Origin of the sequence: Klebsiella sp. GW_Kp181, assembly GCF_040062315.1 — a bacterium.
Lineage (GTDB): Bacteria > Pseudomonadota > Gammaproteobacteria > Enterobacterales > Enterobacteriaceae > Klebsiella > Klebsiella oxytoca.
This window is the reverse complement of the sequence record NZ_JBEAFR010000002.1, coordinates 230,687-287,807: the sequence shown is the minus strand read 5'-3', so window position 1 is coordinate 287,807 and position 57,121 is coordinate 230,687. Positions and strand designations below refer to the sequence as shown.

The 57,121-nt window shown below is 57.4% G+C and carries 51 protein-coding genes and 1 pseudogene (1 of these 52 only partly in view); 33 read left to right on the top strand and 19 right to left on the bottom strand.

The window, feature by feature from the left end; all coding sequences use genetic code 11:
* The first annotated feature begins 161 nt into the window (after positions 1–161).
* Both ABLV11_RS02900 and ABLV11_RS02895 read left to right on the top strand, forming a co-directional pair.
* On the top strand, positions 162–737 hold the full coding sequence (locus ABLV11_RS02900) for a helix-turn-helix domain-containing protein (RefSeq protein WP_004101846.1): 576 nt from the start codon (positions 162–164) through the stop codon (positions 735–737).
* Positions 738–802: 65 nt separating this feature from the next.
* On the top strand, positions 803–1,840 hold the full coding sequence (locus ABLV11_RS02895) for an NADP-dependent oxidoreductase (protein WP_004112778.1): 1,038 nt from the start codon (positions 803–805) through the stop codon (positions 1,838–1,840).
* A 43-nt stretch (positions 1,841–1,883) separates the two neighbouring features.
* Here the strand turns inward: ABLV11_RS02895 and rihA are convergent, their stop codons facing one another.
* Positions 1,884–2,819, bottom strand: a complete 936-nt coding sequence (gene rihA / locus ABLV11_RS02890; protein ID WP_004101849.1) for a pyrimidine-specific ribonucleoside hydrolase RihA — start codon at positions 2,817–2,819, stop codon at positions 1,884–1,886.
* Positions 2,820–3,112: 293 nt separating this feature from the next.
* Here rihA and ABLV11_RS02885 point away from each other — a divergent pair, with 293 nt between their 5' ends.
* The gene (locus ABLV11_RS02885; protein ID WP_053064858.1) at positions 3,113–3,412 is read left to right on the top strand and encodes a DUF406 domain-containing protein; all 300 of its coding nucleotides are present in this window, start codon (positions 3,113–3,115) and stop codon (positions 3,410–3,412) included.
* Between the two features lie 73 nt (positions 3,413–3,485).
* On the opposite strand, the gene pqqU is transcribed toward ABLV11_RS02885, so the two are convergent.
* A complete protein-coding gene (gene pqqU / locus ABLV11_RS02880) occupies positions 3,486–5,597 on the bottom strand; it encodes a TonB-dependent receptor PqqU (RefSeq protein ID WP_224329679.1) in 2,112 nt (703 codons plus the stop codon).
* Between the two features lie 263 nt (positions 5,598–5,860).
* Here pqqU and ABLV11_RS02875 point away from each other — a divergent pair, with 263 nt between their 5' ends.
* Both ABLV11_RS02875 and ABLV11_RS02870 read left to right on the top strand, forming a co-directional pair.
* A complete protein-coding gene (locus ABLV11_RS02875; protein WP_016807844.1) occupies positions 5,861–6,922 on the top strand; it encodes a YncE family protein in 1,062 nt (353 codons plus the stop codon).
* Between the two features lie 224 nt (positions 6,923–7,146).
* Positions 7,147–7,368: a YgdI/YgdR family lipoprotein gene (locus ABLV11_RS02870; RefSeq protein ID WP_004101857.1), complete on the top strand. Its 222-nt coding sequence runs from the start codon at positions 7,147–7,149 to the stop codon at positions 7,366–7,368.
* 49 nt (positions 7,369–7,417) lie between these two features.
* On the opposite strand, the gene ansP is transcribed toward ABLV11_RS02870, so the two are convergent.
* Positions 7,418–8,875 carry an L-asparagine permease gene (gene ansP, locus ABLV11_RS02865; RefSeq protein ID WP_016807843.1) on the bottom strand — a complete coding sequence of 486 codons (1,458 nt, stop codon included), beginning with the start codon at positions 8,873–8,875 and terminating at the stop codon, positions 7,418–7,420.
* Positions 8,876–9,143: 268 nt separating this feature from the next.
* Between ansP and ABLV11_RS02860 the strand changes: the two genes are divergently transcribed.
* On the top strand, positions 9,144–9,683 hold the full coding sequence (locus ABLV11_RS02860) for an AAA family ATPase (protein WP_023329650.1): 540 nt from the start codon (positions 9,144–9,146) through the stop codon (positions 9,681–9,683).
* A gap of 451 nt (positions 9,684–10,134) precedes the next feature.
* Here the strand turns inward: ABLV11_RS02860 and ABLV11_RS02855 are convergent, their stop codons facing one another.
* Positions 10,135–10,416, bottom strand: a complete 282-nt coding sequence (locus ABLV11_RS02855; protein WP_224329681.1) for a hypothetical protein — start codon at positions 10,414–10,416, stop codon at positions 10,135–10,137.
* A 227-nt stretch (positions 10,417–10,643) separates the two neighbouring features.
* Here ABLV11_RS02855 and ABLV11_RS02850 point away from each other — a divergent pair, with 227 nt between their 5' ends.
* From ABLV11_RS02850 to ABLV11_RS02820, 7 genes and pseudogenes are all read left to right on the top strand, one after another.
* Positions 10,644–11,645, top strand: coding sequence for an MsnO8 family LLM class oxidoreductase (locus ABLV11_RS02850; RefSeq protein WP_224329683.1), 1,002 nt, complete (start codon positions 10,644–10,646; stop codon positions 11,643–11,645).
* Positions 11,642–12,763: an amidohydrolase gene (locus ABLV11_RS02845; RefSeq protein ID WP_142472182.1), complete on the top strand. Its 1,122-nt coding sequence runs from the start codon at positions 11,642–11,644 to the stop codon at positions 12,761–12,763. The genes ABLV11_RS02850 and ABLV11_RS02845 overlap by 4 nt, the downstream gene beginning before the upstream one ends.
* A 30-nt stretch (positions 12,764–12,793) precedes the next feature.
* Positions 12,794–15,067: pseudogene (locus ABLV11_RS02840) on the top strand (NtaA/DmoA family FMN-dependent monooxygenase).
* Positions 15,068–15,078: 11 nt separating this feature from the next.
* Positions 15,079–15,588, top strand: coding sequence for a GNAT family N-acetyltransferase (locus tag ABLV11_RS02835; protein ID WP_016807839.1), 510 nt, complete (start codon positions 15,079–15,081; stop codon positions 15,586–15,588).
* A 9-nt stretch (positions 15,589–15,597) separates the two neighbouring features.
* On the top strand, positions 15,598–16,527 hold the full coding sequence (locus ABLV11_RS02830) for an amino acid ABC transporter permease (RefSeq protein ID WP_004101870.1): 930 nt from the start codon (positions 15,598–15,600) through the stop codon (positions 16,525–16,527).
* Positions 16,511–17,290 carry an amino acid ABC transporter ATP-binding protein gene (locus ABLV11_RS02825; protein ID WP_016807838.1) on the top strand — a complete coding sequence of 260 codons (780 nt, stop codon included), beginning with the start codon at positions 16,511–16,513 and terminating at the stop codon, positions 17,288–17,290. Before ABLV11_RS02830 ends, ABLV11_RS02825 begins: the two co-directional genes overlap by 17 nt.
* The gene (locus ABLV11_RS02820; RefSeq protein WP_032746099.1) at positions 17,287–18,180 is read left to right on the top strand and encodes a transporter substrate-binding domain-containing protein; all 894 of its coding nucleotides are present in this window, start codon (positions 17,287–17,289) and stop codon (positions 18,178–18,180) included. The genes ABLV11_RS02825 and ABLV11_RS02820 overlap by 4 nt, the downstream gene beginning before the upstream one ends.
* A 65-nt stretch (positions 18,181–18,245) precedes the next feature.
* Here ABLV11_RS02820 and ABLV11_RS02815 read toward each other — a convergent pair whose 3' ends face one another.
* Together ABLV11_RS02815 and ABLV11_RS02810 are read right to left on the bottom strand one after the other, a co-directional pair.
* A complete protein-coding gene (locus ABLV11_RS02815; RefSeq protein ID WP_004101876.1) occupies positions 18,246–19,556 on the bottom strand; it encodes an MFS transporter in 1,311 nt (436 codons plus the stop codon).
* A 218-nt stretch (positions 19,557–19,774) separates the two neighbouring features.
* Positions 19,775–20,971 (bottom strand): L-talarate/galactarate dehydratase, encoded by a 1,197-nt coding sequence (locus ABLV11_RS02810; protein ID WP_134882726.1) that lies wholly within the window; start codon positions 20,969–20,971, stop codon positions 19,775–19,777.
* A gap of 304 nt (positions 20,972–21,275) precedes the next feature.
* Between ABLV11_RS02810 and ABLV11_RS02805 the strand changes: the two genes are divergently transcribed.
* The 6 genes from ABLV11_RS02805 to ABLV11_RS02780 all read left to right on the top strand — a co-directional run bounded on the left by ABLV11_RS02805 (position 21,276) and on the right by ABLV11_RS02780 (position 24,802).
* Positions 21,276–22,280: a LacI family DNA-binding transcriptional regulator gene (locus ABLV11_RS02805; protein WP_134882725.1), complete on the top strand. Its 1,005-nt coding sequence runs from the start codon at positions 21,276–21,278 to the stop codon at positions 22,278–22,280.
* Between the two features lie 125 nt (positions 22,281–22,405).
* Entirely contained in the window at positions 22,406–23,023 is a 618-nt protein-coding gene (locus ABLV11_RS02800) for a glutathione S-transferase family protein (RefSeq protein ID WP_064396074.1), read from the top strand.
* Between the two features lie 69 nt (positions 23,024–23,092).
* Entirely contained in the window at positions 23,093–23,320 is a 228-nt protein-coding gene (gene pptA, locus ABLV11_RS02795; RefSeq protein WP_004101884.1) for a tautomerase PptA, read from the top strand.
* A gap of 268 nt (positions 23,321–23,588) precedes the next feature.
* Positions 23,589–23,906 (top strand): type II toxin-antitoxin system RelE/ParE family toxin, encoded by a 318-nt coding sequence (locus ABLV11_RS02790; RefSeq protein ID WP_014229262.1) that lies wholly within the window; start codon positions 23,589–23,591, stop codon positions 23,904–23,906.
* A 75-nt stretch (positions 23,907–23,981) separates the two neighbouring features.
* The gene (nadS, locus tag ABLV11_RS02785) at positions 23,982–24,278 is read left to right on the top strand and encodes a NadS family protein (RefSeq protein WP_004138143.1); all 297 of its coding nucleotides are present in this window, start codon (positions 23,982–23,984) and stop codon (positions 24,276–24,278) included.
* Positions 24,279–24,355: 77 nt separating this feature from the next.
* Positions 24,356–24,802 (top strand): hypothetical protein, encoded by a 447-nt coding sequence (locus tag ABLV11_RS02780; RefSeq protein WP_064372056.1) that lies wholly within the window; start codon positions 24,356–24,358, stop codon positions 24,800–24,802.
* A gap of 40 nt (positions 24,803–24,842) precedes the next feature.
* Here ABLV11_RS02780 and ABLV11_RS02775 read toward each other — a convergent pair whose 3' ends face one another.
* From ABLV11_RS02775 to ABLV11_RS02765, 3 genes are read right to left on the bottom strand one after another with little or no spacing between them, the layout of a single operon-like run.
* Positions 24,843–26,447, bottom strand: coding sequence for a carbohydrate porin (locus ABLV11_RS02775; protein ID WP_004101886.1), 1,605 nt, complete (start codon positions 26,445–26,447; stop codon positions 24,843–24,845).
* 43 nt (positions 26,448–26,490) lie between these two features.
* Positions 26,491–27,873 (bottom strand): glycoside-pentoside-hexuronide (GPH):cation symporter, encoded by a 1,383-nt coding sequence (locus ABLV11_RS02770; protein ID WP_064370565.1) that lies wholly within the window; start codon positions 27,871–27,873, stop codon positions 26,491–26,493.
* Between the two features lie 26 nt (positions 27,874–27,899).
* The gene (locus ABLV11_RS02765) at positions 27,900–29,471 is read right to left on the bottom strand and encodes a sugar hydrolase (RefSeq protein ID WP_265784628.1); all 1,572 of its coding nucleotides are present in this window, start codon (positions 29,469–29,471) and stop codon (positions 27,900–27,902) included.
* Between the two features lie 203 nt (positions 29,472–29,674).
* On the opposite strand from ABLV11_RS02765, the gene ABLV11_RS02760 reads away from it, so the two are divergent.
* Positions 29,675–30,499 carry a helix-turn-helix domain-containing protein gene (locus ABLV11_RS02760; protein WP_004101892.1) on the top strand — a complete coding sequence of 275 codons (825 nt, stop codon included), beginning with the start codon at positions 29,675–29,677 and terminating at the stop codon, positions 30,497–30,499.
* Positions 30,500–30,656: 157 nt separating this feature from the next.
* Here the strand turns inward: ABLV11_RS02760 and ABLV11_RS02755 are convergent, their stop codons facing one another.
* A complete protein-coding gene (locus ABLV11_RS02755) occupies positions 30,657–31,238 on the bottom strand; it encodes a flavin reductase family protein (RefSeq protein WP_004112829.1) in 582 nt (193 codons plus the stop codon).
* A 213-nt stretch (positions 31,239–31,451) separates the two neighbouring features.
* Here ABLV11_RS02755 and ABLV11_RS02750 point away from each other — a divergent pair, with 213 nt between their 5' ends.
* The 4 genes from ABLV11_RS02750 (at position 31,452) to nhoA (ending at position 35,975) form a co-directional block, all read left to right on the top strand.
* Complete coding sequence (locus tag ABLV11_RS02750) at positions 31,452–32,153, top strand: ABC transporter ATP-binding protein (protein WP_134882723.1); 702 nt, start codon at positions 31,452–31,454, stop codon at positions 32,151–32,153.
* Positions 32,150–33,118 (top strand): ABC transporter substrate-binding protein, encoded by a 969-nt coding sequence (locus ABLV11_RS02745; RefSeq protein ID WP_064344670.1) that lies wholly within the window; start codon positions 32,150–32,152, stop codon positions 33,116–33,118. The genes ABLV11_RS02750 and ABLV11_RS02745 overlap by 4 nt, the downstream gene beginning before the upstream one ends.
* 279 nt (positions 33,119–33,397) lie before the next feature.
* Complete coding sequence (locus ABLV11_RS02740) at positions 33,398–35,053, top strand: iron ABC transporter permease (RefSeq protein ID WP_348855164.1); 1,656 nt, start codon at positions 33,398–33,400, stop codon at positions 35,051–35,053.
* A 76-nt stretch (positions 35,054–35,129) separates the two neighbouring features.
* On the top strand, positions 35,130–35,975 hold the full coding sequence (gene nhoA, locus ABLV11_RS02735) for an N-hydroxyarylamine O-acetyltransferase (protein WP_004112839.1): 846 nt from the start codon (positions 35,130–35,132) through the stop codon (positions 35,973–35,975).
* 240 nt (positions 35,976–36,215) lie between these two features.
* Here the strand turns inward: nhoA and ABLV11_RS02730 are convergent, their stop codons facing one another.
* From ABLV11_RS02730 to ABLV11_RS02700, 7 genes are all read right to left on the bottom strand, one after another.
* Positions 36,216–36,563, bottom strand: coding sequence for a hypothetical protein (locus tag ABLV11_RS02730; RefSeq protein WP_004101900.1), 348 nt, complete (start codon positions 36,561–36,563; stop codon positions 36,216–36,218).
* Between the two features lie 369 nt (positions 36,564–36,932).
* Complete coding sequence (narI, locus tag ABLV11_RS02725; RefSeq protein WP_004101901.1) at positions 36,933–37,613, bottom strand: respiratory nitrate reductase subunit gamma; 681 nt, start codon at positions 37,611–37,613, stop codon at positions 36,933–36,935.
* Entirely contained in the window at positions 37,610–38,305 is a 696-nt protein-coding gene (gene narW / locus ABLV11_RS02720) for a nitrate reductase molybdenum cofactor assembly chaperone (RefSeq protein WP_348855163.1), read from the bottom strand. The genes narI and narW overlap by 4 nt, the downstream gene beginning before the upstream one ends.
* Positions 38,305–39,849 (bottom strand): nitrate reductase subunit beta, encoded by a 1,545-nt coding sequence (gene narH / locus ABLV11_RS02715; protein WP_004101903.1) that lies wholly within the window; start codon positions 39,847–39,849, stop codon positions 38,305–38,307. The genes narW and narH overlap by 1 nt, the downstream gene beginning before the upstream one ends.
* Positions 39,846–43,586, bottom strand: a complete 3,741-nt coding sequence (locus tag ABLV11_RS02710; RefSeq protein ID WP_348855162.1) for a nitrate reductase subunit alpha — start codon at positions 43,584–43,586, stop codon at positions 39,846–39,848. The genes narH and ABLV11_RS02710 overlap by 4 nt, the downstream gene beginning before the upstream one ends.
* Positions 43,587–43,680: 94 nt before the next feature.
* Positions 43,681–45,069: a NarK family nitrate/nitrite MFS transporter gene (locus tag ABLV11_RS02705; protein WP_023329658.1), complete on the bottom strand. Its 1,389-nt coding sequence runs from the start codon at positions 45,067–45,069 to the stop codon at positions 43,681–43,683.
* A 190-nt stretch (positions 45,070–45,259) separates the two neighbouring features.
* Positions 45,260–45,835, bottom strand: a complete 576-nt coding sequence (locus ABLV11_RS02700; RefSeq protein ID WP_004101906.1) for a TetR family transcriptional regulator — start codon at positions 45,833–45,835, stop codon at positions 45,260–45,262.
* A 121-nt stretch (positions 45,836–45,956) separates the two neighbouring features.
* Between ABLV11_RS02700 and ABLV11_RS02695 the strand changes: the two genes are divergently transcribed.
* Positions 45,957–47,447 (top strand): MFS transporter, encoded by a 1,491-nt coding sequence (locus ABLV11_RS02695; protein ID WP_004112851.1) that lies wholly within the window; start codon positions 45,957–45,959, stop codon positions 47,445–47,447.
* Positions 47,448–47,450: 3 nt separating this feature from the next.
* Here ABLV11_RS02695 and ABLV11_RS02690 read toward each other — a convergent pair whose 3' ends face one another.
* The gene (locus tag ABLV11_RS02690) at positions 47,451–48,338 is read right to left on the bottom strand and encodes an IclR family transcriptional regulator C-terminal domain-containing protein (protein WP_348855161.1); all 888 of its coding nucleotides are present in this window, start codon (positions 48,336–48,338) and stop codon (positions 47,451–47,453) included.
* Between the two features lie 121 nt (positions 48,339–48,459).
* Between ABLV11_RS02690 and ABLV11_RS02685 the strand changes: the two genes are divergently transcribed.
* From ABLV11_RS02685 to benD, 7 genes are all read left to right on the top strand, one after another.
* Entirely contained in the window at positions 48,460–49,626 is a 1,167-nt protein-coding gene (locus tag ABLV11_RS02685; protein WP_181879911.1) for a muconate cycloisomerase family protein, read from the top strand.
* Positions 49,627–49,638: 12 nt separating this feature from the next.
* Positions 49,639–49,929: a muconolactone Delta-isomerase gene (gene catC / locus ABLV11_RS02680; protein WP_348855159.1), complete on the top strand. Its 291-nt coding sequence runs from the start codon at positions 49,639–49,641 to the stop codon at positions 49,927–49,929.
* Between the two features lie 69 nt (positions 49,930–49,998).
* Positions 49,999–50,925: a catechol 1,2-dioxygenase gene (gene catA, locus ABLV11_RS02675; protein ID WP_004112858.1), complete on the top strand. Its 927-nt coding sequence runs from the start codon at positions 49,999–50,001 to the stop codon at positions 50,923–50,925.
* A 104-nt stretch (positions 50,926–51,029) separates the two neighbouring features.
* Positions 51,030–52,412, top strand: a complete 1,383-nt coding sequence (locus tag ABLV11_RS02670) for a Rieske 2Fe-2S domain-containing protein (protein ID WP_348855158.1) — start codon at positions 51,030–51,032, stop codon at positions 52,410–52,412.
* Positions 52,412–52,897, top strand: a complete 486-nt coding sequence (benB, locus tag ABLV11_RS02665) for a benzoate 1,2-dioxygenase small subunit (RefSeq protein WP_348855157.1) — start codon at positions 52,412–52,414, stop codon at positions 52,895–52,897. Before ABLV11_RS02670 ends, benB begins: the two co-directional genes overlap by 1 nt.
* Before the next feature lie 9 nt (positions 52,898–52,906).
* A complete protein-coding gene (benC, locus tag ABLV11_RS02660; protein ID WP_224329695.1) occupies positions 52,907–53,923 on the top strand; it encodes a benzoate 1,2-dioxygenase electron transfer component BenC in 1,017 nt (338 codons plus the stop codon).
* 9 nt (positions 53,924–53,932) lie between these two features.
* Positions 53,933–54,706: a benzoate diol dehydrogenase BenD gene (gene benD / locus ABLV11_RS02655; RefSeq protein ID WP_004101916.1), complete on the top strand. Its 774-nt coding sequence runs from the start codon at positions 53,933–53,935 to the stop codon at positions 54,704–54,706.
* On the opposite strand, the gene yddG is transcribed toward benD, so the two are convergent.
* Positions 54,703–55,581, bottom strand: coding sequence for an aromatic amino acid DMT transporter YddG (gene yddG, locus ABLV11_RS02650; RefSeq protein ID WP_064372073.1), 879 nt, complete (start codon positions 55,579–55,581; stop codon positions 54,703–54,705). The two genes, benD and yddG, sit on opposite strands and share 4 nt — an antisense overlap.
* Before the next feature lie 226 nt (positions 55,582–55,807).
* Between yddG and fdnG the strand changes: the two genes are divergently transcribed.
* A protein-coding gene (gene fdnG, locus ABLV11_RS02645; protein ID WP_348855156.1) for a formate dehydrogenase-N subunit alpha crosses the window boundary here: on the top strand, positions 55,808–57,121 show its 5' end (the start). It continues 1,734 nt past the right edge of the window; only the first 1,314 of its 3,048 coding nucleotides appear in the window; the start codon lies at positions 55,808–55,810; the stop codon falls past the right edge of the window.

The following is a 57,121-nucleotide window of genomic DNA, read 5'->3' as shown; positions in this document are numbered from 1 at the left end:
GGCGTTTTCTTTTCATTTATTGCCTTAAAGGATGTAAGTTTAATTATCCCCTGATTTCTCCAGATTGCCCGGCGTAATATCACGTCGGGCCTTTTCCTCGGAATAAGCGGCCATTTTCGGCTGGTTGTGCAAACAGACGCCCTACACTATAGTGTCACGCTATGAACACTATAGAAGACAACCTGAACCAGCGCATCAGCGCACGCATCCGTATTGAGCGGGAATCTCGCGGCTGGTCGCTGAGCGAACTGGCGGATCGGGCGGGCGCGTCCCGGGCGATGATCCACAAGATCGAGCGCGGCGAAAGCAGCCCGACGGCCTCTATGCTTGGGCGGCTTTCCGGCGCTTTTGGCATCAGTATGTCGACGCTGATCGCCCGCGCCGAGATGCAGGAAGGCAAGCTGCTGCGGTTGGCTAATCAGCCGGTGTGGCACGACCCGCAGAGCCACTATCTGCGTCGTCACGTGTCGCCGCGTAGCGATTTGCCTATCGATCTGGTGCAGGTAGAGCTGCCCGGGGGCAGCGATATTCCGATGCCGGCGGCTTCTTATGCTCTGGCGCGACAGCTTATCTGGCTGCAGCAGGGCGAGCTGGTGTTTATCGAAGGCACTACGCGCCACGAAATGCAGGCGGGGGATTGTCTGGAGCTCGGGCCGCCTAACGACTGCCGCTTCATTAATGAAACCACGCAGCCCTGCGTCTATCTGGTCGTCCGGCTCAATCAATCTGCCTCATAATGTCAATGCGCGCTGACGGGAAAGCAGCTAGCCTCAATACAGACTTGTCAAAAGAGGAGTTTGTTATGGCTTTTAATCCGCAACGCCACCGCCGCTGGCTGCTGGCATCCCGTCCGCACGGCGAGCCGACCGGGGAGAACTTCCGCCTGGAAGAGGGTGAGGTCGCTTCTCCTGGGCCGGGGCAGCTGCTGCTGCGCACCGTCTTTCTGTCATTAGATCCCTATATGCGCGGGCGGATGAGCGACGCGCCTTCCTACTCGCCGCCGGTCGCCATTGGCGCGGTGATGGTGGGCGGCACCGTAAGCCGCGTTGTAACGTCGAACCATGCTGATTATCAGCCCGGCGATTGGGTGCTGGGCTACGGCGGCTGGCAGGATTATGAGATTTCCGATGGCAGCGGGTTGGTGAAGCTGGGCGATAACCCGGAACACCCCTCCTGGGCGCTGGGTATCCTCGGTATGCCGGGCTTTACCGCCTACATGGGACTGCTCGATATCGGCCAGCCAAAAGCGGGCGAGACGCTGGTGGTGGCCGCCGCCACCGGGCCGGTCGGCGCCACGGTCGGCCAGATAGCGAAGCTGAAAGGATGCCGTACGGTAGGCATTGCGGGCGGCAGCGAGAAGTGCCGCTATGCGGTAGAGACGCTGGGTTTCGACGTCTGTATCGATCACCGCGCGCCCGATTTTGCCGTTAAGCTGTTAGAAGCGTGCCCGCAGGGCATCGATATCTACTATGAGAACGTCGGCGGCAAAGTATTCGATGAAGTGCTGCCGCTGTTGAACACATCGGCCCGCGTGCCGGTCTGCGGCCTGGTCAGCGGTTACAACGCTACCGCGCTGCCCGCTGGCCCGGATCGTTTACCGCTGCTGATGGCGACGATCCTCAAAAAACGCATTCGGATGCAGGGCTTTATCATCGGCCAGGATTACGGTCACCGGATTGCGGAGTTCCAGCAGGAGATGGGGCGCTGGGTGCAGGCAGGGAAAATCAAATACCGCGAGCAGGTCGTTGACGGCCTGGAGAACGCGCCGCAGGCGCTCATCGGCCTGCTGAAGGGTGAGAACTTCGGTAAGGTCGTGGTTCGCGTCTCTCCTGACGAGTAATCATGTACCCGGCAGGCTTCGCGCCTGCCGGATAGTTTGACCATCAGGCGTAAAACGCCAGCCGCTCGGCCAGCAGATCGACAAAGGCCCGGCGATCGATGTCGAGCATCACCGTCGTATTTGGCGTCTTGCCGGTCAGGTTGTAGAAATCGACCACCGTCATTCCCTGCGTATATTTCCCCTGCGTTTCCACGCCGACCCAGCGTTCAACGGTGGTAAACATCTCCGGCTTCAGCAGCCAGGCAATGGTGCAAGGATCGTGCAGCGGAGCGCCGACAAAACCCCATTTTTCATCCTTGTGGTACTCAAGGAAAAAGTCGAGTAGTTCGGCGACGATAGTGGATATCGGATTGCCGATACGGCGGAAACGCTCGATATCTTCGACGTGGATTTGCGCTTTGTGGGTGACATCCAGCCCGGCCATCACCACCGGGATCCCGGACTGGAAAACGATCTCTGCCGCTTCCGGGTCGACGTAGATATTAAACTCGACCGCCGGCTGCCAGTTACCCAGCACCATGGCGCCGCCCATCATCACGATGCGGGCAATTTTGCTATGCAGTTCAGGGTGGCTGTTGAGCAACAGGGCGACGTTGGTTTGCGGACCGGTAGCGACGATCGTAACCGGCCCGGCGCTTTCGCGCAGCGTTTTCGCCATCAGCTCGACGGCGGTGCAGGCCTGCGCGGCAAAGCCTGGCTCCGGCAGCGCCGGGCCGTCAAGCCCACTCTCGCCATGCACGTTATCGGCGATAATCAGCTCCCGCATCAGCGGCTTAAGCGCGCCGCCGGCAACCGGAATATCCGGGCGCTTAAGCAGGGTGAGCATCCTCAAGACGTTGCGCAGCGTTTTTTCCGGTGTCTGGTTTCCGGCGGAGGAGGTGACGGCTTTCACATCGAGTTCGGGTGAGGCGAGGGCAAGAACGAGGGCGATCGCGTCGTCGTGACCCGGATCGCAATCGATAATCACTGGCAGTGCCATGGCAGCTCCTTGTTGGCGTTATTTTGTGACAAGGGTAACGCCGCAAAGCGCTATAGACGAGGCTCAACGCAGGATAGTGTGATGGTGTGCACGAATGGTTGCCGATATTTTGGGCTCTCTCGCCAGGACGGATGCGCGATCTGTGCGCAATCAGGGCGTAGCCATGCGGTGGCGCAAGAAGTCGCTTCACGCGGTGGCGTATAATGATAAAACGACTCAACCATACGAATATTATTGGTTTGCTTTCCGCAAATGGATTCTTATTCTAAAGAAAATTTTACGAGGTAACCGCAATGAAAGATGTTGTAGATAAATGCAGTACCAAAGGCTGTGCCATTGATGTAGGTTCGATTATTGATAATGAGGACTGCGTATGGCGAGTTGAGAAAAACTTCGTCAGCCGTGAAGAGGCTGAGTCCACCCTGGCGGCCGTTCGCCAACGTGCCGAAGCCGCCGCACCCGCCAGCGAGCCGCCGCAGGTTGACTATACCATTGAGACCGCCGGTGATGAGGTTAAGCTTGAGGCTTCAATTGCCTTCTCCTGCCAGGCGGAGAAGATTATCTTCGAATTGTCCTTAAGAAACCTGATTTAACGTCAGTAAGCCGCCACAGCTAATCCTCAAGGGGATCATGCAAGCGATCCCCTTGAGGCTCAGCGGTGAAGGGTTACTCAAATCGCCATGCCAGATTGAGCCCGATGCCGTAGTTGCGGCCCGGCGCCGGTTCGTAGTAGCGTCCATTGGATTCGTTAACGATAACCGAACCGGCGTAGCGGCGGTCAAACAGGTTATCGACGCGGCCAAACAGATCCATATCCATCTTGCCGTAGCTCCATTTATAGCCGGTCGTCAGGCCGACGACTGTCCAGGACGGCGCTTTGGCGGTGTTCTCATCGTTAGCCATAATATCGCTCAGATAGCGAATATCGCTGCCCGCGTACCAGCCTTTTTCTGGCTGGTAGCCGAAGGAGGCGTAGCCCATGTTACGGGCGATCCCCGGAATACGATTACCTTTACAGCTGGCATCGTCGCAGACATTGGTACGATAGGTCGCATCCAGCCAGGTCCAGGCCGCTTTTAAACGCCAGCTCTCGCCGAACTGCTGATCCAGTCCCAGTTCCATCCCCTGGCGACGGGTTTTCCCGGCGTTTTTGTAGCTGGTACGGCCCCCGCTGCTGGCATCGACAACAATCTCATTGTCGGTGTCGGTCTGGAACAGCGCGGCAGTTAACAGGCCATTGCCGATTCGCGCCTTACTGCCAATTTCAACCGTTTCGTTGGTCGACGGCTGCAGGCCAAAATTCAGCCCGCCCTGGTCGCCGGAGCGATAGGAAAGCTCATTGATCGTCGGCGTTTCGAAACCGCGACCGGCGGAGACGTAGACATTCCAGGCGTCGGTTACCGCATATTTCAGCGAGCCTGCCGGCAGCCATTTATGATAGCTGGCTTCGCCGCTGTCATCGCCGTTGCCCGGCGTAATGTAATAATCGTTGGAATCGAACCAGACTGAGCTATAGCGCACGCCGGCGTCCAGAGAGAGCTTCTCGGTGAGCTGCCACTGGGTTTGCAGATAAGGGTCAAGGTTCCACATCAGGTTGCGCTCGTTGCGGCGCAGGTCGCCTTTCTCCCCGTACTGCGGCGCGCCGTTGTTCATGACAAAGTTTTCGTAACCCTTGCGACGTTCGCTCATGGTCTCGTAGTCGAGACCGGTGGTAAAGGTGACCGGCACCAGAAGCTCGCCACGGTGCGTCCAGCGGGTATCAATGCCCTGATAGTGACGCGTCAGGTCGATCACGCCGCCCGCATGGGTGGGTTTGAGCTGCGGCGCACGCGGGATCGACTGATATTGCGTGGTCTCACGCTCGCCGGCATACATCATCACGCTCAGATCGTCCTGCTCGCTCAGCTGTCGCTCGTAGCGTAAACCGGCCTGGGTCTGTTTGATGGTTTTACGGGTATTGTACTCATCGCCTCTCGGCGACTGGCGCGGATTGTTTTGCCATTCGTCATAGCTCAGGCCGCCCGCGTCATTAGCTTTAATATCCACGCTGTTAAACAGCAGGGTCAGCTTACTGACGTCATTGATGCGCACGCCGAGCTTCGCGTTGGCGAGATTCTTACGCGCGCCGCTATGGTCGCGGGAGCCATGGGTGGTGAAGCGGTTGGTGGAGACCACATAGTCGACATCGCCCGCATGGGTACCGTCGCCGACCGCGCCGGTTGCTTTCATGCCGTAATGCCAGGTACCGAAGCTGCCGTAATAGCTGCTGGCTTCGAGAGTTGGCGGCTGGGCGCCGGTCTGGCTGGTAGCGTTGATCACCCCGCCGGAGGAGTTACCGTACAGAGCGGAAAACGGTCCGCGCAGCACTTCAAGCGAATCCAGGCTGCCAATATCAATATTCGAGGTTTGCCCCTGGCCGTCGGGCATGGTGGCCGGGATGCCATCGACGTAAATGCGCAGCCCGCGCACCCCGTAGGTGGAGCGAGAGCCAAAGCCGCGAATTGAAAGCTGCAGATCCTGCGCGTAGTTCTGGCGGTTTTGCACCTGTAGTCCCGGTACCGCGCCCAGCGACTCGGAGAGGTTAACCCGCGGCGCAGCCTGGCGCATCTCATCGCCGTTAACCACGCTGACGGCGGCGGGGGTATCGAGTTCAGAGACTGCCGACGGCGCGGCGGTAACTACCATGGTCTGTTCAGCAGCCATAGCGGTTGGCGCAGCGGATACCAGCGGTAAAAGCAGAGCGGGGAGCGCGACGGCGCGCACGGAAAGGATTTTCATCAACGTTACTCACAAAACGAACCAAACGGAACATATGTATATATGTTAGCTCTTTTGTAAATTTTTTGAAAAGACTTAACAGGATTTGAGTTAACAAATAGCAAGAATTGCGTGATGCTCAGGACACAACTGGTAATTAACGCTCCACATTGCGATAAATAATGATTACTATTCGCATTCCAAAGAATAGCGCAAAGCGATGATTTTGCGCCCCGGAAGCACTGTCGAGCAGGCATATATTTGTTTTATCAAAGGGAGTCGTCATGTCATTACGTCATCTGTCCGCGCCGCGTCTGCGCCGTTCACTGTTGTTAACTTCATTACTGCTGGCGGGGAGCTTTAGCGCCCATGCGGCGGAAGAAATGCTGCGCAAAGCCGTCGGCAAGGGCGCATACGAAATGGCCTATAGCCAGCAGGAGAACGCGCTGTGGGTGGCCACATCGCAAAGCCGTTCGCTGGATAAAGGCGGCATCGTTTACCGTCTCGATCCGACGACCCTCGAAGTAACCCAGATCATTCATAACGACCTGAAACCCTTCGGCGCGACGATCAATAACGCCACCCAGACCCTGTGGTTTGGCAACACTACCGACAGCACCGTCACTGCCATTGATGCTAAAACCGGTAAGGTAAAAGGGCGTCTGGTGCTCGACGCTCGTCAGCGCAGCGAAACCGTGCGCCCGCTGGCGCCGCGCGAGCTGGCGGTCAATGAGAAAACCAATACCGTCTACATCACCGGCCTGGGTAAAGAGAGCGTGATTTGGGTTGTGGATGGCGACAAGCTGACGCTGAAAGACACTATCGCTAATACCGGCGCAATGGCGACCGGCCTGGCGGTGGACGCAGAAGCGAACCGCATCTATACCACCAACGCCGACGGCGAGCTGGTGACTATCGACAGTACCAGCAATAAGATCCTCTCGCGCAAGAAGTTGCAGGATGATGGTAAAGAGCACTTCTATCTGAATCTCAGCCTTGATACCGCCGGTCATCGCGCCTTTATCACCGACAGTAAACAGCCGGAAGTGCTGGTGGTCGATATTCGCGATGGCAAAGTGCTGGAGAAAATCGCCGCGCCGGAGTCCCTGGCCGTTCTGTTCAACCCGACGCGCAATGAAGCCTACGTGACGCACCGCAAAGCCGGGGAAGTGAGCGTGATCGATGGTAAGAGCTACAAGGTGGTCAAAACTTTCAAAACCCCGACCCACCCGAATAGCCTGATGCTTTCCGCCGATGGCAAAACGCTGTACGTAAGCGTGAAGCAGGAATCGACGCGTCAGAAAGAGGCGACCCAGCCGGATGACGTTATCCGCATCGCGCTGTGATCTTCACGGGAGGGGGAAGCCCCTCCTGAAAGTCGTTCTGCCGGGCGGCGGTTGGCGTCTTACCCGGTCGGCATAATCCCCGCCTGGTTCGTGCCTTACAGAAAATAGCCTCTTCACCGATATCACCCTCTGTTACAAACGCTTATTAGCCTGACAAATGTAATGGCTATAAACTTACCGCTTTCCTGCGCAAGCGGGACGGTGGCATTAATCCTGGAGATATGATGAAAAGAACATTGATGGTCGTTTGCGCCGGCGCAATGCTGGCTTTGCTGGCAGGCTGTAGCTCAAACTACGTGATGACGACGAAAAGCGGACAAACCATTGTGACGCAGGGCAAACCGAAGCTGGATAAAGATACCGGCATGACCAGCTATACCGATGAGTCGGGCAATAAGCGCCAGATTAACAGCAGCGATGTTGCTCAGCTGGTGGAAGATAATTAAGTTCTGCAGTTGCGGTTTGCCCCACCGGGCAAACCGCAAAAGGGACGGGTTACGGTTTTTCAATATCCGGCGCAGTGCTGTGAATATCATGCACGCGCTTGCGTACGCCAAACCAGCCGGCGACCAGCAAAACGGCAATCAGCGGAATCGAACCGATGGTATAAGTCCCATTCGGGTAATCGAAAGCCATTAATACCAGCACGCTCAGCAGGAATAGCAGGGTCAGCCAGGAAGTAAAAGGCGCTCCCGGCATCTTGAAGCTGACGTCTGCGGCCTTGCCTTCTTTGATCGCCTTGCGCAGGCGCATCTGGCACACCACAATAAATCCCCATGAGGCGATGATGCCCAGCGAAGCGACGTTGAGGACTATCTCAAACACCTGCGAAGGCACCAGGTAGTTGAGGAATACCCCAACGACATAGACGCCCAGCGTTGCCAGAATACCGGCATAGGGCACGTGATGGCGGCTCATTTTCGACATAAATTTAGGCGCTGAACCGCCCATCGACATGGAGCGCAGAATACGCCCGGTGCAGTACAGTCCGGAGTTGAGGCTGGAGAGCGCGGCGGTTAATACCACAATATTCATCACGCTGCCGATATACGGCACGCCCAGCTTCGAGAAGAAGGTGACGAACGGACTCTGCCCGGCCTGATAGGCATTCCACGGTAGCAGCAGCACCAGCAGCAGCACCGAGCCAACGTAGAACAGACCAATACGCCAGATGACGCTGTTGATGGCGCGCGGCACCATGGTCTGCGGATCTTTACACTCGCCGGCGGCGGTACCTACCAGTTCAATAGAAGCGAAGGCGAAAACCACGCCCTGAACCAGCACCAGCGCCGGGAGCAGGCCGTGCGGGAACAGACCGCCGTTATCGGTGATCAGATGGAAACCGGTGGCATTGCCATCCAGCGGCTTGCCGGTGCCAAGAAAAATAGTCCCGACCACCAGAAACGCCACGATTGCCAGTACCTTGACCAGCGCGAACCAGAACTCCATCTCGGCGAACCATTTCACGCCGATCATATTCATGGTGCCGACGATCGCCAGCGCGCCGAGGGCAAAGACCCACTGCGGAACGTCGCCGAACGCGCCCCAGTAGTGCATATACAGCGCGACGGCGGTGATATCGACAATCCCGGTCATCGCCCAGTTGATGAAGTACATCCAGCCCGCAACGTAAGCCGCTTTTTCGCCGAGGAACTCGCGGGCGTAGGAGACGAAGCTGCCGCTGGAAGGGCGATGAAGCACCAGCTCGCCAAGCGCGCGTAAAATAAAGAACGAGAAGAGGCCGCAGACCAGATAAACCAGCGCCAGCGCCGGTCCCGCCATTTGCAGGCGCGCGCCCGCGCCGAGGAACAGGCCGGTACCAATCGCGCCGCCGATGGCAATCATCTGCACCTGACGGTTGCCCATCGCCTTGTGGTAGCCGGACTCCTGCGAGTTTAGCCAGTGGCGTTTGGCAGCGTGCTGCTCCGCCACGCTAGAGTGTTTTGTATTCATTGATGTCGCTATTTTCCTGTCAATGTCCATGAAGTGGTTCGTGCTGCTGGCTCTCCCATCATTCTGATGAATGAGATAAGCGAGCATGGCGGAGAATCCTACACGTATCGGAAAATGGACGCACGTAAAAGATTTGTCGACAGCACTTGCTTAAATATCAATGAGATCGGCAGGTTTAAGTCCTTCCCCGGCACCCTGGAAATTTTGCTCAGCGTTTTAACGGTATTGCGCTATGCTTTTCCGCCCGCGTTTTGCCCGAGAGGCCACGATGAAAATCAACGTAGTAGGGACCAGCGGCGTCGGCAAATCTACCCTCGCGCGTCGGCTGGCTCAGGAACTGTCTCTGCCTTATATCGAAATGGATGTGCTCTACTGGCTGCCCGAGTGGCAAGGGACGCCGGACGATGAGTTCTACGCTAAGCTGGCCGCCGCGCTCGCCGCGCCAGGCTGGGTGCTTGACGGCAACTATAACCGCAGTCGTCCGGTAAAATGGCGCGACGTGGATCTGGTGGTGTGGGTGGATTACAGCTTCTGGCGCACGATGCGCCAGGCTATCTGGCGCGCGGCATCGCGTGCCAGCCGACGCCAGGAACTGTGGCCTGGCACCGGTAACTGTGAAACCTTCCGCCGCTCCTTCTTTAGCCGGGACTCCATTATTCTCTGGACGCTAAAAACCTGGCGCAATAATCGCCGCCGCTATCTGGCGGATATGCAGGATCCGCAGTATCGACATATTCGCTTTGTGCGCTTACGCAACCAGCAGCAGACCGAGGCGCTGGTGCGCGAGCTTCGGCAGAATAGCCGATAATCCCCCGGCTCGCGCTGCGCTTAGCCGGGCTACAGGCCCGCAGATTGCTCAGGACGCGTAGCCCGGACAGATGCGCAGCATCGCCTCCGGGAAATTCTGCCACTCTGCGCTCTTTTTCCGGAGGGCGGCGCAAAGCCCTTGCCCGGGCTACCGGGCCGCAGACTGCTGAGGACGCGTAGCCCGAACAGATGCGCAGCATCGCCTCCGGGAAATCCTGTCACTCTGCGCTCTTTTTCCGGGGGCGGCGCAAAGCCCCTGCCCGGGCTACAGGGCCGCAGGCTGCTGAGGACGCGTAGCCCGGACAGATGCGCAGCATCGCCTCCGGGAAATTCTGTCACTCTGCGCTCTTTTTCCGTGGGCGGCGCAAAGCGCCTGCCCGGGCTACCGGGCCGCAGGCTGCTGAGGACGCGTAGCCCGGACAGATGCGCAGCATCACCTCCGGGAAAGTCTGTCACTCTGCGCTCTTTTCCCGGGGGCGGCGCAAAGCGCCTGCCCGGGCTACAGGGCCGCAGGCTGCTGAGGACGCGTAGCCCGGACAGATGCGCAGCATCGCCTCCGGGAAATCCTGCCACTCTGCGCTCTTTCCCCGGGGGCGGCGCAAAGCGCCTGCCCGGGCTACCGGGCCGCAGGCTGCTGAGGACGCGTAGCCCGGACAGATGCGCAGCATCGCCTCCGGGAAATTCTGCCACTCTGCGCTCTTTTCCGGGGCGGCGCCGTGTATGACCGGATACATAGGTGACAGATCAGACCGGGAACATAGGTAACACTTTTAGAACTCGTAGCCCGGGTAAGGCGTTTACGCCGCAACCCGGGGAATGTGTCGTGACGTGGCATCGCCTCCGGGGACATTTACCTCACCGCATATCTAATTTTCGGCAGAGCACATGTAAATAAATTGTTTCTCTCCAGCCGCGGGCGCTTCTAATAATGCAGACATGTTAATTCACATGAGCCTGCGAAATGTCTTATCGAATCAGTATCCTGGATAAAAGCCCGCTGGCGGCCGGAGAAACGGCCGCCCAGGCGCTGGCGCGCACATTAACGCTCGCGCAACAGGCGGAAGCCTGGGGATATCATCGTTTCTGGATCGCCGAACACCACAACACCGACCAGCTCGCCAGCCCGTCGCCGGAACTGGCGATTGCCTGGATCCTCGGCCAGACCCGCAGCATTCGCGTTGGCTCCGGCGGCGTTATGCTGCAGCACTACAGCCCATATAAGGTGGCGGAGAACTTCAATATGCTGGCTTCTCTTGCCCCGGGCCGCGTGGATCTGGGCGTGGGCAAAGCCCCCGGCGGACTGCCGCTCTCCACTCGCGCGTTGCAGCAGGGACTTAATCTCCAGCAAAAGGGGAGTTTTGCCGACCAGCTGGCGCAGCTCGACAACTGGCTGTCGCTGACCGAAACCGATGGTGAAGAGAGCGTCCGCGCAACCCCAATCCCGCCGCGTCGCGCCGACGGTTTTCTGCTCGGCGCCAGCCTGGAGAGCGCGCAGCTGGCGGCGCAGCTGGACTGGAACTTCGTCTTCGCCGCCCATCTCAACGGCGATAAACAGCTGCTGCGGGAGGTGTTAACCCGCTGGCGCGAACTGAGCCGTCGCGACGCCATTATCGCCGTTCAGGTTATTGTGGCCGAAGAGGCCGCAGCGGCCGTGGCGCTGGCAAAATCCGTCGAAGCGTGGGGCGTTGAGCTGGAAAACGGTCAGCGGGTGACCGTCGGCAGCGAAGCGCAGGCGGCCGCCTTTGCCCGTCAGGCGGGCAGCAGGCCGACGCGTATCGCCCGGCGGGAATCGGCCGTGCTGTTCGGCACCCCCGAGCAGGTGAAAGCGCAGCTGGATGCCTTGCAGTCGGCGTGGAACATCGACGAATTTATTATCGACACGCCCATTAGCGACGGCGCTGCGCGCCTTAACTCCCTGCGTCTGTTGGCCCGGGCGCATCTGAGCGCGGAGGTCCAGCCATGAACCTTGCTGAACAGTTAATTCGCTGGCGGCGCGAGCTGCATCAGTATCCGGAACTTTCGCTGCAGGAGGTCGACACCACCGCGCGTATTCGCGACTGGCTACAAAGCGGCGGCATCAGCCTGTTGCCATATGATCTGAAAACCGGCGCGGTTGCCGAGGTTGGGAGCGGCAATAAGGTGATTGCCCTGCGTGCCGATATTGATGCGCTGCCTATCGAAGAGGCGGCCAGCGTGCCGTTTCGCTCGCTGAATGCCGGCGTGATGCACGCCTGCGGGCATGATATTCATACCAGCGTGATCCTTGGCGCGGCCTTACTGCTGAAACAACGCGAAGCGCAGCTGGCGGGACGCGTCCGCATTCTGTTCCAGCCGGCGGAGGAGAGCTTCGGCGGCGCGAAAACCCTGATTCGCGCCGGCGTGCTGGAGGGCGTTTCCGCCATTTTCGGTATGCATAATGAACCGGGGCTGCCGGTGGGGGAATTCGCCACCCGAGGCGGCGCGTTTTATGCCAACGTCGATCGCTTTGTGTTTAAGGTGACCGGCAAAGGCGCTCACGCCGCCCGGCCTCATGAAGGGAAGGACGCCATTCTGCTGGCCAGCCAGCTGGTGACCCTGCTGCAAAGCGTCGCCAGCCGCGAAGTGAACACCCTCGATTCCGTGGTGCTGAGCGTCACGCGGATTCAGGGCGGCAATACGTGGAATGTCCTGCCGGAAAGCGTCGAGCTGGAAGGTACGCTGCGCACCCACAGCAGCGAAGTCCAGCAGCGGGTGAAGGCGCGGGTGAGCGAGATTGCCGCCGGCTTCGCCAGCGCCTTCGGCGCGCAGATCGATGTCTTCTGGTACGCCGGGCCGACCGCGCTGGTCAATGATGAACGCTGGGCGGCTTTCGCCAGCCACGTGGCCGATCGATCCGGCTACCGCACGCACCATGCGGATCTCCATCTCGGCGGAGAGGATTTCGCCGTTTATCTTCAGCATATTCCCGGCGCGTTCGTCAGCATCGGCAGCGCCAGCGAGTTTGGTCTTCACCATCCGGCGTTTAACCCGGATGAGCGCTTAATCGCGCCGGCGGCGCACTACTTTGCCGATCTGGCAGAGCAGGCGTTGAAAGAACTTTAATTATTCAGGGTCATAGACTAAGGATTAACGATGTCTGAACAACGACAGCTGCGCATTGGCACTATCTTACATGGCGCATCGGGAAATATGTCGGCCTGGCGCCATCCGGCCGCGCTGGCCGACGCCAGTATTAACTTTGAGTTCGTGAAGCAGACGGCGTTAAAAGCGGAAGAGGGCAAGCTCGATTTTATTTTTGTTGCCGATGGCTTATATATTAATGAAAAATCGATCCCGCATTTTTTAAACCGTTTTGAACCACTCACCGTATTATCCACCCTTGCAGCGGTAACCTCGCGTTTAGGCCTCGTCGGCACCTTGTCGACCTCCTACAGCGAGCCCTTTACCACCGCTCGCCAGTTCGCCAGCCTCGATCATCTGAGCGGAGGACGCGCTGGCTGGAACGTGGTGACATCGCCGCTCGAAGGCTCAGCGAAAAACTTCTCCCGGGCGCAGCATCCCGATCATGCGCTGCGCTACCGCATCGCCGATGAATATCTTCAGGTCGTTAAAGGCGTGTGGGATTCATGGGAACAGGACGCGTTTATTCGTAATAAAGAGAGCGGCCAGTTCTTTGATAAAAATAAGCTGCATACGCTTAATCATCACGGTGATTTCTTCAAAGTGGCCGGCCCGCTAAATATTGCCCGCACGCCGCAGGGCCGACCCATTATCTTTCAGGCGGGCGCTTCCGAAGACGGTAAAAAATTAGCCGCCAGCCATGCCGACGCTATTTTTACCCATCAGGAATCGCTGGCGGAAGCGCAGGCCTTTTATCGCGACGTCAAAAGCCAGCTCGACGCGTACGGCCGCCGGGAGAGCGAACTACACATTTTCCAGGGCGTCAGCGTGATCGTTGGCGATAGCGCCGACGATGTGGAACAGCAATACCAGACCACCGCCGCGCTGGTATCGATTGAGGACGCGCTGAATTATCTCGGCCGCTATTTTGAGCATCACGATTTCGCCCAATATCCGCTGGATGAGGCGTTCCCGGATATCGGCGACCTCGGGCAGAACAGCTTTCGCAGCACCACCGATGAGATTAAACGCAACGCCCGCGAACGCGGCCTGACCCTGCGCCAGGTCGCGCTGGAGGCAGCCAGCCCGCGACCGCGTTTTGCCGGAACCGCCGCAGAGGTGGCAGATGGGCTACAGCAGTGGTTTGAACAGCGCGCGGCGGACGGTTTTATTATCCAGGGCGGTACGCCGGATACCTTCCCGCGCTTTGTGGACCAGGTGGTACCGATCCTGCAGCAGCGTGGATTATTCCGTGAAGAATATCCCGGCACCACGCTGCGCGAAAGTTTAGGGCTGGCAGAGCCCGTCAATCAATTCCAAAAACAATAATAGAGAACACCCGCTATGCAGAAAACGCAGAAAAAATCGCTATTACTGGCGCTGGCGCTGGCCGTGAGCGCGTCATCCTGGGCGCAGAACGTCACGATCAACGGCACCGGCGTGAGCCTCGAAGCCAACAAAACGCCGATTCACACGGCAAAAAATCCGCAGGCTATCGCCCAACTGCCGAAGGGTCTCCACCTGGCGGTGCCGGGTAAGCTGACCGTCGCGGTCGCCGCGCTGAATTCGCCGCCGCTGACCGTGTTTTCTGATGATAACAAAACCCTGCTCGGCAGCGAGGTGGATATCGCCCGCCTGGTGGCCGACAGCCTCGGGCTGGAGCTAAACGTGGTGCCCACCTCGTGGGAAGACTGGCCGCTCGGCGTCGCCTCCGGCAAATATGATGCGGCGGTCAGCAATATCACTGTGACCAAAGAGCGCAAAGAGAAGTTTGATTTCGCCACCTACCGCAAAGATTCGCTGGGTTTTTACGTCAAGAGCACCAGTCCGCTGAGCAAAATTGAAAAAGCCGAAGATATTGCCGGGCTGCGGATTATCGTCGGCTCCGGCACCAACCAGGAAGCGATTTTGTTGGCGTGGAACGCCGAGAATCTCAAGAAGGGGCTGAAGCCGTTTACGCCGGTCTACACCAAAGACGACGCCGCCCAGACCCTGGCGCTGCAGTCCGGGCGAGCCGACGCCTTCTTCGGCCCGAACGTAATCGGCGCGTGGAAAGCGGCGCTGACCGGCAAAACCAGGCTGGTGGGCAGCGTTGACGGCGGCTGGCCGAAGGCGGCGCATATCGCCGTGACGGTGAAAAAAGGCAGCGGTCTGGTTGAACCGGTACAGACGGCGCTGAACGGCGCTATCCGCAGCGGCGATTACGCGAAGGTGCTGAGTCGCTGGGGCGAAGGCGTGGAGAGCATCCCGCAATCGGAAATTAACCCGGCCGGACTCGGCGATTAACAGGAGGCATGATGAGCGATCTATTCCGCGATGTCTCTCCGGAAGCGCCGGAGCTGCAGCCGATTATTGAGGGCCTGTTCGGAGAGTACGCCGCGCGCTACGGCGACTACTTTTCCCGCGATGCCGAAGTCGAGCTGACTGAATGGTATCTGGCGCCGCAGGGGCTATTTATCGTGCTGGAGCGGGAGGGGGAAATTATCGCTACCGGCGCGTATAAACCGAAAGATGCCCATACGGCAGAAATCAAACGGATCTGGACCCATCGTCGTCTGCGCCAGCAGGGGCTGGCGGCGAAAGTGGTGCAGGAGCTGGAACGTCGGGCGCTGCTGGCGGGCTACAGCCATATCTTTTTGACGACCGGTTTTCGTCAGCCGGAAGCGGTGCGGCTCTATCTGAGCCAGGGCTACGAGGCGCAGTTTGACCTCAACCGCGATCCGGAAGAGTACAGTTTGCCGCCGTTCGATGGTCGGCTGCGCTTTACGAAAGCGCTGGCGGTCAGCGCGCTGAGCCAGAGCGCTTAAGGAGCCAATATGCATACTCAGGAAACGATTAAGGTTGTCCCCGCGCGCTATCCGCTGCGGGCAGTGGGCGCGGTGCTGGCGCTGCTGGTGCTGGCGGTGGTGATTCAATCAGTTGCCTTTAACCCGCGCTGGGAGTGGGGCGTCTTTGCCCGCTGGTTCTTTGACCCGGTGATCCTCGAAGGCCTTGGGCAGACACTGCTGTTGACCCTGCTGGCGACGGCGCTCAGCGTTATCTTCGGCGGACTGCTGGCGCTGGCGCGACTCTCCAGTTCATGGCTGCTGAGCAGCCTTGCCTGGGGCTATATCTGGTTGTTTCGCTCGCTGCCGCTGATCGTGGTGCTGATTATTCTCTACAACTTCTCTTATCTCTACGACACCCTGTCGATCGGCATTCCGTTCACCGCTATTCGCTGGGCCAGCTTTGAGACCATTAGCGTGCTGGGGCAGTTTTCTACCGCCGTTGTCGGGCTGACCCTGGTACAAAGCGCCTACACCGCCGAAATTATTCGCGGTGGTTTCCTCGGGGTCGATCACGGGCAGTATGAAGCGGCGGCGGCGCTGGGGCTTCCGGCCAGCCGCCGCACGCTGCGCATTATCCTGCCGCAGGCGCTGCGCACCATTTTACCGGCGGGTTTTAACGAAATTATCAGCCTCGCCAAGGGGACGGCGATGGTTTACGTGCTGGCGATGCCGGAGCTGTTTTACACCATCCAGATGATCTATAACCGCACCCAGGAAGTGATCCCCCTGCTGATGGTCGGCGCCGCCTGGTACCTGGCGATCACCAGCGTGCTGTCGCTGATTCAGTATCTGGTCGAGCGCGGCCTGGCCCGCAGCGAGCGCCGCTCGGCGGTCAATAGCGCCCGCAGCAGCCGTCGCGTTGTTGAAACCGTTCATCGTCCCCAACCGCAGGAGTCCGCCCATGCTCAACTCTCGTAACGGTCATATCTCCATTACCGGCGTCAGCAAATACTTTGGCCGCCATAAAGCGCTGGACGATGTATCGCTGGAAATAGCACCCGGTACGGTGACGGTGATCCTCGGGCCGTCCGGTTCGGGAAAATCGACGCTACTGCGGGCGATCAATCATCTGGAGCGCGTTGATGAAGGCTTTATTCAGATCGATGGCGACTATATCGGTTATCGCCGTAAAGGCGACAAGCTCTACGAACTGAAAGAGAAGGAGATCCTTCGCCAGCGGATCAACGTTGGCTACGTGTTTCAAAACTTCAACCTGTTCCCGCACCTGACGGTGCTGGAAAACCTGATTGAAGCCCCCATCGCCCATAAACAGGCGACCCGTAAGGAGGCTATCGCGCGGGCGTACGAACTGCTGGACGTAGTTGGACTACGCAATAAAGCCGACGCCTGGTCGCGGCACCTGTCCGGCGGTCAGCAGCAGCGCATCGCCATTGCCCGGGCGCTGGCGCTTAACCCGCGAGTGATGCTGTTTGATGAACCCACCTCCGCGCTTGACCCGGAGCTGGTGGGGGAAGTGCTGGATGTGATTAAAAAGCTGGCGCGCTCCGGCACCACGCTGGTCGTGGTCACCCACGAAATTGGCTTTGCGAAAGAGGTGGCGGATCGGGTGGTGTTTATGGTCGACGGCAAGATAGTCGAGCAGGGCAGCAGCGACGATGTGCTGAACCATCCGCAGCACCCGCGTACGCAGCAGTTTTTATCGAGGGTATTAGCGGCATGAGAAACGGATTTTTGACCCTGGCGTTACTCTCTTTATCTGCGGCATCGCAGGCGGCTATCGACCTGCGCGCCAACGAGCAGCCGCTGCCGGTAACCCGCGATGAGCAGGCGGTGGCGAAGATCCCGGCGGATTACGCCTTCGTCGAACCGGGTACTTTAACGGTGGCGATTTCAGCGCTCAACTCGCCGCCGCTGGCGCTACTGGCCAGCGATAACCGCACGCGTATCGGCAGCGACCCGGATATCGCCCGACTGCTGGCCGGCAGCCTCGGGCTGAAGCTAAAGCTGGTGCCCACCGCCTGGGAGGACTGGCCGTTGGGGATTACTTCCGGGCGCTACGACGTGGCGCTGGTGAATATTGCGGTAACCGAGCAGCGGAAAGCGAAGTTTGATTTTGCGACCTATCGCGTCGATTCGCTGGCCTTTTCCGTAAAATCGACCAGCGACATCGCCAGCGTGAGCGGCCCGGCGGATCTCGCCGGTAAAAAAGTGATTGTCGGGTCCGGGACTAACCAGGAGCGAATTTTGCTCGGCTGGAACGCCGAAAACGAAGCCGCCGGGCGACAACCTGCGCTACCGGTCTATCTGACCGATGACGCTTCGGGCAATCTCTATATTCAGTCCGGTCGCGCGGACGTGTTTTTTGGGCCGCAGTCGGTAGCCGCATACAAAGCGGCGCTCAGCGGTAAAACCAAAGTCGTCGGGCTGGGGCCGAAAAAGGCTTATGTCGCCACCACCACCAGGAAGGGTAACGGACTGGTCTATGCGCTTCAGGCCGCGCTGGATGGCGCGATAGCGCGCGGAGAGTATCAGAAAGTGCTGGCCCGTTGGGGTGAGCAGGGCGAAGAGGTGAGGCAATCGGAGGTGAATCCGCCGGGGATTACCTACTAAAAAACCGCTGTTTCGCAGGAGTGTGATGCGAAACAGCGGAGGCGAATGCTCGCCAGAGTTTTAAATCAGGCGGCGCGCGGGGTCAGCGTTAAGCGATCCAGCGGCCCGACGATAAACAGGTAGGAGAACAGGCCCAGTACGCCCATGGAACCGACGTACAGGATGGCGTAATCGAAGGAGTGAGTATTCGCGAGGATCACGCCGATAACCAGCGGCGTGATAATACTCGCCAGGTTGCCGCACATATTGAACACCCCACCGGCAATTCCCAGCATCTCCTTGGGTGATGTGTCGCTCAGCACGCACCAGCCGAGGTTACCGAACCCTTTAGCAAAGAAAGCCAGGCTCATGGCGGCGATCACCACCACTTCCGAAGTGGTGTAGTTGGCGACCACAATGACGCAGGAGAGCAGCATGCCGCAGATCACCGGCAACTTGCGGGCGGTCGTCAGGCTATAGCCGCGTTTCAGCAGCCAGTCCGAGAACACGCCGCCCAGCAGGCCGCCGATAAATCCGGCAATGGCCGGGATGCTGGCGACAAAGCCGACCTTGAGAATCGACATGCCTTTGGCCTGGTAAAGATAGGTCGGAAACCAGGTCAGGAAGAACCAGGTGATTGACGTCACGCAGAACTGGCCAATATATACCCCGATCATCATACGATTGACGCAGACGCTTTTGATTTGCGCGAGGGTTAATTTCTGCTGCGTTTTTTTCGTGCCTAATTCCGGCTCGCCGCCGCCTTCGCGAATATAGTCGAGCTCCTGTTGGTTAATTTTTGGATGATGAGAGGGATCTCTTACTTTTACCAGCCAGAATATCCCCAGCACCACGCCGATAGCGCCAATATAATAAAATACATAGTGCCAGCTTAAATTATGCAGAATAATCGTCATTAGCGGCGTAATAATCCCCAGGGAAATATACTGCGCGGCCTGATAGACCGAAGTGACGAACCCGCGCTCTTTATTGGGAAACCACTGTACGCTCAGACGGCTGTTAGCGGGAAAGGCGGGGGCTTCTATCGCGCCCATCATCAGGCGCAGAATCACCAGTACAATCAGCGGGCTGGCGAACAGATAGATCGTTCCCTGAAACATGGTGACGACTGACCAGCCAATCAGCGCGCAGCCGTAGACCAGCCGCGAACCATATTTATCCAGCAGCCAGCCGCCGGGTATTTGCATAATGACGTAGGAGATGCCAAAAACTGAAAAAGCCAGCCCCATCGCCTCGGGATCAAAACCTAACTCTTTGCTCATAATAGGCGCGACAACGGACAGCGTTGCCCGGTCGGCATAATTAAATACGGTAGCCAGAAATAAAAACAGTAATATGCCGTAACGCACGTTGCTGCGTTTTAAGGGTGTAGTCATCTTCAACTCCTTTGCAGGGTTGTTTATTGTGGGTACAGCCAATAAGAGGTATTTCCCCGGCAGGGCTACGGGTTTTCAGTCGTCCGCGGACCGGTAACCCGGACAGATGCGCAGCATCGCCTCCGGGAGAATGCGGTATTCTCCCGGGGGCGGCGCCTGATGCGCCTTGGCCGGGCTACGGGGCCTGTAGTCCTTATGCCGCCATGCGGGGAATTCGGTTAAGGGCGTTTGCCAAACTCGCAGCTTTGCTGGGTCCAGCGGCGGGCCTGTTCGCTCAGGGTGAAGCCCAGACCGTGGCGTTCGGAAACCCACATCCGCCCGTCGCGCAGTTCCAGCTGTTCGTTAAACAGCGGGTTCAGCCACTCGAAGTGCTCCAGCCAGGGCTCGAGCGGGTAGGCGGCGGCGAGATGCAGGTGTACCTCCATCGCGAAGTGCGGGGCCAGCTTGCGACCGTGCTTCGCCGCCAGATCCATAATCTTCAGGAACGGGGAGATGCCGCCGACGCGCGGCGCATCGGGCTGCACGAAGTCGCTGGCGTTGCCGAGGATCAGCTGCTCATGTTCGCGGAAGCTGGTCAGCATCTCGCCGGTGGCAATCGGCGTATCCAGCGCGGCGGCGAGCTGTGCGTGGCCTTCCACATCGTAGGCGTCAAGGGGCTCTTCAATCCAGATCAGATTGAACTGCTCCATTTTGCGCCCCATGCGGATAGCGGTTTCACGGTCCCACTGCTGGTTGGCGTCCACCATCAGCGGGAAGTCATCGCCCAGGACTTCGCGTACTGCCGTCAGACGGCGAATATCCTCAGCGGTATTCGGCTGACCGACTTTCAGTTTTATCCCACCAATCCCGTTCTCGCGTGAGATAGCCACGTTTTTCAACACCTGCTCCAGCGGGGTATGCAGGAAGCCGCCGGAGGTGTTGTAACACTGCACGGAATCGCGATGCGAACCGAGCAGTTTCGCCAGCGGTAGCCCGGCGCGTTTGGCTTTCATATCCCACAGCGCAATATCGATAGGGGAGATTGCCTGCACCGCCATGCCGCTGCGGCCAACGGATGCGCCGGCCCACAGCAGTTTGGTGTAGATCTTGTCGATATCATTCGGGTCTTCGCCGAGCAGATTATCGGCAATCTCCGTGGCGTGGGCGTAAATGCCCTGGCCGCCCGCGCGTTTGGAATAGCTGAAGCCAACGCCTTCAAAGCCGTCCCGGGAGCGGATTTCCGCGATAACGATCGCTACTTCGGTCAGCGGTTTTTGCCGACCGGTCAGAACCTTTGCATCGCTGACGGGGGTGGCCAGCGGCAGAAAGGCCAGCGACAGTTTGACATGTTCAATGCGGTCGCCGGTTTCAGCGGCGGTTTTGACGCCGGAAGCTTTGGCGTAGGTCACGGAGTCGGAATTAGCGCTCGAGGTCATAGTGAGTTCCCTTTTGGTAATAAAATGTTTGCGCTAACATTTTTAATCCTGAAATTATCCTGGTGCTACGACAGTGATTTTAATTTGTACAAACGATCACAATTAGCGGTTATAAAGGGTAAAATTATGCAGCGCAGTTCACGTTCCAAAAAGGTTTGTGAAAACTCACAAATCATAATGATAGCGATAACATTTAATTCGGCAGGTCGTTGATTCTATTAGGGATGTACGGACGGGCGCTGGCAATTGCCTGGACCATCATCAATAATGGCCACAGGAAACGACTCAACACAGGGGCTTAGTCGTGAAAAGCAGAAAACCGACGCGCGCGCCGACGCTGGATGATGTGGCCCGCAGCGCCGGATTGTCGTCGATGACGGTCAGTCGGGCGCTGAATACGCCGCAGCTGGTAAGGCCAAAAACGGTAGAGAAAGTGATGCAGGCGGTGCAGGCCACGGGTTATATCCCCAACGCGCTGGCCGGCGGCCTTGCCTCCAGGCGCAGCAAACTGGTGGCGGTGGTGGTGCCGCAAATTAATAACAATATGTTTGTCGATACCATCCAGGCGCTGAGCGATACCCTGGCGGCGCGCGGCTATCATATGCTGCTGTGCGTGGCGGGCTATAGCCGTCAGACCGAAGCCGAGCTGGTAGCAACCTTACTCTCCCGGCGTCCGGATGGCGTGGTGTTGACCGGTATTCAGCACGCTCCGGCGTTAAAGAGGACGATCCTCAACGCCGCCACGCCGGTGGTGGAAATCTGGGATCTCACCCCGACGCCGCTGGATATGCTGGTTGGTTTTTCGCATGAAAAAGTCGGTGAAACCATTGGCGAATATTTGCTGGAAAAAGGCTACCGTCGCCCGGGACTGCTGTGGGCAGGCGATGCGCGCGCGACGTTGCGAAAGCAGGGGCTCCTGGCCCGGCTGGCCAAAAGTGGAATTAACGTTGCCCCGCAGGTCGAGGTGCCGCTTCCGGCATCGCTGGCGCTGGGGCGACGCGGTCTGGCCGAACTGCTCGCCGATGGCGAGTTTGACGTTATCGTCTGCAGTTCCGACACCCTTGCCCAGGGAGCGATTATGGAAGCGGAAAGCCGGGGGCTGCGCGTGCCGCAGGATCTGGCGGTGATCGGCTTTGGCGATCTGGATTTCGCCGCCAGCAATCGTCCGGCGATCACCACCGTCAGCGTCGACCGTCACGCCATTGGCGAGCAGGCGGCTACGCTGCTTGCCGACCGCATAGAAGGCGGCGAAGAAGGGGACGCGATTATTGATATTGGCTTTCACCTTGTGGCGCGCGAGTCGGCGTAGCGCTGTGGTTTAGCCTGAGCGAGGGAGACTCCATAGCGATATTGCTCAATCAAACCTATACTGCAAGGCTGCTAAACCCGTCGCCGCTCTGTTCACGGGCGGCAAATTTCTTGAGGGCGCAGAATATGATCACCGTCTATGGCGTACCCGGCTGGGGCTCAACGATAAGCGAACTGATGCTGACGCTGGCCGATATCCCGTACCATTTTGTCAACGTTGAGGGCTTTGACCAACCGGGCCCGCAGCGCGACCGTCTCAAGCTGATTAACCCGCTGTGTCAGGTGCCGACCCTCACGCTTGAAGATGGCAGCGTGATGACCGAATCCGCGGCGATTGCTCTGATGATCCTCGACGTGCGACCGGATCTGGCTCCGGCGCCGGGATCGCCGCAGCGGCATGCCTTTCAGCGTCTGCTCATCTGGCTGGTGGCGAACGTTTATCCCACCTTTACCTTTGCGGATTACCCGGAGCGCTGGACCGCCGATGCGCCAGAGCAGCTGCGGGAAAGCTGCATCAGCTATCGCAAATCGCTTTATCAGTGGCTGGAGGAGCAGCTTGCCGCCGCGCCGTATGCGCTGGGGGCGGAAATAACTCTGCTGGACTGCTATATTGCGGCAATGTGTGCCTGGGGCCCGCGACGGGAGTGGTTTGCGGCGCAAACGCCAAAATTCGTCGCCGTGGCGGATGCGGTGTATCGCCATCCCAAACTCGAAGCCGTTCTTCGCCGCAACGAGCTGATTTAAAGCACAAAAAGCGATCCAGATGATGCGGGTTATGCTAGCTTTATCATCCTGACAATAAAGGAGCCTGCTATGCCGCATATTGATATTAAATGTTTTCCCCGCGACCTGAATGATGAACAAAAAGCGGCGCTGGCCGCCGATATTACCGAGGTGGTGATTCGCCATCTCAACAGCAAAGAGCGCTCGGTGAGCGTGGCCCTGAATGAAATTAAAGAGAGCGACTGGCAACAGGTGTGGGACAGCGAAATCGCCCCGCAGATGGAACAGCTGATTAAAAAACCGGGTTATAGCATGTAACCCGGTTTCTTTCCCGGAGGCGATTAGCATTCCCGGAGGCGATGCTGCGCATCTGTCCGGGCTACGCGTTCTCAGCGGTCTGTGGTCCGGTAGCCCGGGCAGGCGCTGTGCGCCGCCCCCGGGAGAGGGGGCACTGAAGCGAAGTCATGAGCGATACATCTTGTCGTGGGCAAACGCGACACCATGTACAAGGTACATAAAACCTCTTGATTAATGTACCCTGTACATGTATTTTGTCTGATAAGTCGTAAGGACATCAGGGAATGAGATGTTTACTTTTATTGAACTACAAGGCTTCAGTAAACGACGCCAGGCGCTGTTACCGGATGATGAATTTCGGGCCTTTCAGGAAATCCTGATCAATGATCCTGAGGCAGGTGACACCATTTCGGGAACCGGAGGTTTTCGTAAAATCCGCTGGAGTCGTCCCGGAACGGGAAAGCGCGGCGGCGTGCGGGTGATTTACTATAATGTAACGATAAAGGGAAGAATCTACCTGGCGCTCATCTATCCTAAAAATGAACAGGATGAGTTAAGCCAGGAGCAGAAAAAGATGTTAAGGCAGGTTGCTGAGTTATTAAACTAGCCAATAAACATAAAGTGAGGCTGAGCTATTAATGAACGAAACATCGATAGCGCCAGAGAGCCAACTGAGGTGTGTATGAAAGACGAATTGTTTGCCGATCTGCTGGCTAGTGCAGAAGAAATGGTCAGGATTGAGAAGGGTGAGCAAACGCCGAAGGTGCACCACGTTCATACCTTCAGCGAAGTTGATGTGAAAGCGATACGTGAAGCCACAGGTTTAAAACAGCAGGACTTCGCCGCCGCCGTTGGCGTTAGCTATGAGCTGGTTAAAAGCTGGGAAACGAAACGACGTCATCCTACCGGCGCATCCAGAAAGCTGCTTTTATTGCTTCAGGGCAATCCATTGATTATCAACTTGTTGAAGGTTATTTGAAAGGTTATCCTTCGCAAGGAAAATGGCAGAGTTTGCCCTCTTTCGTAACCGGAGCCTTTAAAAGGAGAGTATTACGTATGGAAACCAACGATTCTATTTTGAAAGAAATCGAGAAATACAGCGCTCATATTGATAGGTTTAGAGCGCGAGCAAACACTCATGGTATCTGGTTGTTTATTGCTACCCTTGGATGCTGGGGAGTAACTGATCCCAGTATTCAGATATTGGCTTTCGTTATGCTTTTCTTTATTTTTTTGTTTCTTCTACACGGTAGCTTTCCAGGTGAAAAGCGAACGTTTAAAAAGATTCACGATGATATAAAAAATAAAATACTTAATAATTTAACACCACAACAACAGCAAGAAAGGTTTCACGATCTTCTCATCGTTGAGAAAAAAAGAAAGTCACTTATTGGAATTATAAAAACAACCTTTATCTTTATAGCCTGTTATGGTTTTTATTTTATTAGTTTATTTTACTTCATACAGAACTGGCATAGTGACAAAGTGACAACGTGTATTTAAATAAACCCGTCCAGGCGTTTGCCCCGGACGGGCTACTTTATTAAAACCAAATCTCCGTCTGCACGCCAAAGTTCCAGTTTCCTCCGGCGGTAAAGCCTTTACTGCCGAAATCATCGTTGATCGCATAACGATCCAGGTCTTTATCCCAATTCATCCACGTGACAAAGAAACGTATCTCCGGCCTCGCTTTGATATCAAACACATCGCCCACTTTGAACGTCGGGGCGAAGGTCAGCTTGTAAAAATCGCCGCTCACCGCCTGGTATTGATGCACGCCGCTGTCGTAGCGATAGGTTCGGCCGTTGGGATTCAGGTCCATATATTGCCAGGACGCCTCGTATAGCAGGGCGAAGTTGCGGGTGATGCCCTGGGAAACCCGTAGGTTAAAGGTTGCCCAATCGTAGCGGTCGCCATCGCGGTAGCGATCTTCGCTATGCTGGGCGATAACCGATGGTGCAAGCTGCCAGTTTTTCCCCAACGGCAAAATGCCGTAGGACGCAAATCGCAGGGACTTAGCATTCTCGGTAAGATCGCCATCGCTGCCGGGCTGGCGCGCCTCGGCGCCCAGCCCGCCGCCGTACTGCAGGGCGCTCTCCGATACGCCCGGCGCGAGGCCATAGAATTGCTGTTTGTCGTGATACGCCAGCATCGCGTAGTAGCCGTTTTTCGCCGTATTATCGCTGCGCAGAGCGTAACTGCCGGTGGTCGAGGTATTATCTTTCAGGTCATCATTGCCCTGGGCGGTCATCGCCGTGGTCATCAGCTGCCAGTTGTTCCAGAAGTGATTGGCGGTGAACATCAGGTTCTGTATATCGTTATCCTGGTAGTTATCGCTACCCAGATCGCCGAAGTTACGCGCATAGACCGAGTAATCGCCGCGCAGCGTATCACCCCACTTCACGTCATTGATCCCGCCGCCGGTACCGCCGAGGAACATAATATCGCTATCGGTAAAGTGGATATCGAAATTATCGCGGTCGAAACGCTTGCCCGCCCAGATGGAAGCGCTCCTGAACGGCCCGGAAAAATCGGCGAAATTGCCCATCTCGACGTACAGCTGACGCACGTTCAGGTGGTGGCTGTCGTTATCCTGTACCCATGGATCCGGGTTGGTTGCCCCGTCGGCAAGCATGGTTTTAAAGTGCGCCCATGACCCGTCGCTGAAGGTCATTTTTTTGCCGAAGCTGAGCTCCACGTAGTTATCTTTCTCGTTGCCGAGACGGCCAACGTGGGCATCGCCGTTGAGCGAACTGGCCGGGGAGACACCCGGGCCGCCGCGCGCGCCTTTACCATGGCTGTCAACCAGCATCCCGGAGCGCGCGTAGGCGTTGAACTCGAAGCCATCGCTGAGGCTGCTTTTCGCCAGCTGTTTGTCAGCAGCCTGCTGCTTTTGCTCGGTCGCTGCGGTGCGCTGACTGAGGGTCTGCACCTGCTTTTCCGCTGCCGCCGCGCGTTGTTCCGCGGCGCTGGTGCGCAGCTCCGCCTGCTGCGCCCGACGTTTGGCCTCTCCGGCCTCCTGCTCCGCATGATTAAGCCGGGCCTCCAGCTGCGCTAGCCGTTGTTCGACGGTGAGCGGGGCCGCACTCGCGCCGTAAGCCGAAAAAAGGGCGCAGCAAACCGCTGCGCTAATCAAAGAGATACGCATATCAATCCTTATTTTTTCAGAGGTATGTAGGGGGTGCTGCGCCTTACAGGGCGTGGTTTTCTCCAGCAACGGACGATGGGTTCGACGGCGCACGGCGTCCAGCGTCAAGGTCGGCGCGGATCTGCTCGTACTGATCGTCGAGTCGGTAGAAGCGACCAATCCACAGCATTGAAGCCACAATCAGCAGCGCCGGGATATAGAGGTAGCAGGCTTTTATCGCCAGCATCGCGCCGTCGCTTTGCGTCTGGTTAGCGATATAACCGCCGGATGAGAGCAGGACCCCGGTAATGGCTCCCGCGCCCGCCATCGCCACCTTGCCAAGAAAGCCGTTGATAGAGGTCAAAATGCCGGCGGTATTGATGCCGGTTTTCCATACTCCGTAATCCACCGGATCGGCTTGCATAGAGAAGTAAATTGCCGTGCGCTGTCCGGCGCCAAGCGAGAGTACGACCGCTCCGGCAACCAGACCCCAGCTGTTAACGCCTGCCGCCATCATCATGCCCATGCCGACCAGGTTGATCGCGCTGGCGACCAGATAGACGTGGCGCTTTTTCATCCGGCTGGCGAGCAGCGGAACGGTGAGGGTACCCAGCAGAGGAACGAAGGTGGAGATCCCGGCGACGATCGCCGTGAGATCGTTATTACCGACGTAATAATGGAAGAAGTAGACCAGCGCCCCGGTCTGGAAGAAAAACGCGCCCCACATCAGGAAAATATTGATGGCGAAGACGAACCATGGACGGTTGGCGCGCAGGCTGACCCAGGCGCGTTTTAAGGTCATGCGCTCCTGAGTAATGCTGATATTTTCCTTAACGTTCCGGAAGCTCACCAGCAGAAAAAAGGTGGCAATAACGCCGAAAACCACCGCCGTATAGAAGAAGCCGTGCTCCTGATTGCCTTTCCCCAGCGCGCCAACCAGCGGCAGAGTGGCGACCGCGACAATAGTCGCGCCGAGCGAGCCGAGCAGAATGCGCACCGCCGACAGCGTCGTGCGCTCCCGCGAGTCGTTCGTCAGAAACGGCAGCATGGCGCAGAATGGAATATTAACGAGGGTATAGAGAAACGACAGACACAGATAGGTGACAAAAGCGTAGATCAGCTTACCGGTGGTGCCAAAATCAGGCACGTAAAAGGCCAGAATACACAGCAGTCCGAAGGGGATCGCGCCAATCAGCAGATACGGACGGCAGCGCCCCCAGCGGGTGGCGGTATTGTCGATAACCAGCCCCATAAGCACGTCGGCAACGCCGTCCACCAGGCGCGTCACGAGGAACATCAGGCCAACGTAATAAGCGGGCAGGCCCATCACGTCGGTGTAAAAGAACATCAGATAAAGAGAGATCATCTGCCACACAAGGTTGCAGGAGAGGTCGGCGATGCCATAGCCAAGGCGCTGCCGCCAAAGGGTAAAGGTTGTTTCTGCCATAAAAGTAAACTCGCTTATCGTTGTTGTTAAAGTCCGTACTGGCGAATAAACCAGGCCGGGGTGCAGCTCCACGCATGGCAATAACTGTTTATCAGTTTGCTGCCATAAGGGGAAAAATCAGGATGCGCCGGATCGAAGATTTCCCAGAAGGTATCGGCACCGTAGTCGACCATTGCTCCCCAGTAGGCTTTGATCTGCGCAATAGCGTCGTCGCGCAGCCCGCACTGCAGAAGGGCGGCAATATAGTGGTGACGCAGGTATGGCGTGTTCATGGCGATCGCGGGGGGATTTTGCTCCAGATTATGCATGATCTCCCGGCGCTGCTGAGGAGTACCGACTTCCGCCAGTACCAGCCAGATTTGCGATGCCCATGAGACCTGCCGCTGCTCGCCGCTGATGTAGAAGCCTTGCTGCTCGTCCCATAAGACATCGAGGGCCGCAGCTTTAAGCTGCTGTAAACGCTGGCGATAGCTGACGGCCAGCTCAGGTTCGAAACGCTCCGCCAGCCAGACGGCGCGCTGCAGGCAGTAAATCAGCACGCCCTGCGCTGCAGCCTGTTTATTCAGCGATGCCTGCCAGTCGATAAACACCCACCAGTCGTCGCTATCGCGCACAACCCCGGAGGCGTCGCAGCGTTTCAGCGCCAGTTCAATCTGACGACGGGCCGTGGGCCACAGCTCGCGGGCCGTAGCAATATCCTCCGCGCTTTGCAGATAGTTGTAGAGAACGTCAACAAAAAACAGAGAATAATCAAAAAGAAAGGTATCGTCAGCAATGACATCCGGCTGCACGAACACGTTGGCCGATACCATACCGTCCTCACGAGTATGCCCGGCGAAAAGGTACAGGCAGCGGCGTACTAAATCGTGACGGGCGAAGGTCACATCGTTCACCAGCGCCTGCAAACGTAAATCGCCGAGCCACAGGCGGCGGTCGCGTTTGGGGCCATCCTCAAACACCTCCTGCATGCAGTTTTGCAGGGTCAGAACGGCAACGCTGTCGATGGCCTTGAGCTGCGGGTCGGCGGTTGTCGCTGCCGGGCATGCGCCGCTGGCGGAGGTAACGGCATTCACCTGAATCTGGTTGAACTGCAGACGAAACTTGCGCGACACGGCTTTGACCTCCACCTTCAGATAGCGGAAGCAGTAGCGGCGCGGCAGATCAACTTCGGCCGGCAGGACATCAAGCCACAGATCCTGCTGCTGCAGCCAGCTGCTGCTTAGCCAGCCCTGGTAATCGCTGAACGGCTCACACACTTCGCTCAGCGTTTCGCCGAAGGTGAACTGCAGATGGGCCGGAGCGTCCGGCGGGCTCCCGACGCTCTGACAGAGAAAATGCAGGTAGCCAACAAAGTGGCTGCCAAAATCAATAATGACGCTATCGCCGCTGCTCAGCTCGCACTGATAAAACGCGGCCAGGGAACTTACCGGTTCGGCGCGCCAGCCAAACAGTGCCGTGGCGTCGGCGTGGGCTTCCACCACGGCGATCGGCGGGTACGCCTGGCGACATAGCGCGGGCCGGAGCGTCTCGGCGGTGCGTAGAAAATCCGGGTGGCGGGTCATCGAGACCTGAGAATTATGCTGAATTGCCTGTGACATACTGCGTCCTCTGTATTTATTTGTCCGCAGCATAAGATGCCGGCCCCGGGGGCAACCACTCTGGCAATGCCAATGCATTTGCCAGATTGGCACTGATAATGAGATGGGCGGGTTGCCGATCACAATTCCAAAAATCTTGCTCGTGGCGGTCGGGAAAATGCATTATCTTGCCTCTGCGCCGTATGCCGTTTTGGACTTTATAGATGATGATGTTGACCGTTGAGTATTATTTCACCCATCCGCAGGATAAGCTGGGCATGTACGCCAGCGATCCGGAAGATAATAGCCATGAACATAGTCATGAATTTGCTGAGCTGGTGATCGTTGAGGAAGGGCACGGTTTACATGTTATTAATGGCAGACCACTATATATTCAACAGGGCGACGTTTTTTACGTTCAGCCAGGTGACGTTCATTATTATGATGAGCTAGGGACGCTTAAGTTAATTAATGTGCTGATTAACCCGTTGGTAGGGTTTCATTATTTACAGCCTCTAGATACTTTATTACAGACTTTCTCTGCGCAGAATGCGTCCTGCTACGGTTGGCTGGCGCCGGACACCCGCCATATCTGCAAGGAACTGGTGGATAAGATATTTTCTGCCGAGCTGCGGCAGGGGCAAAATATTGCCCTGCGCGAAGCCGCGTTTTTCCAGCTGGTGACGACGATTCTGCATGCCGAAACCGAAGCCGAATATAGCACCACTAAATATAAGCTGCATAAATTGCTGACCTGGCTACAGGAGCACTGTTTTGAAGATCATAACTGGCAGCAGCTGGCGGAGAAATTCCATCTGACCACGCGTACCGCTTTTCGCCATATTAAAGAGGCGACGGGATTGACGCCGGATAACTATTTAAAGCGTCTACGATTAGTTTCGGCGCGCGTAAAATTACGCGAGACCGATATGACGATTACCGAAGTGGCTTATCTATGCGGCTTTGCCAATAGTAATCACTTTACCACTTTATATAAAAAGGTTTTTGGCCTGACTCCCAGCGAAGACCGGCGGCGTTTGCTACGCTAGTACACCTCCCGGAGGCGATGCTGCGCATCTGTTTGGGCTACGCGTTCTCAGCGGTCTGCGGCCCGGTAGCCCGGGCAGGCGCTGCGCGCCGCCCCCGGGAGAGACGAGCAGGGTGGTGAAGAATTGCCCCGAAGGCGATGCTGCGCATCTGTCCGGGCTACTCTTCTGGCGTATTGGCGCGGACGTGGCGGCCGCTGGCGACAAAGTTGCCCGTGCCGAGATGATGGAGGGTATTGATCTTATCATCGTCGAACTGCCAGCGTCCGGTGACAAACGCGCGTTCGTCGGCGGCGGCGGAAACCACTTCGCCAAACAGCGTATCGTACTGCTCCTGAGCCGCCGTTGCCGGCAGCAGTCGGCACTCCATCCACGCCAGACACTTTTCTTCAATCAGCGGCAATCCCAGCTCCGGGCCTTGCACCACCGGAATACCGTAAGCGTTAAATTTATCCTCATCGCGTCCGCTGATGCTGCCGACCGCGTAGGTCCAGCTGGCGGCCTCGACGCCCGGGACGACGATGCCGAACGTGCCGTTGCGCTCAATAATTTCCCGCGTCCAGGCGCTTTTATCCACCACGATAGCCAGCCGCGGCGGGGCGAACTCCACCGGCATCGACCATGCGGCGGCCATAACGTTGCGGCGCTGAGTATGGGCGTCGTAGCTGGTTATTAAAATCGTTGGGCCATGGTTGAGCAGGCGACTGGCGTACTGGAGTTCCACGTGGCGAAAACGGCTCATATGCGTTCCTTGGTAAATGGGTCTGATGCCAGACAACACGTTAATCCGCAATGAAAATGTAATCAATACGTCATCAAGGCTCCCTATAGTCGGCGTCACTAAGTCCCAAAGAGGATAACAATATGTTAGCTCCCCTGTCTTTGACACAGGTGAGCGCGGGCCGGCGGATGTTGACCGCCGGCAGAGCCACGCTTTCCCAACGGGAGGGCGAAAATGCGCGCGCTTACCAGCATTAAGCTTGACGGCGTTTCTTTCGCCTTCGGCGCCAACACCGTCCTTAATCAGATCGATCTGCATATCGATGCGGGCAGCATCGTGGCGCTGCTGGGGCCTTCTGGCTGCGGCAAAAGCACGCTGCTGCGCCTGCTCGCCGGATTAACCGTACCCGCCAGCGGCAGCATTCACTTCGGCGCTCGGCTGGTGGCGAAAGCCGGCTGGGGTATGCCGCCGGAGCAGCGCGATCTCGGCATGGTCTTCCAGGATTACGCCCTGTGGCCGCATATGACGGCGGCGCAGAACGTGGCTTTCCCGCTGCGCATGCGCGGCATCGGGCACAAGGAACGACAGCGACGGGTCGAGGAGGCGCTGGCAATGGTCGGTCTCAGCGGCTTCGCCGAGCGTAAACCGTCGGGCCTTTCCGGCGGACAGCAGCAGCGCGTTGCCCTGGCCCGCGCCATTGTCGCAGAACCGCGCGTGCTGCTGTTCGACGAGCCGCTCTCCAATCTCGACAGCGAACTACGCGAGTCGCTGTGCGTCGAAATGAGCCGCCTGCTGCGCCAGCTGGGCATCACTGCCGTCTACGTCACCCACGACCGTCGCGAAGCCGAACTGTTGGCCGACAAGATTGTTCATTTATCTGCGGGCTGCGTTGCCGCCGTTCGCGCCGTGACTTCAACCTCAGGGGAATCCGTATGAAAACCGTTATTACCGTTACCAAAGGAGCTGCGCTCGCGATGATGCTGTCCGCCACCACGATCTCCTGCGCCCACGCGCTCACCGTCTACACCGCCGGGCCGGGCTCGCTGGCGAAAAGCCTTGCCAGCGGCTATGAGAAGAAAACCGGGGTGAAGGTAAATATTTTCCAGGCTACTACCGGTAAGGTGATGGCGCGTCTTGAGGCCGAGCAGGCCAACCCGCAGGCGGATGTGCTGATTTCCGCTTCGTGGGATACGGCGGAGGATTTGCATCACCGCGGCTGGCTGCTGCCATATCAGAGCAGCAACGCCGATAAGGTACCGGAGAACCTGAAATCCGCCGATTACGTTGCCCAGGGGATTTCGGCGCTGGGGATCGTCTGGAATACCAATAGCGGCACCCCGGAGCCGAAAGAGTGGCGCGACCTGACCGAAGCGGCGTTCAAAGACAAAGTGACGACGCCGGACCCGGCGCTTTCCGGCGCATCGCTGGATTTGCTGATCGGGTTACAGAATGGCATGGGCGACCAGGCCTGGGCGCTGTTTAAAGACTTGAAGAAGAATGGCATGGTGGTCAGCGGGCCGAATGCCCAGGCGGTGACGCCGGTGATGCAGGGCGCGAAAGCGGCGGTATTCGGCGCGGTTGATTATGTCTCTTACGGCAATATCCATCAGGGCGAATCGCTAAAGGTGATTTTCCCGGCCAGCGGCACGGTGATTGCGCCGCGGCCGATGATGATCCTCAAAACCAGCCCGCATGCTGACGATGCAAAGGCCTTTATTGATTATGTGCTGTCTCCGGAAGGCCAGGCGCTGGTCGCCGACGCCTGGCTTATGCCCGCCCGCAGCGATATTCCGGCGAAGCGCCCGCTGCTCAACGAGCTGAAAATTCTGCCGACCGCCGGCGAAGGCACTAGCGAACGTAGTGCGGTGCTTTCCCGCTTTAATACGCTTTTCGCCCAGTAAACCGACTTTTCCCCAAGCTGCGAAATTTGGTTCGGGCACATTCCCCGGAGGCGGCGCTGGCACGCATATGGTCTGCCGGACCGCAGACGGCCGTGACCCTGTAGCCCGGTCAGCGCAGCGCCACCGGGAAGACGTAACGCAGGGGCATGGCGCCCCCCGGCAAATTTTCCCTAGGCGATGCTGCGCACCTATCCGGGCTGCCGGACCGCAGACGGCTGTGACCCTGTAGCCCGGCTAAGCGCAGCGCGAGCCGGGTAAGATCGTATCCAGGAATATATCGTGAAACAGAGACTTATTTCAGCGGGCACGCTGGCGGCACTGCTGGTGCTGGTGGCGTTGCCGCTGCTCTTTATCGTCCTCCAGGCGATTTTTCCCCGGTTTAGCGCCGGCTCGCTGAGCGGCGCGTTTAGCTGCGTGTCAACGCTGATTGCCGACCCGCAGCTGCCTACGATGCTCGGCGGTACCCTGTGGGTGGCCTGCGGCGTGGCGCTGATGAGCGTGGTCATCGGTCTACCGCTGGGCGTCGTGCGCGGATTGTTTACTATCCCGCTGCCGCGACTGTGGGATCTGCTCTTTCTGATCCCCTTTCTGACGCCGCCCTACATCGCGGCGCTGTCGTGGATGCTGATGCTGCAAAGCAACGGCTATCTGCAGCAGCTGACCGGCTGGGATCTTAACGATCTGCTTTTTAGCCGTTCCGGGATTGTGCTGGTGATGACGCTCAATATTTTCCCGGTGGTCTATTTTGCCGTTTCGCGCAGCCTGCTGGCGAGCGGTCAGCGGTTGGCGATTGTCGCCCGGGTGCACGGCGCCAGCGCCTGGCGGGCGTTCTGGCACATCACGCTGCCGATGCTCTCGCCGGCGCTGGCGGCGGGGATGCTGTTGGCGTTTACCCTGGCGATTGAGGAATACGGCGTTCCGGCGGCCCTCGGGTCGCGGGCGGGGCTGGTCATGCTGACCGTAGGCATTGAGAAAAAGCTTGCCGACTGGCCTGTCGATCTGCCCGGCGCATCGCTGCTTTCGCTGCTGCTGATCGCGGTGGCGCTGCTGGCCTGGTGGCTGCAAAAACGGCTGACTGGCGGTAAAGAGGTAACCAGCGTCACCGGTAAACCGGGGGAGAATAGCGGGGCGGAGCTGGGCTGGCTGGCGCTTCCGGCGATGCTAGTGATGGCGGGCGTCGGTGGGTTGGCGGTGGTGCTGCCGGGCGCGTCGATGGTGCTGACCAGCCTGATGAGCACGCTGTCGGGCGGTATCCACGCTGACAACGTTACTCTTCGCCATTTTGCCGCGCTGTTTACCCAGCAGGGCGATGCGCTGTCGGCACTGGCAACCAGCCTTTCGCTGGCGCTGGCTTCGGCTGGGGTTGTTGGGCTGGTGGGGCTGCTCGCCGCCTGGCTGGTTGTGGTGCAAAAAATCAAGGGGAGCGCGATAGTCGATGCCTTATCGCTGCTGCCGGCGGCGCTGCCGGGCGTGGTGGTAGGCGTCGGGTTGATTCTGTTGTGGAATCAGCCGTTCTGGCCGCTTTCCCCCTACAACAGCTGGTTTATGCTGCTGCTCTCCTACAGTTGTCTGCTGCTGCCCTGGCCGGTACGCTACGTCGGCAGCGCGCTGCGCCAGCTTGGCAATAATCTTGAGCCTGCGGCAAGGGTACATGGGGCGACGGCCCTGCAGGCGCTGCGTCTGATCGTTCTGCCGCTGGTCTTCCCGGCGCTGCTGGCGGCGATGCTGATGGTGTTCGCCGTCGCCTCCCGCGAGCTGGTAACTTCGCTGCTGCTCGCGCCAGCAGGAACGCAAACCGTCGCGGTGTTTATCTGGCGCCAGTTTGAGCAGGGCTCGGCGGGGCAGGGAATGGCAATGGCGTCGCTGACGCTGCTTACCGGTCTCGGGCTGATGCTCAGCGCACTGGCGCTGATGCAGCGAGGCACGCGCGGATAAATGCGATCGCACAAAATAGCTGGTCAGGCGGGAAAAACAGGCTATAAATGTCGGACACCGATTGCTGGAGGCATTGATGAGTCCCTTTTTAAGCGCCTATTTTTCTCGTCTGGGCTGGACGGGCACCCCGGGTGTTTCACTTAATACCCTGCGCGAATTGCATATTCACCATAACGGCGCGATCCCCTTTGAAAATCTGGATGTGCTGCTGCCAAGAGAGATACATCTCGACGATCGCACCCTGGAAGATAAGCTGATTCACGGTCGTCGCGGCGGTTACTGCTTCGAGCAAAACGGCCTGCTGGAGAGAGCGCTGCGCGAAATTGGTTTCAATGTGCGCAGCCTTCTGGGCCGCGTGGTGCTGGCCAATCCGCCGCATATGCCGCCGCGTACCCATCGGCTGCTGCTGGTGGACGTGGAGGGCGAACGCTGGATTGCTGACGTTGGTTTCGGCGGCCAGACCCTGACCGCGCCGATCAAGCTGCTGGCCGATGTGGAACAAGCGACCCCGCACGGTGAGTATCGCCTGATCTACGAAGGGGAAGAGTGGACCCTGCAGTTCAGCCATCACGGCCACTGGCAGTCGATGTACCATTTTGACTTAGGTCGCCAGTACGCTTCCGACTATGTGATGGGCAACTTCTGGTCAGCGCACTGGCCGCAGTCGCACTTCCGCCATCATCTGCTGATGTGCCGCCACTTACCGGATGGCGGCAAGATGACGCTGACCAATTTCCACTTTACCCATTGGGATAAAAACCATGTGGTCGAAAAGCGGGATTTAGCGGATGTTCCGGCGCTGTATGAAGCGCTGCAAACGCGTTTTGGCCTCGGCGTGGATGATGCCAAATATGGCTTCAGCGAAGCGGAACTGGCGGCAGTGATGGCGGCGTTTGATACCCATCCCGAAGCCGGAAAGTAGGGCCGGGGAAAGCGTTAAAAACAGCTATTTTAAGTGACAGAGTCAGGTTAAGTGAATCATTGAAACCTGACTCTGTGAAATTGTTTGTGCCCATAATGCTTCACTTAGGGCGAGCCTGTCAGGCGGAGATAAATGCCATGTATAATCGAACGTCAAGCTGCTGATTTTGTAATGGTCTGGCAATCCTTCATTGTGTTCTACGAATATATTGTTTCTTTTCGATACGAGGCTGTGGAGATTTCACAGGTGTTGTTTTAATATCAGGTAAGTGATTAAAATATACCCAAGGTTAAAAACCAGTTTGTATCCTCCAGCGACTGTCGATTGATGCTGCATGAAACACTTAAGAGGTTGTTTATGCAGGTTGTCTTTATTGTATTTTTGATGGAAGGAGCCCATCTTTTCCACACCGGATTCAATCAGTGAAAATATAACAAAATAGATGAAAACATACCCCGCAGCTAAAAAACATAAATCGGCAAGGAGTGGGTTGAGAGGATTGTAACCTAATTGCACTCTAATATAAGTGAGTAATAAAAAACCAACTATTCCGAAGGCAATTCGGTAGAATTTGCGCTGTGTCTTCATCTTTCCTCACGGAAATTTTCGTTTTTACGCCAACGAATGCGTGTCTATTGTTTACTGTGTTCGAAGTGCGATTCGTTGATTCTTCAATAATGCTTCTCGCTGCAATGCGGGTTATACAAATCAAAGTCAATAAACTAAGTTTGTGATGCTCTTTCGCCAGACGATCAGCTCAAAGCTACTATACCTTATTGGATTGGGGACAATTGACAATTCAGAAAAGCACTCGGCATAAGGTAAAAGCGAAAGTCTACTGAAGATACCGCCGAGCGCGTCGATAACCGGGAACCTGGTGTAGCGTTTAAAGTGGGTTTTAGGCTGCCTTTCTCCCTCTCCCCGCTTGCGGGGAGAGGGTTGGGGTGAGGATAAGACTCAGCGTCTTGAACGTACCACCTGGTAGCGGCGGGTGAAATATTCAAACGGCGCGCTCCAGACGTGAACCAGACGGGTGAACGGGAACAGCAGGAAAATCGTCATTCCCAGTACCAGATGTACGCGGAAAACAAAGGCGACACCGCTGAGCATTTCAGACGAGCCGCCGCGGAAGGTCACGATGCCTTGCGCCCAGCCAACCAGCTTCATCATTTCACTGCCGTCAGGATACTGCGCCGAAAAAGGAATCGTGCTCAGCCCGAGCAGGCACTGAATCAACAGAATGCTCATGATGATGATATCCGGGGTGGTCGAGGTCGCGCGAACGCGCTGGTTGGTCAAACGACGCCAGAGCAAACCGGCGCCGCCGATCAGCGTCAGGACGCCGCAGACGCCGCCGAGCACCATCGCCATCTGCTGCTTGACCGCAATCGGTAAAAACCAGGCATACATCCAGTGCGGCGTTAACATGCCGAACAGATGGCCAAAGAAAATGCCGAGTATGCCGATATGAAAAAGATTCGACCAGATCACCATCCCGCGTTTATCGAGCATCTGGCTGGAGGAGGCGCGCCAGGTGTACTGACCGTAGTCATAGCGCAGCCAGCTGCCGAGAAAAAAGACCGTCGCGCAGATGTAGGGGTAGATGTCGTAAAAAAAGACGTTCAGGTACTGTATCATTTCGGGCCTCCCGCACTGACGTCGACGTACTGCGGCGCCACGTGCTGGCTAAAGCGTCGTTGATATTGCTGTAACGGTGAGCTGTCACAGGTTGTGGCGTTATCTTCGATAAATTTCACCTGCTCTTCTTCCCAGACCGCATCCAGCGCCTGCCGGGTATCATCACGGGACTCTTTGTTAACCTGCTGCGTGACGCTGTCACTTGAGAGGGGGCTCCCGGCGAGGCTCAGCAGGGCGTCAAACAGCGGGTACCACGCTACCTCGCGCTGCTTGAGCCGCCCGCCCAGCAGCGCCAGAATCGGCGCGACGTTTTGCAGCCCCTCACGCGCTTCGTTTTCCGGCAGGATGCTGAGGTATTCCAGATACAGCGGCAGATGGTCTGGAAGTTCGCGACAGTTTAGCTGTAGACCCGCTTTTTCATACTGAGCGAGCAGATCGACCATTGCCTGGCCGCGATCGCGGGACTCGGCGTGCACGTGTTCAAACAGCAGCAGCGACGTAGCGCGGCCCCGGTCGAACACTTCGCACCATTCGGCCTGCTTATCCAGCAGCGGAGCATTCAGCATTTCCGCGACGAAGTCGTTGAGCATGGGGGCGTCGTGCCGCACCATGGCCAGCACCTCCTCCTTGCACTGCCAAAGAAACTCATCCGGGTACTCAATCAGCAGGCCGATCGCTTTGAGGATTTGCATTATTCCCCCTCCGCTTTATCGCGTACTTCGGTGATGTTGATGGCATCGATACGGCTACTGTTGAACAGGTTGAATTTGGTGTCGGAGCCGTGGCAGCCGTCGCCAAAGGTAAAGCCGCAGCCGTTGCGCTCGGGGAAAGCGTCGCGCGCCATTTCGCGGTGGCTGGTCGGGATCACGAAACGGTCTTCATAGTTGGCGATCGCCAGATAGCGGTACATCTCCTCGACCTGTTCAACGCTTAAGCCCACTTCCTCGATGGCGCGGGTATCCGTGACGCCTTCCACCGTTTGCGAGCGCATGTAATGACGCATCGCCATCATGCGCTTCAGCGCGCGCAGCACCGGGCCGGTATCGCCCGCGCTGAGCATATTGGCGAGATACTGTACCGGAATACGCAGGCTTTCGATGGCCGGAAGCACGCCGTCGCTTTTCGGCAGGCCGCCGGCGTCGGCGTAGGACTGAATCGGCGACAGCGGCGGCACGTACCAGACCATTGGCAGGGTGCGGTATTCCGGATGCAGCGGCAGCGCCAGCTTCCAGTCCATCGCCATTTTGTACACCGGCGAGCGCTGGGCGGCATCAATCACGTTTTGTGGAATCCCCTGTTTCAGCGCTTCTTCAATCACCGCCGGGTCGTGGGGATTGAGGAACACCTCACACTGCCGCTCATAGAGATCGGTTTCGCGCTCGGTGCTGGCGGCCTCTTCAATGCGATCGGCGTCGTACAACAACACGCCGAGATAGCGGATACGCCCCACGCAGGTTTCCGAACAGACGGTGGGCTGGCCGGATTCGATACGCGGGTAGCAGAAGATGCATTTTTCCGATTTACCGCTTTTCCAGTTGAAGTAGATTTTTTTGTACGGGCAGCCGCTGATGCACAGACGCCAGCCGCGGCATTTATCCTGGTCGATCAGCACGATGCCGTCTTCTTCACGCTTGTAGATGGCGCCGCTCGGGCAGGTGGCGACGCAGCTCGGATTCAGGCAGTGCTCGCACAGGCGCGGCAGATACATCATGAAGGTGTTTTCAAACTGGCCGTACATCTCCTTCTGAATCTTGTCGAAGTTACGGTCGCGGGCGCGCTTTTCAAACTCGCCGCCGAGCAGCTCTTCCCAGTTGGGCCCCCAGATGATTTTATCCATCCGCTTACCGTCGATAAGCGAACGCGGACGGGCGGTGGGCAAATGTTTCCCCTCCGGCGCGTTGTGCAGGTGCTGATAATCAAAGGTAAAAGGCTCATAATAATCGTCGATTTGCGGTATCACCGGATTGGCGAAGATTTTGGTGATGACGCCCATTTTGCCGCCCAGACGTGGGCGTATTTTACCATTAACGTCGCGCACCCAGCCGCCTTCCCACACCTCCTGGTCTTCCCAGTTTTTTGGATAACCGATGCCCGGTTTGGTTTCGACGTTGTTAAACCAGGCGTATTCCATTCCTTCACGTCCGGTCCAGACGTTTTTACAGGTGACGGAACAGGTGTGGCAGCCGATGCATTTATCAAGATTGAGAACCATGCCGACCTGTGAGCGTATTTTCATTTTTTCGCCTCCTGTATCCCGTCGCGACCTTCGTCATCCAGCCAGTCAATATTTTTCATTTTGCGGATCATGATGAACTCATCGCGATTGGAGCCGACGGTTCCGTAATAGTTGAAACCGTAAGCCAGCTGGGCGTAGCCGCCAATCATATGGGTCGGTTTCGGGCACACGCGGGTCACCGAGTTATGGATCCCGCCGCGCCGTCCGGTGACTTCCGAGCCCGGAATATTCATCAGACGCTCCTGCGCGTGGTACATCATGGTCATCCCCGGCGGTACGCGCTGGCTGACCACCGCGCGAGCGGTGAGCGCGCCGTTGGCGTTGAAGGCCTCGATCCAGTCGTTATCTTCAATCCCAAGTTCGCGAGCATCGGTTTCGCTGATCCACACGATCGGCCCGCCGCGCGACAGAGTTAGCATCAGCAGGTTTTCGCTGTAGGTGGAGTGAATGCCCCATTTCTGGTGCGGCGTCAGAAAGTTGAGCGCTTTTTCAGGAAAGCCGTTAGGCGGGATCGCTTTCATCTGGCTGACGCTGCGGGTGTCAATGGGCGGACGATAGACCACCAGGCTTTCGCCAAAGGCGCGCATCCAGGGGTGATCCTGATAGAGCTGCTGGCGGCCGGAAAGGGTGCGCCAGGGGATCAGCTCGTGGACGTTGGTATAGCCGGCGTTGTACGACACATGCTCGCTCTCGAGGCCGGACCAGGTCGGGCTGGAGATAATTTTGCGCGGCTGGGCCTGAATGTCGCGGAAGCGGATTTTTTCATCCTCTTTATTCAGCGCCAGGTGCGTGTGCTCGCGGCCGGTAAATTCGCCGAGCGCTTGCCAGGCTTTGACCGCCACCTGACCATTGGTTTCCGGGGCGAGGGCGAGGATCACTTCCGAGGCGTCGATGGCGGTGTCGATGCGCGGGCGGCCTTTAGCCGGGCCATCCAGCTTGACGTAGTTGAGCTTGCCGAGGAAATCGACCTCGTTCTGGGTGTTCCAGGTGATGCCTTTACCTCCGTTGCCGAGTTTGTCGAGCAGCGGGCCGAGGGAGGTAAAGCGCTCATAGGTCGCCGGATAATCGCGCTCAACCACGGCAATCGACGGCGCGGTTTTACCCGGCGTCAGCTCGCATTCGCCTTTCCGCCAGTCCAGCACGTCAAAGGGCTGAGAGAGTTCCGCCGGGGAGTCATGCTGCAGTGGCACCAGCACCACGTCGGTCTCTTTATCGAGGTGGCCGACGCAGACTTCAGAGAAGGTTCTGGCGATATCTTTGTAAATTTCCCAGTCGCTTTTCGCCTCCCACGCCGGGTCAACGGCGGCGGAGAGCGGGTGAATAAAGGGATGCATATCCGAGGTGTTCATATCGTCTTTTTCGTACCAGGTGGCGGTTGGCAGAACGATATCGGAGAACAGACAGGTGCTGGACATGCGAAAGTCGAGCGTCACCAGCAGGTCGAGTTTGCCCTCAATGGCCGCGGTTTGCCACTCCACCTCTTCCGGCTTCACCTCATCGGTAGCCCCCAGCTCTTCGCCCTGAATACCGCTGTCGGTCCCCAGCAGGTATTTAAGCATATACTCATGGCCCTTGCCGGAAGAGCCCAGCAGGTTTGAGCGCCAGATAAACAGATTACGCGGATGGTTTTTGCCGTTATCCGGCTGTTCGCAGGCGAAGCGGATCTCGCCGGACTTCAGCGCCCGGGCGGTGTAGTCGGCGGGGGTCAGTCCGGCTGCGGCGGCCTGCGCCTTGATGGTCAGTGGGTTAACCCCCAGCTGCGGCGCGGAAGGCAGCCAGCCCATGCGCTCGGCGCGAACGTTAAAATCGATCAGATGACCGCTGAATTGGCTGGCGTCCGCCAGCGGCGACAGCAGCTCCCGGGCGGTTAGCTTTTCATAGCGCCACTGGCTGGCGTGATTGTAAAAAAAAGAGGTGCTGTTCATCTGGCGCGGCGGACGATTCCAGTCCAGCGCGAACGCCAGCGGCAGCCAGCCGGTTTGCGGACGCAGTTTCTCCTGGCCGACATAGTGCGACCAGCCGCCGCCGCTCTGGCCGACGCAGCCGCAGAACACCAGCATATTGATCATCCCACGGTAGTTCATATCCATGTGGTACCAGTGGTTGACGCCGGCGCCGAGGATAATCATCGACCGTCCGTGGGTTTTATGTGCGGTATCGGCGAACTCGCGGGCGATCTGCTCGATGTGCTGGCGCGGGACGCCGGTGATCTGTTCGGCCCACGCCGGGGTATAGGCTTTCATTTCGCCAAAGTCCCTGGCGGCGTTGGGGTCGTCTAAACCGCGATCGAGCCCGTAGTTAGCGAGGATGAGATCATAAACGCTGACCACCAGTCCCGTTTCGCCATTGGCCAGCGGGAGCTGCTTAACCGGCAGCTGATGCAGCGTCACCGGATCCTGCTTGATGCTGCGAAAGTGCGGGTTTTCGTTGCCGCCGAAGTAGGGAAAGCCCACCGTCACCACGTCGTCACGGCTATCCAGCAGCGACAGCTTAAGTTCAATCGCTTGCCCTGCGGCCTGCTGTTCGAGGTTCCACTTGCCTTTCTCTCCCCAGCGGAAGCCAATCGAACCGTTTGGCGCCACCAGTTCACCTGCGCTGTTGTACGCGACGGTTTTCCACTCCGGGTTGTTGCTTTCGCCCAAATCGTCGACCAGATCGGCGGCGCGGACCATCCTGCCGGGAACGTAGAAACCCTCCTCGCGGCGCTCAAGCATCACCAGCATCGGCATATCGGTATAGGTGCGACAGTAGTTGAGGAAATAGTCGCTAGGATTATCAAGGTGAAACGTTTTGAGGATCACATGGCCCATTGCCATCGCCAGCGCGCTGTCGGTGCCCTGTTTCGGCGCCAGCCACTGATCGCTGAGTTTGGCAACTTCCGAAAAATCCGGAGTAATCGCGATGGTTTTGGTGCCCTTATAGCGCACTTCGGTAAAAAAGTGGGCGTCCGGCGTTCGGGTCTGTGGGACGTTTGAGCCCCAGGCGATGATATAGCTTGAGTTATACCAGTCGGCGGATTCAGGGACATCGGTTTGCTCACCCCAGGTCATCGGCGAGGCGGGGGGAAGGTCGCAGTACCAGTCGTAGAAGCTCAGACAGGTGCCGCCAAGCAGCGACAGATAGCGGGTACCCGCGGCGTAAGAGACCATCGACATCGCCGGGATCGGCGAAAAGCCCGCCACCCGGTCCGGCCCGTAGTTTTTGATGGTCCAGACGTTGGCGGCGGCAATCAGCTGATTCAGCTCTTTCCAGCTTGAGCGGATAAACCCGCCTTTGCCGCGTACCTGCTTGTAGCTGAGGGTTTTAACCGGGTCCTGCATAATGCTATCCCACGCCTGCACCGGATCGGCGTGCTGAGCCAGCGCTTCGCGCCACAGCGCAATCAGCCGCTTGCGCACCAGCGGATACTTCAGACGGTTGGCGCTGTAAAGGTACCAGGAGTAGCTCGCGCCGCGCGGGCAGCCGCGGGGTTCGTGGTTGGGCAGATCCGGGCGGGTTCGCGGGTAGTCTGTTTGCTGGGTTTCCCAGGTGACCAGACCGTTTTTGACGTAAATCTTCCAGCTGCATGAGCCCGTACAGTTCACGCCGTGGGTTGAGCGGACGATTTTGTCGAACTGCCAGCGCTGCCGATAGCTGTCTTCCCAGTCGCGGTTGGTGTTGTATACCTGGCCGTGACCGTTGGCAAAGCTCTCGCCTTTTTGTTTAAAGTAGCGAAAGCGATCCAGTAGTTTACTCATGACATTTCTCCTGCTCCAATAATGTCCGGCCTTACAAGACCGCACTATCCTGTAGGCCAGATAAGGCTTCAGCCGCCATCCGGCAAAGATGTCGTTATTTTTTTACCGGTTTACGACGGCCGTAGACCAGCCAGGTCACCAGCACACAAACCACGTAGAAAACAAAGAAGACCTTCATTGCCCCGACAGGTGAGCCGGTCAGCGCCAGCGAGGTGCCGAAGGCTTTAGGGATAAAGAAGCCGCCAATGGCGCCGATTGCGGAGATAAAACCGAGCGCCGCCGCGGTGTCGGTCACCGCTTCGTGCTGAGCCTGTTCATCGCTGCCGCCGCGCTTCTTCACGCTGTCGATAGTTATCTGGCGGAAGATCACGGCGATCATCTGGAAGGTGGAACCGCTGCCGAGACCGGCGGTAAGGAACAGTCCCATAAACACCACGTAAAAGGCGAGAAAGCTGCCGGAGCCGGTGCCGGGCAGGGTGAGGAACAGCAGGCCGGTGAACAGCGCCATTAAGATAAAATTGATCAACGTGACCCGCACGCCGCCGAGACGGTCGGAAATAATGCCGCCAAATGACCGCGCCAGCGCGCCGATAAACGGCCCGAAGAAAGCCAGCTTCAGAATATTCACGTCGGGGAATTGCGTTTTCGCCAGCATGGCAAAACCGGCTGAGAAGCCGATAAACGAGCCAAAGGTGGCAAGGTAGAGCAGGCTTAACAGCCACATATGCGGGCGCTTCAGTACCGGCAGCTGCTCGCGAATGGAGGCCTTCGAGCTGGCGATATCGTTCATTCCCACCCAGGCTGCGAAGGTGGCGATCGCCAGCAGCGGTACCCAGACGAGCGCGGCGTTGCTAAGCGCGAGAAGAGATCCATCCTCCTGAGGCACCCCATGAACACCGAGAAAAGCAAAGATGGGCAGAAAAATCACCGCCGGCGCGATCATCTGCATCACGCTGACGCCGAGGTTGCCGAGCCCACCGTTAATCCCCAGTGCGCTACCCTGTTTGGCTTTGGGGAAGAAAAAACTGATATTTCCCATGCTCGAAGCAAAGTTCGCTCCGGCAAAACCGCACAGTAAGGCAATAATGATAAATACCCAAAACGGGGTAGCGGTATTTTGCACGGCAATTCCCAGCCAGATGCAGGGAACCACCAGAATAATCGTACTTAATACCGTCCAGTAGCGCCCGCCAAATATGGGTACCATAAAGGAGTAGGGTACGCGTAATATCGCGCCGGAAAGCGAAGGCAGAGCGGTTAATAAAAAGAGTTGATCGGTAGTGAAATTAAAACCGATTTTATTGAGGTTGACCGCGACGGCGCTAAATAACATCCAAACGCAAAAGGCGAGTAGCAGACAAGCTACGGAAATGCAAAGATTTCTGCGGGCTATTTTCTTTCCCTTATTTTCCCAGAATGCCGCGTTTTCAGGTTTCCACTCGCTTAAAAGATAATGATTCTTTTTCTCATTTTTGCTCAGCATATTGCCCTCGAATGAACATTAACCAGTCAAAAAGAATAAAGATGTAAAACAGTCAATTAATATAAAAGAATGAAAGATGGGGCCGAACGATGTGTTTGTTGTAATGAATGAAGAATAGATAAGAAAAACGCGTCGGCAGTCGACGCGCGGAGAATAGAGGGGGATTATTTGTTACAAAGTGTAACCTGGGTCAGAACAGTTCCATCGAAATAAAATAATTGATATGCCGGTTAAAGGTGGCGTCATCTATTTCCTCCATACCCAGCGCGTAAATACCATCCAGGCCACATACCAGCGCAATGAGCCGCCAGGCAATACTTTCCGCATGGTCTTTTGGCGTAAACTCACCTGCTTCGGTTCCGCGCTGAATAATTTTCAGCGTCTCTTCATGCCACATACTCATCGTCAGCAGATATGCGCCTTTGATATCGCTATCGCTGTCGGCCAGCAGCTGCGCTTCGCGCCATAAACGAATATAGGGCTCAAGCTTGCCGTCGTCGCTGCCCACCATGGAAAACAGGCGTTCCCGCCACGTGGCGTCGTCAGCGACCAGCGGCATGTCCAGCATTTCACGGATAAGACGTACAAAGGTATGGGCTTTCAGCTCGCCTGCTGAAGTGAAATGGTGGTGCAGTTGACCGGCGGAGACGCCGGCTTCGGCGGCAATCTGGCGCACGGTCATGGCGCTGAATCCGCCTCTAAGCGCTACGCGCATGGCTGCCAGTACAATAACTTCCCGTCGCGCATCGCGATTTAAGTAGCTCATAACGCCTGGTAACCCCCGTGTTTTTGGTCGATAGTAACAAAAAGTTGGACACTTGTTCAACATTGGGGCAGGATCGCCGTCCTGGACGCTTGTCCAATTTTCAACTTTGAGGAAAGGTAGTATGTCTCGGCAATGGTTGACGCTGATGGCGATTTTGCTGGTTTATATTCCGGTGGCGATTGATGCCACCGTTCTGCACGTGGCCGCGCCAACGCTTAGCGTAGCGCTGGGGACCAGCGGCAATGAGCTATTGTGGATTATTGATATTTACTCGTTGGTGATGGCCGGCATGGTGCTGCCGATGGGCGCGCTGGGCGATAAAATAGGCTTTAAACGCCTGCTACTGCTCGGCAGCGCTATTTTTGGCGCCGCCTCGCTGGCGGCGGCGTTTTCGCCGACGGCCGAAACGCTGATTGCGTCCCGCGCGCTACTGGCGGTAGGGGCAGCGATGATCGTCCCGGCGACGCTCGCCGGTATTCGCAGCACTTTTGCGCTAGCGCAACAGCGTAATATGGCCCTTGGCCTGTGGGCGGCGGTGGGTTCCGGCGGGGCGGCCTTTGGCCCACTGATCGGCGGCATGCTGCTGGAACATTTTTACTGGGGCTCGGTTTTCCTGATCAACGTGCCGATCGTGCTGCTGGTGATAGCGATTAACGCCAAAGTGGTGCCGCGTCAGCCCGCACGACGGGAACAGCCGCTGAATCTATTCCAGGCGCTAATCCTCATCGCCGCCATATTGATGCTGGTATTCAGCGCTAAAACGGCGCTTAAAGGGCAAATGGCGCTGTGGTTAACCGGGCTGGTGGCGGTTGCTGGCGCCGGTATGCTGTTCTGGTTCGTGCGCAAGCAGCTTATGGCGACGCGGCCCATGGTCGATATGCGACTGTTTACCCATCGCATTATTTTAAGCGGTGTGATGATGGCGATGACGGCGCTGATCACGCTGGTGGGCTTTGAACTTCTGATGGCGCAGGAGCTGCAGTTCGTGCATAGCAAAACGCCATTTGAGGCCGGGCTGTTTATGCTGCCGGTGATGGTGGCCAGCGGTTTTAGCGGGCCGATTGCCGGCATGTTGGTTTCGCGCCTGGGGCTGCGCGAGGTGGCAACCGGGGGAATGCTGCTCAGCGCGCTGAGCTTCCTCGGCCTGTCGATGACCGATTTCAGCACCCAGCAGTGGTTGGCCTGGGGACTGATGACGCTGCTGGGCTTTAGCGTCGCCAGCGCGCTGCTGGCTTCCAGCTCTGCCATTATGGCCGCAGCGCCGAAGGAGAAAGCGGCGGCGGCGGGGGCCATCGAAACTATGGCCTACGAGCTGGGGGCTGGTCTGGGCATCGCCCTGTTCGGTCTGATATTGACCCGCAGCTACACCTCATCGATTGTTTTGCCGTCGGGCGTTGACGGCGCAGCGGCGGAGCAGGCGTCCTCCTCCATCAGCGAGGCGATTAAGCTGGCGCAGTCGATGCCGGCTATTCCAGCGCAAAACCTGCTCGAAGCGGCGAAGGCAGCGTTTATTCATTCGCACAGTATCGTGCTGGCGACGGCCGGTGTCCTGCTTCTGCTGCTGGCGGCTGGTATCTGGCGCAGTCTGGCCAGGGCGCCGGAGCTGAATTAACCCTTACAGCTGAAGAGAAAGCGCCATCGCCGCCCGCCGTAGCGGGGCGAGGGCTTTCTCCTTCAGCGCGGCGGCGTTGGTATAGCCTGCCGGAACGCCAACGTTAAGCGCCGCCACCACCTGACCGCTGCGGGAAAGCAGCGGTACCGCCAGCGAACATAATCCCACCTCAATTTGCCGGTCAGCGAGCGCGTAGCCCTGCATACGCACTCTGGCGATTTCCTGCCGTAAACCCGGCAGATCGCATAGCGTATACGGGGTATAGCGGATCAAGCTGGCTCGTGACAATGTCACTTCAAGCTGTTCTTCCGGCAACGCGCTAAGCAGCACGCGTCCCATCGACGTGGCCCACGCAGGCAGACGGCTACCGCGGCCAATATCTACGCTGAGCAGGTTATTCACCGCCGCTCTGGCAATATACAGGACGATATCGCCGTCCAGCGTGGCGGCGGAGCAGGATTCTCCGAGGTTTTTACCCAGATTATCCAGGGCGCTCTGCGCGACTTTCGCCAGCGGCGTTCCGGCCAGGTAAGCGTGACCCACCGCCAGCACGCGGGGGAGTAGCTCATAGCTGCGGCCATCCGGGCTATGCACCATTCCCAGCGCGGCGAGGGTATAGAGGCAGCGGCGCACAGCCGCGCGGGAGATCTGCGTTTTTTGGCTAAGCTGGGAAATGGTCAGGCGCTGCCGCTGCGGGGTAAACGCGTTAAGGACTTCCAGCCCGCGCGCCAGGGACAGCATAAAGTTAGGGTCGTGTTCAGACTGGCGGACGCTGAGAGTATCTGGTTTTTTTTCGCTCATACACCCCTCTTTTACTGAAGATAAAGGTTCATGGGGCATCACTATATCGCGGGTGAAAAACGCGGCGATTCCTTGTACTGTTTTTACCATGTCGGTCACATTATTAACCCCAATTTAACAACCGCGTCGATAATCGCACAACATTTCGATTATCGCCGTTGACCGTTCCGACCGTGCAGACCTATTGTCAACAGAATCGTTACCCCACGTTATGAACAGGGGTATGAAAAGTTATGTATTTCATCACCAGGAAAAAAAGATGACCGCGACCATTGAACGTATTGAAAGCTGGCTGGTGGATATCCCGACCATTCGACCGCACAAACTCTCCATGACCACGATGGGCTGTCAGACGCTGGCGATCGTCCGCATCACCCGTTCGGACGGGATTTGCGGTATTGGCGAAGCCACCACCATCGGTGGATTGAGCTACGGCGTGGAGAGCCCGGAAGCTATCGTTTCGGCAATTAACCATTACCTGATGCCGCTGCTGAAGGGCCAGCCTGCCGATAATCTCAATTCCCTGACCGCGCGAATGAACGGCGCGGTTAAAGGCAACACCTTTGCCAAATCGGCGATCGAAACCGCGCTGCTGGATGCGCAGGGAAAGGCGCTTGGCCTGCCGGTTTCCGCGCTGCTTGGTGGCGCGCTGACGACCTCGCTGCCGGTTCTCTGGACGCTGGCGAGCGGCGACACCGAGAAAGATATTGCCGAGGGGGAAAGGTTACTCGCGGAGCGTCGCCATCGGGCCTTTAAGCTAAAAATCGGCGCGCGCGAGCTGGCGACTGACCTGCGCCATACCCGCGCGATTGTTGAAGCCCTGGGCGATCGGGCCAGCATCCGCGTCGACGTGAATCAGGCGTGGGAAGCCACCGTCGCGGCAAAGGGCTGCCGCGAGCTGGCGGCGATGGGGGTCGATTTGATTGAACAGCCAGTTAGCGCTCAGGATAACACTACGCTGGTGCGCCTCAGCCATCACATCGGCACGGCTATTCTGGCCGATGAAGCGGTAGCGACCCATTACGAAGGCTATCGCCTGGCACAGCAGGGATTCAGCGGGGCCTATGCGCTGAAGATTGCCAAAGCGGGTGGGCCAAACAGCGTGCTGGCGCTGGCGAAGGTGGCGCAAGCTGCGGGAATTGGGCTTTACGGCGGCACGATGCTTGAGGGGACCGTTGGCACCCTGGCCTCGCTGCACGCCTGGTCGACGCTCCCCCTACAGTGGGGCAGCGAGATGTTTGGCCCGTTATTGCTGAAGGACGATATTGTCAGCGTGCCGCTAACGTTCGCCGAAGGCGAAGTGACGCTACCGCAAACGCCGGGTCTTGGCGCTGAACTGGATGAAGACAAACTGCGCTTCTATAGACGCAAAGGATAATGGAGGATTTTTATGCTATTTAAAGTCGATATGACCGTGAATATTCCGCTGGGGTTTCCTGCCGACGAAATTGAGGAAATTAAGCAGCGAGAAAAAAAATATTCACAACAACTTCAGCGTGAAGGTAAATGGCGACATATCTGGCGCGTCGCCGGACTTTACGCCAATGTCAGTATTTTCGATGTAAAAGATGCTGAAGAGCTGCATCAAATTTTAATGGCTCTACCGTTATATCCCTTTATGCAAATTCGCGTGGAGGCGCTCTGTCGTCATCTCTCCTCGATTCGCGAAGACGACCGTTAATAAAAATAATAACTAACCTCGCGCCGAAACTATTCGGCGAATATCCTACAACGATAAGTGAGAAATATTATGAGTAATGCATTCGTACAACAAGATGCTGTGCAACATTTATTGCGTGAAAGTGCAGGTTTAAATGCAACCGGCGGCGACGAACGTTTTAAAACGATTGTTCACCGTCTGCTGGAAAACATCTGCACGCTGATTGATGACTATAACGTCACTGAAGAAGAGTTCTGGCATGCGGTGAATTATCTGCATGAATTAGGCGGCCGCCAGGAAGCGGCACTGCTGGCGGCGGGCCTCGGCCTTGAACACTTCCTCGACCTGCGCCAGGACGCTATTGATGCCGCAGCGCAGCGGGAAACCGGCACTCCTCGTACTATTGAAGGCCCGCTGTACGTGGCAAATGCGCCGCTGGCAGACGGGCATACCCGCATGGATGATGGTAAAGATGCGGGGGAGGTGATGTGGCTTTATGGCCAGGTTCGCGACACCCAGGGCCACCCGATAGCCAACGCTATCGTTGATATCTGGCATGCCAATACCCTCGGGAACTACTCTTTCTTCGATCAAAGCCAGAGTGAATATAATCTGCGCCGCCGCATTCGCACCGGCGCCGATGGCTGCTATAGCGTGCGCAGCATTATGCCATCCGGCTACGGTTGCCCGCCGGATGGGCCAACGCAAAAACTCCTTGACCAGTTGGGGCGTCACGGTAACCGTCCGGCGCATATCCATTTCTTCGTTTCCGCGCCGGGTCATAAACATTTGACCAGCCAAATCAATCTCAACGGCGACAAATACCTGTGGGATGATTTCGCGTTCGCTACCCGCGACGGCCTGATTGCCGATCCGGTAAAAGTCAGCGACCGCGAGCTTATTCAGCAGCGTGAGCTGGAAGGCGAACATACTGAAGTGCGCTTTGATTTTACCCTGTGCAAAGCACTTAACGCCGATGAAGAACACCGCGGTACGCGCCTGCGCGCGCAGGAGTAGCGCGCGGCGTTAATTCTCTTCTCCGGCCAGGTCGTGGCCGGAGAATAAAGCGAAATTCCGACCTCACAGTTTTCTATTCCTGAATTATGCAGGAGGGCCGACTCATGCAAAAAATGTTCACCACATTAAAAGATAAAATCACCAATGCATTAATTGTTGATCGTGAAAAGCATATTTATCGCTGCCATCGCTCAATATTTACCGATCCGCAGCTATTTGATTTTGAAATGAAGCATGTTTTTGAAGGAAATTGGTTGTTCCTTGCTCATGAAAGCCAGATTGCGCAGCCTGGGGATTATTACACCCTGACTCTTGGGCGCCAGCCGGTAATAATAACTCGCGACAAAAAGAATGAACTGCATGCGCTAATTAACAGCTGCGCCCACCGCGGGGCGATGCTGTGTCGCCGTAAAACCGGTAATAAAAGTTCCTTTACCTGTCCATTTCACGGCTGGACATTCAGTAATAACGGCAAGCTTTTAAAAGCCAAAGATGAAAGTACCGGCGGTTACCCGGAGACTTTCAAGCATGAAGGCTCCCACGATTTAAAGAAACTGCCGAGGTTTCAATCGTATCGCGGCTTCCTTTTCGGCAGCCTGAATGCCGATGTACAGCCGCTGGAGGCGTACCTGGGCGAAACCTGCAAAATTATCGACCTGATCGTTGACCAGGCGCCGGAAGGGCTGGAGGTGCTTAACGGATCATCGAGCTACGTTTATGAAGGCAACTGGAAGCTGGGGGCGGAAAACGGTGCTGACGGTTATCACGTTAGCGTGGTCCACTGGAACTACGCTTCCACCATGTCGCGCCGCAACTACGAAGCGGAAGGGACGCACGCGGTAGACGCAAACGGCTGGTCGAAAAGCGTCGGCGGCGGTTACGGCTTTGACAATGGACATATGCTGTTGTGGACCCGGGTGCTGAACCCGGAAGTGCGGCCGATCTACGAACATCGTGAACGGCTGCAGGCGGAATTCGGCCAGTCCCGCGCCGAGCAGATGGTCAACGAAACGCGCAACCTGTGCCTCTATCCAAACGTCTATCTGATGGATCAGTTTTCGACGCAGATCCGCGTGATACGCCCCATCGCGGTGGATAAAACCGAAGTCACCATCTGGTGCTTCGCGCCGAAGGGCGAATCTGACCAGGCGCGGGCGCTGCGTATTCGCCAGTATGAGGATTTCTTCAACGTTAGCGGCATGGGAACGCCTGACGATCTGGAAGAGTTCAGCGCCTGCCAGCGCGGCTATCTCGGTGAGAATCTGGCATGGAGCGACCTCAGCCGCGGGGCGCTGCACTGGGTCGACGGCCCTGACGAACACGCCCTTCAGGCGGGCTTCAGGCCGCAGCTAAGCGGGGTGAAATCGGAAGATGAAGCTTTGTATATCGCCCACCATCATCACTGGCAAAACGTGATGCTGGCGGCGCTGGAAAAAGAGCAGCAGCGCTACGAGCAATCGATCACGCAACGCGTGGAGGTGGTCTGATGCTGACTCTCGAACAGGTTCGCCAGTTTCTCTATTACGAAGCCCGCCTGCTTGACGATCGCCAGTGGGATGATTGGCTGAACTGCTACAGTCCACAGGTGGTGTACTGGATGCCCGCCTGGGGAGATGACGACAAGCTTACCCGCGACCCTCAGCGCGAAATTTCGCTGATTTACTACCCGAACCGCGATGGCCTCGAAGACCGGGTATACCGCATCAAAACGGAACGCTCAGGGGCCAGCACGCCGGAACCGCGCACCACTCATATGATCGGCAACGTTGAGCTGCTTGGCGAAACCGAACAGGTGATGGAGGTGCGCTACAACTGGGTCACCTACTGCCATCGCTATCAGCAGACGGATACCTGGTTTGGCTCTACCTGCTGCACGCTGATTGAAAGCGCCGGCAAACCGCAGATCATCCGTAAAACCGTGCGCCTGAATAACGATTACATCCGTCAGGTGATTGACGTTTACCACATTTAAGAGGCGTTTATGACCTTTAATATTGCTCTCAATTTTGAAGACGGCATCACCCGCTTTATTCAATGTCACGCCGGAGAGAAAGTTCTCGATGCCGCCTATCGTCAGCAGGTTAATCTGCCGATGGATTGTTCGGACGGCGTTTGCGGCACCTGCAAGTGCCGCTGCGTCAGCGGCGAATATGGTCTGGGCGATGAGTATCTTGAAGAGGCGCTCAGCGAAGACGAAGCCGCAGAGCGCCAGGTGCTGACCTGTCAGATGGTGCCATCCAGCGATTGCGTCATTGATGTACCGGCGGCGGCAGCCCAGTGCAAGACCGCGCTGGCAAGCCTGGGGGCGACGGTGAAAGCGGTCAATCTCCTGTCTGACACCGCCATTGAGCTGGCGATCGTGCTGGATGAGCCGCTGGACTTCCTGGCGGGTCAGTACATCAATATTCAGGTTCCCGGCACGCCGCAGGTGCGCGCCTATTCGTTTAGCTCTCTACCGGGCTCGCGTGAGGGGAGCTTTCTGATCCGTAACGTGCCCGGCGGCTTGATGAGTCAGTGGCTGACGCAGCGGGCCAGTCCCGGCGATCGTCTGACGCTAAGCGGCCCGATGGGCAGCTTTTATCTGCGCGGCGGCGAGCGTCCGCTGTTGCTGTTGGCGGGTGGCACCGGCTTAGCGCCGCTGCTCTCGATACTGCAAACGCTGGCTATGCAACGCAGCGCCCGGCCCGTCACCTTGCTCTATGGTGTGACCCGCGACAGCGACCTGGTGAAAACTGATGCGCTTGAAGCATTTACCGGCCAGCTTCCCGCTTATCGCTGGCTGCCGGTGGTTGCCGATGCGCAAAGCCAATGCCCGCAGCGCGGTTTTGTGACCGACCATCTTAATGACGCAATACTCAACGATGGCGATGTGGATATCTATCTGTGCGGGCCACCGCCGATGGTCAATGCGGTATCCACGGCGCTGCGCGAGAGAGGCATTTCGCCGGCGGGGTTCTGGTATGAAAAATTCATCGCCAGCCAGAGTGCGGCGGCATAAGGAGCAACGATGCGATTTAACCATAAAGTCGTGGCCATTACCGGCGCCGCGCAGGGGATTGGCCGACAGACCGCAGAGCAAGCGGCGCGTGAGGGTGCGCGGCTGCTATTGATTGACCGATCTCGCTATGTTCACGAACTGGCGGCGGCGCTGAACGCCGCCGGTTGCCAGGCGCTGGCGCTGGAAGCCGATCTTGAACAATGGGAAAGTACCGAGCGGGCATTCGCCAACGGCGTGGCCCATTTTGGCCACCTGGATGTATTGATTAACAATGTCGGCGGCACCATCTGGGCGCGGCCGTTTGCGGAATATCAGCCGGATCAGATAGAGAAGGAGATTCGCCGCTCGCTGTTTCCGACCCTGTGGGGCTGTCGGGCTGCGCTACCGTGGATGCTGAAGCAGGGCAAGGGCAGTATCGTTAATATTTCGTCGGTGGCAACGGCGGGCGTGAACCGGGTGCCTTATTCCGCAGCGAAAGGCGGCGTTAATGCGTTGACCCGTTCGCTAGCCCTGGAATATAGCGCAAACGGGATCCGCATTAACGCCGTGGCGCCGGGGGGCACCGAGGCGCCTGCGCGCCGGACGCCGCGGAATGAGGAGCTGCCGTCGGCGCAGGAGCAGACGTGGTATCAGCAGGTGGTCGATCAGACGGTGGCGAGCAGCCTGATGCATCGCTACGGTACGCTGGCGGAACAGGCCAATGCCATCCTGTTTCTCGCCAGCGATGAGGCCAGCTACATCACCGGCGTGACGCTGCCGGTCGCCGGCGGCGACCTCGGTTAGCGCCGGGTCGCCTGCCAGCAGAGCAGGGAGCCAGCGCACACCATGCCGGCGCCCTGCCAGAACGACCACGAGAGCGCGGCGCTGAGCAGTACCGCCGCCAGCGCGGAGGAGAGCACCGGCGTAAAGTAGGAGGCGGCGGCTAACAGGCTGACGTTGCCGTGCAGGATGCCGACGTTCCACGCCGCATAGCCCAGGCCCAGGGCAATGGACAGCGCGATCAGTTTGACTATTACCGGCCAGCTAAAGACCATGGGCGGCTGTTCGCTGAACAGAAACTTTAGCCACAGGGTCAGGGCGGTAAGCAGAACAAACAGAGTGATGCCGTTTTTGCCTTGTGCATATTTAGCGGTGACCGTGCAGTAGGCCGCCCAGATAAATGCGCCGACGAACGCCAGAATATAGCTCAGCGGGCTGGAAACCACGTTGCTGATAATTTCGTCAATGTTCAGGCCATGCTCACCGCCTAATACCCAGGTGACGCCGAATAAAGCCAGCAATAACCCTGGGATAACCAGCCAGTTGCTTTTTTGATTGTTAAAGACAATGGCAAATAAAATCGTCAGGCTGGGCCACAGATAATTGACCATGCCCACTTCAATCGCCTGCTGGCGGGTTCCGGCTAATCCTACCGACAGCGCGAGGCATATTTCATAACTGACAAACAGCACGCTGCCTGCCAGCAAATAAGGGCGGGGGATCTGACGTATTTGCGGAAAACCGACGGTAAAGATGAGCAAAAGGCCGCTCAGGCTGTAGATCATCGCCGCGCCGCCTACCGGACCAAGCCCTTCGCTTACGCCACGAATCAGCCCGACCATGGTGCTCCAGAGGACGATGGCGGCGAATCCAATTAGCGTGGCTTTTTTCTTCTCCATATTTAACCTGATGTTGGTTCAAACGCAGTCGGCTTTTATAACACTTTTTTTTCGCCCTCGGGGGATATTTTCCACAGCGCTTAATCCTAATGGAGTAATGAAATTCGGCGCGGCTGACTATTAAGGGGGCATGGGGTCAGGACATTGATTTGACGCAAATAAAACAGGGTTATTGCTGTTAATTTCCACTCCCGCAATGAATAGACATCCCGCATGGAGGGGAACAATGGACGTCAGCCGCAGAAAGTTTTTTAAAATCTGCGCAGGCGGTATGGCCGGAACAACAGCCGCTGCATTGGGTTTTGCGCCCAAAATGGCCCTGGCTCAGGCGCGTAATTACAAGTTGCTGCGCGCCAAAGAGATCCGCAACACCTGCACATACTGCTCCGTGGGCTGCGGGCTATTAATGTATAGCCTGGGCGACGGCGCGAAAAACGCGAAAGAAGCGATTTATCACATTGAAGGGGATCCGGACCATCCGGTGAGCCGCGGCGCGCTGTGCCCGAAAGGCGCAGGGCTGCTGGACTATGTCCATAGCGACAACCGTCTGCGCTATCCGCAATACCGCGCGCCGGGTTCGGATAAATGGCAGCGCATCTCCTGGGATGAAGCATTTACCCGTATCGCTAAATTGATGAAAGCCGACCGTGATGCCAACTTTATTGAGAAAAACGAGCAGGGCGTGACGGTTAACCGCTGGCTGTCCACCGGGATGCTGTGCGCGTCGGCGGCCAGCAATGAGACCGGCATGCTAACGCAAAAATTCGTGCGCTCGCTCGGCATGCTGGCGGTAGATAACCAGGCGCGCGTCTGACACGGACCAACGGTAGCAAGTCTTGCTCCAACATTTGGTCGCGGTGCGATGACCAACCACTGGGTTGATATTAAAAACGCCAATGTCGTGGTGGTAATGGGCGGTAACGCCGCCGAAGCCCATCCGGTGGGATTCCGCTGGGCGATGGAGGCAAAAAACAACAATGATGCGACGCTGATTGTCGTTGACCCGCGCTTTACGCGTACGGCGTCGGTGGCCGATATTTATGCGCCGATCCGTTCCGGTACCGACATTACCTTCCTGTCGGGCGTGCTGCTGTACCTGATCGAAAATAACAAAGTCAATGCCGAGTACGTTAAACACTATACCAACGCCAATCTGCTGGTGCGCGACGATTTTGCCTTCGAAGATGGCCTGTTCAGCGGCTACGATGCCGAAAAGCGTCAGTACGATAAGTCTTCGTGGAACTATCAGTTCGACGAAAATGGCTTCGCGATGCGTGATGAAACGCTGCAGCATCCGCGCTGCGTATGGAACCTGCTGAAGCAGCACGTTTCGCGCTATACGCCGGAGGTGGTGGAGAACATCTGCGGTACGCCAAAAGCGGACTTCCTGAAAGTGTGCGAAGTGCTGGCCTCAACCAGCGCGGCGGACCGGACCACCACTTTCCTCTATGCGCTGGGCTGGACGCAGCATACCGTCGGCGCGCAGAACATCCGCACCATGGCGATGATTCAGCTGCTGCTCGGCAATATGGGGATGGCG

Excerpts from the sequence above, each read along its gene's own strand:
- ABLV11_RS02885 (WP_053064858.1), top strand. The coding sequence starts at position 3,113 with ATGAAAGATGTTGTAGATAAATGCAGTACCAAAGGCTGTGCCATTGAT.
- ABLV11_RS02870 (WP_004101857.1), top strand. The coding sequence starts at position 7,147 with ATGAAAAGAACATTGATGGTCGTTTGCGCCGGCGCAATGCTGGCTTTG.
- ABLV11_RS02895 (WP_004112778.1), top strand. The coding sequence starts at position 803 with ATGGCTTTTAATCCGCAACGCCACCGCCGCTGGCTGCTGGCATCCCGT.
- ABLV11_RS02770 (WP_064370565.1), bottom strand. The coding sequence starts at position 27,873 with ATGGCAGAAACAACCTTTACCCTTTGGCGGCAGCGCCTTGGCTATGGC.
- ABLV11_RS02670 (WP_348855158.1), top strand. The coding sequence starts at position 51,030 with ATGCAAAAAATGTTCACCACATTAAAAGATAAAATCACCAATGCATTA.
- ansP (WP_016807843.1), bottom strand. The coding sequence starts at position 8,875 with ATGAATACAAAACACTCTAGCGTGGCGGAGCAGCACGCTGCCAAACGC.
- ABLV11_RS02710 (WP_348855162.1), bottom strand. The coding sequence starts at position 43,586 with ATGAGTAAACTACTGGATCGCTTTCGCTACTTTAAACAAAAAGGCGAG.
- ABLV11_RS02755 (WP_004112829.1), bottom strand. The coding sequence starts at position 31,238 with ATGAGCCGTTTTCGCCACGTGGAACTCCAGTACGCCAGTCGCCTGCTC.
- benC (WP_224329695.1), top strand. The coding sequence starts at position 52,907 with ATGACCTTTAATATTGCTCTCAATTTTGAAGACGGCATCACCCGCTTT.
- ABLV11_RS02780 (WP_064372056.1), top strand. The coding sequence starts at position 24,356 with ATGGAAACCAACGATTCTATTTTGAAAGAAATCGAGAAATACAGCGCT.
- ABLV11_RS02730 (WP_004101900.1), bottom strand. The coding sequence starts at position 36,563 with ATGAAGACACAGCGCAAATTCTACCGAATTGCCTTCGGAATAGTTGGT.
- nadS (WP_004138143.1), top strand. The coding sequence starts at position 23,982 with ATGAAAGACGAATTGTTTGCCGATCTGCTGGCTAGTGCAGAAGAAATG.
- ABLV11_RS02800 (WP_064396074.1), top strand. The coding sequence starts at position 22,406 with ATGATCACCGTCTATGGCGTACCCGGCTGGGGCTCAACGATAAGCGAA.
- ABLV11_RS02745 (WP_064344670.1), top strand. The coding sequence starts at position 32,150 with ATGAAAACCGTTATTACCGTTACCAAAGGAGCTGCGCTCGCGATGATG.
- benD (WP_004101916.1), top strand. The coding sequence starts at position 53,933 with ATGCGATTTAACCATAAAGTCGTGGCCATTACCGGCGCCGCGCAGGGG.
- rihA (WP_004101849.1), bottom strand. The coding sequence starts at position 2,819 with ATGGCACTGCCAGTGATTATCGATTGCGATCCGGGTCACGACGACGCG.
- ABLV11_RS02775 (WP_004101886.1), bottom strand. The coding sequence starts at position 26,447 with ATGCGTATCTCTTTGATTAGCGCAGCGGTTTGCTGCGCCCTTTTTTCG.
- ABLV11_RS02790 (WP_014229262.1), top strand. The coding sequence starts at position 23,589 with ATGTTTACTTTTATTGAACTACAAGGCTTCAGTAAACGACGCCAGGCG.
- ABLV11_RS02855 (WP_224329681.1), bottom strand. The coding sequence starts at position 10,416 with ATGTATCCGGTCATACACGGCGCCGCCCCGGAAAAGAGCGCAGAGTGG.
- ABLV11_RS02850 (WP_224329683.1), top strand. The coding sequence starts at position 10,644 with ATGTCTTATCGAATCAGTATCCTGGATAAAAGCCCGCTGGCGGCCGGA.
- ABLV11_RS02810 (WP_134882726.1), bottom strand. The coding sequence starts at position 20,971 with ATGACCTCGAGCGCTAATTCCGACTCCGTGACCTACGCCAAAGCTTCC.
- ABLV11_RS02750 (WP_134882723.1), top strand. The coding sequence starts at position 31,452 with ATGCGCGCGCTTACCAGCATTAAGCTTGACGGCGTTTCTTTCGCCTTC.
- ABLV11_RS02825 (WP_016807838.1), top strand. The coding sequence starts at position 16,511 with ATGCTCAACTCTCGTAACGGTCATATCTCCATTACCGGCGTCAGCAAA.
- catC (WP_348855159.1), top strand. The coding sequence starts at position 49,639 with ATGCTATTTAAAGTCGATATGACCGTGAATATTCCGCTGGGGTTTCCT.
- catA (WP_004112858.1), top strand. The coding sequence starts at position 49,999 with ATGAGTAATGCATTCGTACAACAAGATGCTGTGCAACATTTATTGCGT.
- ABLV11_RS02705 (WP_023329658.1), bottom strand. The coding sequence starts at position 45,069 with ATGCTGAGCAAAAATGAGAAAAAGAATCATTATCTTTTAAGCGAGTGG.
- ABLV11_RS02900 (WP_004101846.1), top strand. The coding sequence starts at position 162 with ATGAACACTATAGAAGACAACCTGAACCAGCGCATCAGCGCACGCATC.
- ABLV11_RS02820 (WP_032746099.1), top strand. The coding sequence starts at position 17,287 with ATGAGAAACGGATTTTTGACCCTGGCGTTACTCTCTTTATCTGCGGCA.
- narH (WP_004101903.1), bottom strand. The coding sequence starts at position 39,849 with ATGAAAATACGCTCACAGGTCGGCATGGTTCTCAATCTTGATAAATGC.
- ABLV11_RS02685 (WP_181879911.1), top strand. The coding sequence starts at position 48,460 with ATGAACAGGGGTATGAAAAGTTATGTATTTCATCACCAGGAAAAAAAG.
- yddG (WP_064372073.1), bottom strand. The coding sequence starts at position 55,581 with ATGGAGAAGAAAAAAGCCACGCTAATTGGATTCGCCGCCATCGTCCTC.
- ABLV11_RS02830 (WP_004101870.1), top strand. The coding sequence starts at position 15,598 with ATGCATACTCAGGAAACGATTAAGGTTGTCCCCGCGCGCTATCCGCTG.
- narI (WP_004101901.1), bottom strand. The coding sequence starts at position 37,613 with ATGATACAGTACCTGAACGTCTTTTTTTACGACATCTACCCCTACATC.
- ABLV11_RS02845 (WP_142472182.1), top strand. The coding sequence starts at position 11,642 with ATGAACCTTGCTGAACAGTTAATTCGCTGGCGGCGCGAGCTGCATCAG.
- nhoA (WP_004112839.1), top strand. The coding sequence starts at position 35,130 with ATGAGTCCCTTTTTAAGCGCCTATTTTTCTCGTCTGGGCTGGACGGGC.
- benB (WP_348855157.1), top strand. The coding sequence starts at position 52,412 with ATGCTGACTCTCGAACAGGTTCGCCAGTTTCTCTATTACGAAGCCCGC.
- ABLV11_RS02690 (WP_348855161.1), bottom strand. The coding sequence starts at position 48,338 with ATGGTAAAAACAGTACAAGGAATCGCCGCGTTTTTCACCCGCGATATA.
- ABLV11_RS02695 (WP_004112851.1), top strand. The coding sequence starts at position 45,957 with ATGTCTCGGCAATGGTTGACGCTGATGGCGATTTTGCTGGTTTATATT.
- ABLV11_RS02860 (WP_023329650.1), top strand. The coding sequence starts at position 9,144 with ATGAAAATCAACGTAGTAGGGACCAGCGGCGTCGGCAAATCTACCCTC.
- narW (WP_348855163.1), bottom strand. The coding sequence starts at position 38,305 with ATGCAAATCCTCAAAGCGATCGGCCTGCTGATTGAGTACCCGGATGAG.
- ABLV11_RS02815 (WP_004101876.1), bottom strand. The coding sequence starts at position 19,556 with ATGACTACACCCTTAAAACGCAGCAACGTGCGTTACGGCATATTACTG.
- ABLV11_RS02875 (WP_016807844.1), top strand. The coding sequence starts at position 5,861 with ATGTCATTACGTCATCTGTCCGCGCCGCGTCTGCGCCGTTCACTGTTG.
- pqqU (WP_224329679.1), bottom strand. The coding sequence starts at position 5,597 with ATGAAAATCCTTTCCGTGCGCGCCGTCGCGCTCCCCGCTCTGCTTTTA.
- ABLV11_RS02760 (WP_004101892.1), top strand. The coding sequence starts at position 29,675 with ATGATGATGTTGACCGTTGAGTATTATTTCACCCATCCGCAGGATAAG.
- ABLV11_RS02765 (WP_265784628.1), bottom strand. The coding sequence starts at position 29,471 with ATGTCACAGGCAATTCAGCATAATTCTCAGGTCTCGATGACCCGCCAC.
- ABLV11_RS02700 (WP_004101906.1), bottom strand. The coding sequence starts at position 45,835 with ATGAGCTACTTAAATCGCGATGCGCGACGGGAAGTTATTGTACTGGCA.
- pptA (WP_004101884.1), top strand. The coding sequence starts at position 23,093 with ATGCCGCATATTGATATTAAATGTTTTCCCCGCGACCTGAATGATGAA.
- ABLV11_RS02835 (WP_016807839.1), top strand. The coding sequence starts at position 15,079 with ATGAGCGATCTATTCCGCGATGTCTCTCCGGAAGCGCCGGAGCTGCAG.